The 57,671-nt window shown below is 52.7% G+C and carries 49 protein-coding genes and 1 pseudogene (2 of these 50 cut by a window edge); 37 read left to right on the top strand and 13 right to left on the bottom strand.

Features of this window, described 5'->3' with window-relative positions:
• Nucleotides 1-391, top strand: partial view of a methyl-accepting chemotaxis protein gene (locus AC1MDE_RS03015; protein ID WP_480344233.1) — the 3' end only. 1,445 nt of this gene lie to the left of the window's left edge; only the last 391 of its 1,836 coding nucleotides appear in the window; its start codon lies beyond the left edge, outside the window; its stop codon occupies nucleotides 389-391.
• Between the two features lie 40 nt (nucleotides 392-431).
• Here the strand turns inward: AC1MDE_RS03015 and AC1MDE_RS03010 are convergent, their stop codons facing one another.
• Both AC1MDE_RS03010 and AC1MDE_RS03005 read right to left on the bottom strand, forming a co-directional pair.
• The gene (locus AC1MDE_RS03010) at nucleotides 432-1,694 is read right to left on the bottom strand and encodes an MFS transporter (protein ID WP_480344231.1); all 1,263 of its coding nucleotides are present in this window, start codon (nucleotides 1,692-1,694) and stop codon (nucleotides 432-434) included.
• 141 nt (nucleotides 1,695-1,835) lie between these two features.
• Nucleotides 1,836-3,170, bottom strand: coding sequence for an aminotransferase-like domain-containing protein (locus tag AC1MDE_RS03005; protein ID WP_480344284.1), 1,335 nt, complete (start codon nucleotides 3,168-3,170; stop codon nucleotides 1,836-1,838).
• A 97-nt stretch (nucleotides 3,171-3,267) separates the two neighbouring features.
• Between AC1MDE_RS03005 and AC1MDE_RS03000 the strand changes: the two genes are divergently transcribed.
• Together AC1MDE_RS03000 and AC1MDE_RS02995 are read left to right on the top strand one after the other, a co-directional pair.
• Nucleotides 3,268-4,167, top strand: coding sequence for a DMT family transporter (locus tag AC1MDE_RS03000; RefSeq protein WP_058960421.1), 900 nt, complete (start codon nucleotides 3,268-3,270; stop codon nucleotides 4,165-4,167).
• Between the two features lie 126 nt (nucleotides 4,168-4,293).
• On the top strand, nucleotides 4,294-5,379 hold the full coding sequence (locus AC1MDE_RS02995; protein ID WP_480344230.1) for a diguanylate cyclase: 1,086 nt from the start codon (nucleotides 4,294-4,296) through the stop codon (nucleotides 5,377-5,379).
• Here AC1MDE_RS02995 and AC1MDE_RS02990 read toward each other — a convergent pair whose 3' ends face one another.
• Both AC1MDE_RS02990 and AC1MDE_RS02985 read right to left on the bottom strand, forming a co-directional pair.
• Nucleotides 5,380-5,838, bottom strand: a complete 459-nt coding sequence (locus AC1MDE_RS02990; protein ID WP_058960419.1) for an OsmC family protein — start codon at nucleotides 5,836-5,838, stop codon at nucleotides 5,380-5,382.
• 72 nt (nucleotides 5,839-5,910) lie between these two features.
• Nucleotides 5,911-6,570 carry a helix-turn-helix domain-containing protein gene (locus tag AC1MDE_RS02985; protein ID WP_058960418.1) on the bottom strand — a complete coding sequence of 220 codons (660 nt, stop codon included), beginning with the start codon at nucleotides 6,568-6,570 and terminating at the stop codon, nucleotides 5,911-5,913.
• A 133-nt stretch (nucleotides 6,571-6,703) separates the two neighbouring features.
• Between AC1MDE_RS02985 and AC1MDE_RS02980 the strand changes: the two genes are divergently transcribed.
• The 9 genes from AC1MDE_RS02980 to AC1MDE_RS02940 all read left to right on the top strand — a co-directional run bounded on the left by AC1MDE_RS02980 (nucleotide 6,704) and on the right by AC1MDE_RS02940 (nucleotide 15,324).
• A complete protein-coding gene (locus AC1MDE_RS02980) occupies nucleotides 6,704-7,621 on the top strand; it encodes a carbon-nitrogen hydrolase family protein (RefSeq protein ID WP_058960417.1) in 918 nt (305 codons plus the stop codon).
• Nucleotides 7,614-8,396, top strand: a complete 783-nt coding sequence (locus AC1MDE_RS02975; RefSeq protein WP_034822435.1) for an ABC transporter ATP-binding protein — start codon at nucleotides 7,614-7,616, stop codon at nucleotides 8,394-8,396. Before AC1MDE_RS02980 ends, AC1MDE_RS02975 begins: the two co-directional genes overlap by 8 nt.
• 12 nt (nucleotides 8,397-8,408) lie before the next feature.
• A complete protein-coding gene (locus AC1MDE_RS02970) occupies nucleotides 8,409-9,251 on the top strand; it encodes an ABC transporter permease (RefSeq protein WP_480344229.1) in 843 nt (280 codons plus the stop codon).
• A gap of 2 nt (nucleotides 9,252-9,253) precedes the next feature.
• Entirely contained in the window at nucleotides 9,254-10,261 is a 1,008-nt protein-coding gene (locus tag AC1MDE_RS02965; RefSeq protein WP_034822438.1) for an ABC transporter substrate-binding protein, read from the top strand.
• Between the two features lie 66 nt (nucleotides 10,262-10,327).
• Nucleotides 10,328-10,531, top strand: coding sequence for a hypothetical protein (locus AC1MDE_RS02960; protein ID WP_034822440.1), 204 nt, complete (start codon nucleotides 10,328-10,330; stop codon nucleotides 10,529-10,531).
• On the top strand, nucleotides 10,524-11,894 hold the full coding sequence (locus AC1MDE_RS02955) for an amidase (protein ID WP_479399949.1): 1,371 nt from the start codon (nucleotides 10,524-10,526) through the stop codon (nucleotides 11,892-11,894). The genes AC1MDE_RS02960 and AC1MDE_RS02955 overlap by 8 nt, the downstream gene beginning before the upstream one ends.
• Before the next feature lie 5 nt (nucleotides 11,895-11,899).
• A complete protein-coding gene (locus AC1MDE_RS02950; RefSeq protein ID WP_058960476.1) occupies nucleotides 11,900-12,766 on the top strand; it encodes a DMT family transporter in 867 nt (288 codons plus the stop codon).
• Nucleotides 12,767-13,237: 471 nt separating this feature from the next.
• Nucleotides 13,238-14,449 carry an oligosaccharide flippase family protein gene (locus AC1MDE_RS02945; RefSeq protein ID WP_480344227.1) on the top strand — a complete coding sequence of 404 codons (1,212 nt, stop codon included), beginning with the start codon at nucleotides 13,238-13,240 and terminating at the stop codon, nucleotides 14,447-14,449.
• 5 nt (nucleotides 14,450-14,454) lie between these two features.
• The gene (locus AC1MDE_RS02940; RefSeq protein ID WP_058960414.1) at nucleotides 14,455-15,324 is read left to right on the top strand and encodes an ATP-grasp fold amidoligase family protein; all 870 of its coding nucleotides are present in this window, start codon (nucleotides 14,455-14,457) and stop codon (nucleotides 15,322-15,324) included.
• 116 nt (nucleotides 15,325-15,440) lie between these two features.
• Here the strand turns inward: AC1MDE_RS02940 and AC1MDE_RS02935 are convergent.
• Nucleotides 15,441-15,563, bottom strand: a pseudogene (locus AC1MDE_RS02935) (Fic family protein); the annotation flags it as partial.
• Between the two features lie 284 nt (nucleotides 15,564-15,847).
• Here AC1MDE_RS02935 and AC1MDE_RS02930 point away from each other — a divergent pair.
• Together AC1MDE_RS02930 and AC1MDE_RS02925 are read left to right on the top strand one after the other, a co-directional pair.
• On the top strand, nucleotides 15,848-16,465 hold the full coding sequence (locus AC1MDE_RS02930; protein WP_480344225.1) for a response regulator: 618 nt from the start codon (nucleotides 15,848-15,850) through the stop codon (nucleotides 16,463-16,465).
• 185 nt (nucleotides 16,466-16,650) lie between these two features.
• Nucleotides 16,651-20,076, top strand: a complete 3,426-nt coding sequence (locus AC1MDE_RS02925; RefSeq protein WP_480344224.1) for a transporter substrate-binding domain-containing protein — start codon at nucleotides 16,651-16,653, stop codon at nucleotides 20,074-20,076.
• 20 nt (nucleotides 20,077-20,096) lie between these two features.
• Here the strand turns inward: AC1MDE_RS02925 and AC1MDE_RS02920 are convergent, their stop codons facing one another.
• Both AC1MDE_RS02920 and AC1MDE_RS02915 read right to left on the bottom strand, forming a co-directional pair.
• On the bottom strand, nucleotides 20,097-20,711 hold the full coding sequence (locus tag AC1MDE_RS02920) for a LuxR C-terminal-related transcriptional regulator (protein ID WP_479399952.1): 615 nt from the start codon (nucleotides 20,709-20,711) through the stop codon (nucleotides 20,097-20,099).
• Nucleotides 20,712-20,818: 107 nt separating this feature from the next.
• On the bottom strand, nucleotides 20,819-23,707 hold the full coding sequence (locus tag AC1MDE_RS02915; protein ID WP_480344223.1) for a response regulator: 2,889 nt from the start codon (nucleotides 23,705-23,707) through the stop codon (nucleotides 20,819-20,821).
• A 307-nt stretch (nucleotides 23,708-24,014) separates the two neighbouring features.
• Here AC1MDE_RS02915 and AC1MDE_RS02910 point away from each other — a divergent pair, with 307 nt between their 5' ends.
• The 11 genes from AC1MDE_RS02910 (at nucleotide 24,015) to AC1MDE_RS02860 (ending at nucleotide 35,192) form a co-directional block, all read left to right on the top strand.
• Complete coding sequence (locus tag AC1MDE_RS02910; RefSeq protein ID WP_480344222.1) at nucleotides 24,015-24,713, top strand: response regulator; 699 nt, start codon at nucleotides 24,015-24,017, stop codon at nucleotides 24,711-24,713.
• 187 nt (nucleotides 24,714-24,900) lie between these two features.
• Nucleotides 24,901-25,605 (top strand): DUF1120 domain-containing protein, encoded by a 705-nt coding sequence (locus AC1MDE_RS02905; protein WP_480344221.1) that lies wholly within the window; start codon nucleotides 24,901-24,903, stop codon nucleotides 25,603-25,605.
• Between the two features lie 29 nt (nucleotides 25,606-25,634).
• Complete coding sequence (locus tag AC1MDE_RS02900) at nucleotides 25,635-26,318, top strand: DUF1120 domain-containing protein (RefSeq protein ID WP_480344220.1); 684 nt, start codon at nucleotides 25,635-25,637, stop codon at nucleotides 26,316-26,318.
• A gap of 31 nt (nucleotides 26,319-26,349) precedes the next feature.
• Nucleotides 26,350-27,048, top strand: a complete 699-nt coding sequence (locus AC1MDE_RS02895; protein WP_480344219.1) for a DUF1120 domain-containing protein — start codon at nucleotides 26,350-26,352, stop codon at nucleotides 27,046-27,048.
• 221 nt (nucleotides 27,049-27,269) lie between these two features.
• Nucleotides 27,270-27,971, top strand: coding sequence for a fimbria/pilus chaperone family protein (locus AC1MDE_RS02890; RefSeq protein WP_479401754.1), 702 nt, complete (start codon nucleotides 27,270-27,272; stop codon nucleotides 27,969-27,971).
• Nucleotides 27,972-27,976: 5 nt separating this feature from the next.
• The gene (locus tag AC1MDE_RS02885) at nucleotides 27,977-30,385 is read left to right on the top strand and encodes a fimbria/pilus outer membrane usher protein (protein WP_479415008.1); all 2,409 of its coding nucleotides are present in this window, start codon (nucleotides 27,977-27,979) and stop codon (nucleotides 30,383-30,385) included.
• A 10-nt stretch (nucleotides 30,386-30,395) separates the two neighbouring features.
• A complete protein-coding gene (locus AC1MDE_RS02880; protein ID WP_479399955.1) occupies nucleotides 30,396-30,968 on the top strand; it encodes a DUF1120 domain-containing protein in 573 nt (190 codons plus the stop codon).
• Nucleotides 30,969-31,500: 532 nt separating this feature from the next.
• Nucleotides 31,501-33,435, top strand: a complete 1,935-nt coding sequence (locus AC1MDE_RS02875) for an autotransporter outer membrane beta-barrel domain-containing protein (protein ID WP_480344218.1) — start codon at nucleotides 31,501-31,503, stop codon at nucleotides 33,433-33,435.
• A 142-nt stretch (nucleotides 33,436-33,577) separates the two neighbouring features.
• Nucleotides 33,578-34,201: a response regulator transcription factor gene (locus AC1MDE_RS02870; protein WP_058960400.1), complete on the top strand. Its 624-nt coding sequence runs from the start codon at nucleotides 33,578-33,580 to the stop codon at nucleotides 34,199-34,201.
• Between the two features lie 224 nt (nucleotides 34,202-34,425).
• Nucleotides 34,426-34,647, top strand: a complete 222-nt coding sequence (locus tag AC1MDE_RS02865) for a hypothetical protein (RefSeq protein WP_058960781.1) — start codon at nucleotides 34,426-34,428, stop codon at nucleotides 34,645-34,647.
• Nucleotides 34,648-34,742: 95 nt separating this feature from the next.
• The gene (locus AC1MDE_RS02860) at nucleotides 34,743-35,192 is read left to right on the top strand and encodes a GNAT family N-acetyltransferase (protein ID WP_480344217.1); all 450 of its coding nucleotides are present in this window, start codon (nucleotides 34,743-34,745) and stop codon (nucleotides 35,190-35,192) included.
• A 7-nt stretch (nucleotides 35,193-35,199) separates the two neighbouring features.
• Here AC1MDE_RS02860 and AC1MDE_RS02855 read toward each other — a convergent pair whose 3' ends face one another.
• Entirely contained in the window at nucleotides 35,200-35,808 is a 609-nt protein-coding gene (locus tag AC1MDE_RS02855) for a TetR/AcrR family transcriptional regulator (protein WP_058960779.1), read from the bottom strand.
• Nucleotides 35,809-35,998: 190 nt separating this feature from the next.
• Here AC1MDE_RS02855 and AC1MDE_RS02850 point away from each other — a divergent pair, with 190 nt between their 5' ends.
• Entirely contained in the window at nucleotides 35,999-37,204 is a 1,206-nt protein-coding gene (locus tag AC1MDE_RS02850) for an MFS transporter (RefSeq protein ID WP_480344216.1), read from the top strand.
• Between the two features lie 49 nt (nucleotides 37,205-37,253).
• Entirely contained in the window at nucleotides 37,254-38,123 is an 870-nt protein-coding gene (locus AC1MDE_RS02845; RefSeq protein WP_058960777.1) for an NAD(P)-dependent oxidoreductase, read from the top strand.
• Between the two features lie 6 nt (nucleotides 38,124-38,129).
• On the opposite strand, the gene AC1MDE_RS02840 is transcribed toward AC1MDE_RS02845, so the two are convergent.
• A complete protein-coding gene (locus AC1MDE_RS02840) occupies nucleotides 38,130-39,053 on the bottom strand; it encodes a LysR family transcriptional regulator (RefSeq protein WP_058960776.1) in 924 nt (307 codons plus the stop codon).
• Between the two features lie 110 nt (nucleotides 39,054-39,163).
• Between AC1MDE_RS02840 and AC1MDE_RS02835 the strand changes: the two genes are divergently transcribed.
• Both AC1MDE_RS02835 and AC1MDE_RS02830 read left to right on the top strand, forming a co-directional pair.
• The gene (locus AC1MDE_RS02835) at nucleotides 39,164-40,303 is read left to right on the top strand and encodes a M20 family metallopeptidase (protein WP_480344214.1); all 1,140 of its coding nucleotides are present in this window, start codon (nucleotides 39,164-39,166) and stop codon (nucleotides 40,301-40,303) included.
• The gene (locus tag AC1MDE_RS02830) at nucleotides 40,290-41,690 is read left to right on the top strand and encodes a YfcC family protein (protein WP_480344213.1); all 1,401 of its coding nucleotides are present in this window, start codon (nucleotides 40,290-40,292) and stop codon (nucleotides 41,688-41,690) included. The genes AC1MDE_RS02835 and AC1MDE_RS02830 overlap by 14 nt, the downstream gene beginning before the upstream one ends.
• A 65-nt stretch (nucleotides 41,691-41,755) precedes the next feature.
• Here the strand turns inward: AC1MDE_RS02830 and AC1MDE_RS02825 are convergent, their stop codons facing one another.
• From AC1MDE_RS02825 to AC1MDE_RS02815, 3 genes are read right to left on the bottom strand one after another with little or no spacing between them, the layout of a single operon-like run.
• A complete protein-coding gene (locus AC1MDE_RS02825) occupies nucleotides 41,756-43,747 on the bottom strand; it encodes a hydantoinase B/oxoprolinase family protein (RefSeq protein ID WP_480344212.1) in 1,992 nt (663 codons plus the stop codon).
• Nucleotides 43,748-43,762: 15 nt separating this feature from the next.
• Complete coding sequence (locus tag AC1MDE_RS02820; protein WP_480344211.1) at nucleotides 43,763-45,814, bottom strand: hydantoinase/oxoprolinase family protein; 2,052 nt, start codon at nucleotides 45,812-45,814, stop codon at nucleotides 43,763-43,765.
• An 8-nt stretch (nucleotides 45,815-45,822) separates the two neighbouring features.
• A complete protein-coding gene (locus AC1MDE_RS02815; protein WP_480344210.1) occupies nucleotides 45,823-47,166 on the bottom strand; it encodes an NAD(P)/FAD-dependent oxidoreductase in 1,344 nt (447 codons plus the stop codon).
• A 247-nt stretch (nucleotides 47,167-47,413) separates the two neighbouring features.
• Here AC1MDE_RS02815 and AC1MDE_RS02810 point away from each other — a divergent pair, with 247 nt between their 5' ends.
• From AC1MDE_RS02810 to proX, 3 genes are all read left to right on the top strand, one after another.
• A complete protein-coding gene (locus tag AC1MDE_RS02810) occupies nucleotides 47,414-48,163 on the top strand; it encodes an IclR family transcriptional regulator (protein ID WP_058960770.1) in 750 nt (249 codons plus the stop codon).
• Nucleotides 48,164-48,430: 267 nt separating this feature from the next.
• A complete protein-coding gene (locus AC1MDE_RS02805) occupies nucleotides 48,431-49,798 on the top strand; it encodes an MFS transporter (RefSeq protein WP_480344208.1) in 1,368 nt (455 codons plus the stop codon).
• A gap of 451 nt (nucleotides 49,799-50,249) precedes the next feature.
• Nucleotides 50,250-51,248 carry a glycine betaine/L-proline ABC transporter substrate-binding protein ProX gene (proX, locus tag AC1MDE_RS02800; protein WP_479415002.1) on the top strand — a complete coding sequence of 333 codons (999 nt, stop codon included), beginning with the start codon at nucleotides 50,250-50,252 and terminating at the stop codon, nucleotides 51,246-51,248.
• A gap of 62 nt (nucleotides 51,249-51,310) precedes the next feature.
• On the opposite strand, the gene AC1MDE_RS02795 is transcribed toward proX, so the two are convergent.
• On the bottom strand, nucleotides 51,311-52,081 hold the full coding sequence (locus AC1MDE_RS02795) for a GntR family transcriptional regulator (RefSeq protein ID WP_058960767.1): 771 nt from the start codon (nucleotides 52,079-52,081) through the stop codon (nucleotides 51,311-51,313).
• Nucleotides 52,082-52,160: 79 nt separating this feature from the next.
• Here AC1MDE_RS02795 and AC1MDE_RS02790 point away from each other — a divergent pair, with 79 nt between their 5' ends.
• The 5 genes in view from AC1MDE_RS02790 to AC1MDE_RS02770 are tightly spaced (at most 21 nt apart) and all read left to right on the top strand, a layout consistent with a single transcriptional unit that may run on beyond the window.
• Nucleotides 52,161-53,441, top strand: a complete 1,281-nt coding sequence (locus tag AC1MDE_RS02790; RefSeq protein WP_480344206.1) for a M20 family metallopeptidase — start codon at nucleotides 52,161-52,163, stop codon at nucleotides 53,439-53,441.
• Between the two features lie 21 nt (nucleotides 53,442-53,462).
• Nucleotides 53,463-55,061 carry an ABC transporter substrate-binding protein gene (locus tag AC1MDE_RS02785; protein ID WP_058960765.1) on the top strand — a complete coding sequence of 533 codons (1,599 nt, stop codon included), beginning with the start codon at nucleotides 53,463-53,465 and terminating at the stop codon, nucleotides 55,059-55,061.
• A gap of 9 nt (nucleotides 55,062-55,070) precedes the next feature.
• Nucleotides 55,071-56,018: an ABC transporter permease gene (locus AC1MDE_RS02780; RefSeq protein WP_084932348.1), complete on the top strand. Its 948-nt coding sequence runs from the start codon at nucleotides 55,071-55,073 to the stop codon at nucleotides 56,016-56,018.
• Nucleotides 56,011-56,838 (top strand): ABC transporter permease, encoded by an 828-nt coding sequence (locus AC1MDE_RS02775; protein ID WP_058960763.1) that lies wholly within the window; start codon nucleotides 56,011-56,013, stop codon nucleotides 56,836-56,838. The genes AC1MDE_RS02780 and AC1MDE_RS02775 overlap by 8 nt, the downstream gene beginning before the upstream one ends.
• On the top strand, nucleotides 56,838-57,671 hold the 5' portion of the coding sequence (locus tag AC1MDE_RS02770) for a dipeptide ABC transporter ATP-binding protein (protein WP_479401744.1). Its footprint extends 804 nt past the window's final position; only the first 834 of its 1,638 coding nucleotides appear in the window; the start codon lies at nucleotides 56,838-56,840; its stop codon lies off the right edge, out of view. Before AC1MDE_RS02775 ends, AC1MDE_RS02770 begins: the two co-directional genes overlap by 1 nt.

Raw genomic sequence — 57,671 nt, 5'->3', positions numbered from 1 at the left:
GCGTGGTTTCGCCGTGGTCGCCAGTGAAGTGCGCAACCTGGCACAGCGTAGCGCCGGTGCAGCGAAAGACATCGAACAGTTGATCAGTGAGTCGGTGAGCCGCATCAGCAACGGGCATCAGCAGGTAGCGCGTGCTGGCGAAACCATGGATCAAATTCTCGGTAGCATTGCGCGCGTGAATGAGATCATGGAGGAAATTTCTGCTGCTTCCGAAGAGCAGAGCCGTGGCATTGAGCAAATTGCTCGCGCGGTAGGTGAACTTGATACCACTACCCAGCAAAACGCCACGCTGGTGAGCGCATCCTCGCATTCGGCAAACTCGCTGGAAGAACAAGCGATGATGTTAGAGCGGTTGGTCGCGCAGTTCCGCTTGCAGGGGGCGGGCCGTTAAGTTTGTTCAAGGATGGGGCGGCCTGATGGCCGCCTTCTTTTTATAACGGCCTGCGGTGATCGTCTTTATTCAACGTCCACAGCGCGACAAAGCTCACCAGCGCTGTGCCCATCACATACCAGGCCGGAATATCCGCATTGCCGGTCTGTTTCATCAATCCGGTAATAATCAGCCCCGCACAGCCAGAAAACAGCGCATTCGACAGCGAGTAGGCTAACCCAAGCCCGGTGTAGCGCACGCGCGTCGGGAACATCTCCGCCAGCATCGCGGGCCCCGGCCCTGCAAGCATGCCGACCAATGCCCCGGCCACAAACACCACCGCCGCTTTGATCAGCAAGCCGTTTAGTGGGTCCTGCAGTACTTTCAGCAACGGGAATGCCAGCACCAGCAGCAAGAAGGTCGCCAGTAGCATCACTGTGCGTCGTCCTATGCGATCGCTCAGGATACCGGCAGGGAGGATGGTGGCCGCGAAACCGAGATTCGAGATCACGGCAATCAGCAGCGCCTGATTGAAGCCGGTATGCAGCGCGGCCTGCAAATACGTCGGCATTATCACCAGATAGGTATAGCCCGCGGCGGACCACACCATCAGTCGTCCGATACCCAGCACAATGGCACGCGCAGTGGCGCCGATCGACGCGCTTTCTGCATTTGTTGCTTGCTCAAACTGTGGAGACTCTTCTAAGCCCGACCGTAGCCAAAGTGCGATAGCGCCTAGTGGCAGTGCGAGCAGAAACGGGATGCGCCACCCCCAGTCAATCATGGCTGCATCTCCGATGAGCAACGGCAAAACCGCCACCACGGCCACGCCCGCCAGTAATCCAAACGCTACGGTCAGAGACTGCCATGCTCCGTAAAAGCCGCGTTTGCCCGGAGGCGCAAATTCCGTCATCAGTGACACTGCGCCGCCGTACTCTCCACCTGCGAACAACCCTTGCAGGATGCGTAATGCGGTAATCAGCAGCGGTGCAGCAACGCCAATGGAGGCATAAACCGGCACCAGACCGATCGCAGCGGTGGCGAGCGTCATCAATATCAACACAGCGATCAATACCGGTTTGCGCCCATAACGATCGCCCAGCCTGCCGAACACCACCGCGCCTAAAGGACGGAAAAAGAAGGCCACGGCAAATGCCGCATAGGTCAGGATGAGACTGGTGAGGGCACTTTCGCCCTCAAGCTGGAAGAAATTTTTAGCCATCAGCGTGGCCATAAAACCGTAAACGGCGAATTCATACCACTCAATAAAATTGCCGACGGATCCGGCAATGAGCACGCGCTTGTGTGCCGCAGAAAGAGACATGACGTTTTCCTATCAACAGGGGGCAGTGAACATCCTGCGTTCAAGCTGCTGATGTGACAAGCGCTGGCACTCATCAGCTGCTGAAAATCGCTGTGGGTTCAAAGTTTTCACTGATTAAGTGGCTGACAAACAGGCTTCGTCTTACAAACCGTTTTCGTAATCAATCGCTTCCTTTATTTTTATCAAAGCCGCTTGCAAATCATGCAGGCTTACAGAACCCAGCGCCAGCCGGATAGCCTGCGGCACGGTCGCCGAGGTATTAAAAGGTTCTGCGGTTGATACGGAAATTCGACTCTGCAGCAGGCGTTTTACCACGCGCTCCGCCCGAGCCTCTTCAGGTAACACAATCCAGATAAAATAGGCATTCGGATGTCCATAGCAGGTAAAATCCTGCAAGATTGTTCGCGCCAGGGTTTGACGTTGCCCGGCATCTCTTCGCTTCTCTTCCTCAAGTTGTGCGACGTATCCCTCTCGCAACCAGTCGCAGACGAGGGAGGTCATTAATGCGGGCGTGTTCCAGCTAGTAGCGCGAATCGCGCGTTCCAGTGCATCACGATGTTCCGCAGGAGACACTACGGCACCGACTCTCAACCCCGTCGCCACGTTCTTAGAAAAACCAGTGACATATATCGTCCTTTCAGGGGCGTAATAGGCCAGGGGTGCTGGAGGTCGCGGCTCAAGATAGGCGTAAGCCGCATCCTCAATGATAAGTAAATTATATTTTCGGGCAATTGAACCGATAGTTTCTCTCTGTTCGCTACTGAGCACCCAGCCCAGCGGATTATGCAATGTAGGCATGGTGTAAATGGCGCGAACCCGCCTGCTTTGGCAAACGGTTTCCAAAGCCACAAGATCAGGGCCAGAAGGATTGACGGGGATAGGGACGAGTTCCAGATGATACAGGCTGGCCAACACTTTAAAGCCCGGATAAGTCAGAGCATCAACCGCGACAACATCACCCGGTCTCAATAAACCCATTACGGTTATCGCCAAACCCTGTTGCGCGCCATTGACCATCAAAACGTTTTTGGCTTGCGTAACAACTCCCATATTGCTCAGGTAAAAGGCAACCGCTTCACGGTCGTTCAAACGCCCGGCATAAGGCTGATAGCGCAATAACGATTCGATGTCACCGCGTGTCGCAAGTTGTCGCAGTGCACTGCGTAGACGGTCAGCTTGCTCTGGCAGGGAAGGGGTGTTGAAATTCAGATCTAATACATCTGGTGCAACTCGCTGTTGATCATCACCTGATCCTAGCGGGCGCAAAATTTCCCTGACAAAGGTTCCCCGACCAGTTTCACCCCTCACCAGTCCCATGGTTTCCAGCTCACTGTAAATACGCGTTGCGGTGGCTAATGAGATAGCACGCTCGCTGGCGAGTGCTCTGTGCGTGGTCAATCGTGTCCCTGCGGGCAAATGGCCGAGTTGAATGGCGCTGGCGAATTCATCAACGATAACTTTATAGCGAGCCTTCATCCAATGTATCCATGACAATTTTTTGATTGTCATTAATGCTGTCATTTACGCTCTAAAGCGTCAACGGGGGGTAAGTCAATGAATCAAGGTGGCATTTATGGCGACTAGCAGCAACACAAGCGTATCTCACGCTAGAAATTCTGGATTACAAGGATGGATGAGTGGATTTATCGGGATGGTTATTTTTAGTGGATCGTTACCGGCTACGCGTGTGGCGGTACAAAGTTTCGATCCCTTTTTCCTGACTTTCATACGCGCTTCAATTGCAGGAGTGCTGGCGGTCCTGATCATTTTAGCCCTTCGACAACACCGACCTGCGCCCGGACAGCTTTTTTCATTGCTGATTGTCGCGCTGGGTGTCGTGATAGGTTTTCCTTTGTTCACTGCGCTGGCGTTACAGCATGTCAGCTCCGCACATTCGATCGTTTTTATTGGATTGCTTCCAATGTCTACCGCGCTTTTTGCCGTGATTCGTGGAGGCGAACGACCACGAAGAGCATTTTGGTTATTTTCCACTCTCGGTTGTCTGTTGGTGATGGGGTTTGCGCTGGTGCAGAGCGCAGCGGCATCACTGACCGGTGATCTCTTGATGTTAGCGGCGACGTTAGTGTGCGGCTTGGGTTATGCAGAAGGCGCATTGCTTTCTCGGCACCTGGGTGGCTGGCAGGTCATATGCTGGTCACTGATCCTTTCACTGCCGATCATGTTGCTGGCAACAGTGATGACGGCTCCTCTCAGTTTTGAACCTGTTCAGGCGTCTGCATGGTGGGCTTTGGGATATGTATCGCTGTTTAGCATGCTGATTGGTTTCATCTTTTGGTACAGGGGGCTGGCAACCGGCGGTATCGCCAGCGTAGGACAACTGCAGCTGTTACAGCCTTTCTTTGGCCTGATTTTCTCAGCCTGGTTGCTTCATGAATCCATTCATCCATCGATGCTGGTTGTGACGGCAGCCGTTGTATGTTGTTTAGCCGCTGCACGTAAATTTGGGCGGTAGCTTTACAAAATCCTTACGAACCTTGCGCAGTTGTTAAGCGCAAGGTAAATATTCTTAAAATAAACCGCTCCGCTCGCGGTTTTTCCCGTTAAACTGCTTTTCTTGTCGATCAGACTTTTCCAGTGAATGAATTATTACTCACCTGATGATAGCCATCTGAAGCGGCGTTCACAGCGCTTCGTTCGTCGTATGTTTATCATGCGCCAGCTTGGCACAATTTTATGTTTCTTCCCGATTCTCTCGGTATTGATGGAGATGGATCGCGGTCTGGCGTTCAGCGCCCTGTTATTTACCAATGCATTTATCTGGCCGTGGGTTGCTTATCGCCGGGCATTGCGTGCCGAAGACTCCACCGGGACCGAACGACATAACTTAACGCTGGACGCGGCATTTGGCGGTATTTGGGTAGCGCTGATGGCGCTTAGCCCATTGCCGTCATTTATCATTATGGCGGTGCTGGCCTCGGATCGTTATGCGGCAGGAGGCGCAGCGCAGTTAATCGCTGCCATGCAGGCTTTCCTCTGCGCTTTCGTTATGGTCTGGCTGGTGGATGGCGCGGGTGTCAATCTCACATTCAGTCAGCAAACCGTCTGGCTGACATTGCCGCTGGCAACCTGCTATATGCTGGTATTGAGCGTGACGTCCTACAATTTGACCTGGCAATTGCGTAAACGAAACCGTGAACTGGAGCGTATTGCGTTAATGGACCCTGGTCTGGAGATCCCTAACCGCCGTCTGTTTGAACGTCGTCTGGAGAGCGAATTCCTGAGTACGCGTCGTGGCGACAGTGCGGGGTATCTGCTGCTGATGGATCTTGACTACTTCAAGTCGGTGAATGATACCTGGGGCCACGAAGCCGGGGATTTTTTACTGGCCGAGATATCAGCGCTGTTACGCAATCACGTGGGATTACAGGATATTCCCGCGCGTTTCGGTGGCGATGAGCTGGGCGTGATCGTGCACCATGCAACCGATGAGTCGGTGGTCGCGTTGGCAAATCGCTTAAAGGAAAAAATCGCTCAGGTGCGCCTGCCAGCGTCGGCGGAGTTTCGCTGCTCGGTGAGTATTGGCATTGCCTCGGCATCCAATGCGGAGTCATTACGTCACTGGCTGCGCCACGCAGATGAAGCGTTATACGAGGTGAAACGCGCCGGACGTAACGGCGTGCGGCTATGGGAACCGCCGCAACCGCCGTTGGCCGGCGCCGCCTGATCAGGCAAACGTCGGTTCGCAGTTCACCGGGAAGTTGAGTGAATTGGCCACATAACAGGCCTCATGTGCCTGATGATGTAACTCACGCGCGCGATCCGCATCTGCCGGATCGCGCAGCGTAATGCGCGGTTTCAGCGTGATTTGCGTAAAACGACCCCGAGCGCCTTCCACCATGGTGCCTTCCGCGGCATCCTCATAAGCTTCCACCACAATTCCCGCGTCCGCGCACAGGTGCAAATACCACAGTTTGTGACAGGCGGAGGCCGAAGCCAGCATTAACTCTTCAGGATTCCAGCGCGTGGCATCGCCACGAAATGCCGGATCGGCGCTCAAAGGCATCATGGGTTTGCCGTCTGCCAGCATCTCACTGTTACGATCGTAAGCGGTGTAAGAGGAGGTGCCGGTGCCGCGATTGCCGGTCCAGCGGACCGTGACCTGATAGTGGTGTTCCCGTGCCATAGCTGAAGTTCCTTTTGTGGGGTAATCGGCGGTCAGTTTACTGTGTTTGCTGGCGTGGCGGGAAGGCTCTGATCAGCCACCGCGCGTCAAATCTTCAATATCCAGCGTTTCAGTCTGACAAATGGAAATCAAGCTCGCAGCTGCTTCACTCAGCCGTACAAAGGTATGGCGCATCGTACTGTCGATGTAGGCGCTATCACCTTGCGCCAGCCGCAGCGGCGCGTAGAGCTGCGTATGCAACATCACTTCGCCTGACAAGACATAAATGAATTCTTCGCCAGCATGTTGAGACCAGGCTTCCGGCGGCGGCAATTCGCGGGTCTCAATCCCCATTACCACCGGAATCATCCCCTTAACCAACAGTTCAGCGGCATGCACTTCATAGCGAAAATAGGGATTGGTAAACGCCAGCCCTTTGCCAGCCAGCGTGTAGGTGCGGCGCCCCTTAATGGCAGTGCTCGCCACCGAGGGCGCCGGCAACTCATCGGCAAACAGTTCTGCCAGCGAGTAATCAAACGCGCTGGCAATCTTGGCAATAGTATCGAATGAAGCGGATACCTGGCCTTTCTCAATCTTCGAAAGTGTCGAAATCGACACGCCACTTAACTCGGCAACCTGCTCCAGCGTCAACTCACGTGCCTGACGTATCGTCTTGATGCGCAGGCCAAAATCTTGTTCACCGGTCAAGGCGGCGCCCAGCCCGGAGGCTTCATGCTGTCGGGTGGTTTTCATTGGCAATGATTCTTCTGCTTAGTGAACTGGAAAGTTAATTTCTCACATATGATAAAAATTATCACATAAGAAAATTGTATTGGTCTAAATGTGAGCAGAGTAGCAGTTTAAAAGAAAACTTCTGGGAGCTGCTATGAACATAACCACCATCGCTAGCGTCACTCTGCCCGCGTTTTACGACAAAACCCGCAACCTCAATAACCTGCTGAGTTGGATGGAACAGGCGGCACAGGAGGGCGCCGATCTGGTGGTGTTCCCTGAGCAGGTTTTGCAGGGTTATCTGCCGGATACGCTCAACTGGAACGGTGAAGCAGTGGCCTGGCAAATGGCGCAAGCCGAAGTGGTGACTGAAGGCGAAAGCGTGCAGGCCATACAGATGCTTGCCAGGCAACTGGGCTTGCATGTGGTTTTTGGCATGACCGAACGCCATCCTGAACGGGCCGAAATATTGTTTAACAGCGCGGTGCTGTTAGGGCCAGAGGGTTTGATCGGCGTGTATCGCAAAGTGCATCAGCCGGGCGATGAGAAGCACGTCTACTATCCCGGCAGCGATTTCCCGGTGTTCAGCACGCCAATTGGCCGCATTGGTATGTTGATCTGCTATGACAAAGTGTTCCCGGAAAGTACCCGCGAGCTGGCGCTGAAAGGCGCGGACATCATGATCATGCCTACCGCATGGGGCTATGCCGGAGATGGCAGCGCAGGCGATGCCGATCCGATGGTGGATAGCTACACGCTGTTTGGCCGCGTGCGTGCGCTGGAAAATCAATGCTGGATGATCGAATCCAATCTGTGCGGCCAGCACGGCAATCTGCACTATCACGGCCACAGCCGCATTATCAATCCCCTGGGAAATATCGTCGCCGACAGTGGCACCACGGAAGGCATGGCGATTGCCAGCGTCGAAGTGCAATCCGCCATTCTGCGCGCCCGCAGCAGCGACTATCTCGGCTATCACTTCCTGAAAGATTACGTTCCGGTGCAGGCCCCGCCTTCGCCGCTGACGGTTCACAATCGCCACGCGCGACCTTTGGGGGAAAACCATGAGTAAAGTTCTGGAAGCCGCTGGCATCCACAAAAGCTATCCCACGCCGGAGGGTGAGGTGACGGTGCTGCGCAACCTCAACTTCCATGCCAATCGCAATGAATTCGTCTCTTTTGTCGGGCCCAGCGGCTGCGGCAAATCGACGCTGTTCAACATCATCACCGGGCTGCTAATGCCCGACAGCGGCAGCATATTGCTGAAGAATCGCGAAACCACCGGCACGCCGTCACCGGAACTCGGTTATGTGCTGCAAAAAGACCTGCTGTTCCCGTGGCGTACGGTGATCGACAACGTGATCCTCGGTCTGGAAGTGCGCGGCATGCCCAAAGCACAGGCGCGAGCCAAAGCGCGTGAACTGTTCGAACTCTACAAAATGACCGGTTACGAGCAGAAGTATCCGTCGCAGCTTTCCGGCGGCATGAAACAGCGTGTGGCATTGATGCGCACCATGGTCACCAACCCGGAAATCATCCTGATGGATGAGGCTTATAAGGCGCTGGACTACCCGCTCAAAATCTCGCTGGAAAGTGAATTACTGAGCGTGGTGAAAGAGCAGCACAAGACGGTGATCTTCATTACGCATGACATCGAAGAGGCGGTCACGCTATCTGATCGCGTTTACGTGATGAAAGCGCGACCAGGTGAAATTGTGCAGGAGATTGAGGTCGATCTCGGCACGGATAGCCTGTCGATTCCCGAACGCCGCTTGTCACCGCGTTTCAATGAGTATTACGAACATATCTGGCGCAGCATCGGCATTCAGCCTGAGCCGGTTAACTAACGAGAGGACGACATGACAATGAACTCAGTGTCTACACGCCCTACGGTTGCGGCGACGGCAAATCGCAGTTCGCGAGAAACCTTTTTCCGCTCAGCTAACGCACGCCGCTACACGCTGCTGTTCTTACAGGTGGCGATTGTGGTGCTGCTGTTGGGAGGGTGGGAACTCGGTGTGCGCAGTGGCAACATCAACGCCTTCCTGTTCTCCAGCCCCTCGCAGGTATGGGAGGTGCTGGTCCAGCGCTTTCAGTCCGGTGAAATGGTGACTGATGTGCGCGTCACCGCCGTTGAAACCCTGGTGGGGTTTGCCGTGGGCGCGATTGGCGGCTCTGTCCTGGGGTTGCTGCTGTGGTACTCGCGCTTTATCTCTGACCTTGCCGCGCCGTTTATCGCCGCGATTGGCTCAATCCCGGTGCTGGCGATTGCGCCGATGACCATCATCTGGTTCGGCACGGAGATGCTTTCCAAAGTGGTGATTGTGGCGTTTTCCTGCGTGGTGGTGTCACTGACCACCTCATATAAAGGCGCGATGCGCACCGATCCCGATCTCATCAACCTCCTGCGATCCTTCAATGCCGGACGCGGCACCATTTTCTTCAAGCTGGTGGTGCCATCCGCGATGTTGTGGGTGCTGTCAGGCTTACGCCTTGACGTCGGCTTCGCGCTGGTTGGTGCCATCGTCGGCGAGTACATCTCTTCAGATAGCGGTGTGGGTCACATGATCCTGCTGGGCAGTTCTAATTTCGGTATGAACATTGTGCTGGCTGGCATCGTGCTGGTCATGCTGATGATGCTGTGTTTCAACGCGCTGGTGGCATTTATTGAACGCCTCATTCTCTCCTGGGACAGGAAATAATCATGAAAAAATTCCGTTTAGCTACGATCTCTGCCGCAGTTTGTCTGGCTTCTCTGGTGAGTGCGCACGCGGCTGACACGCCAGTGCGCATCAACCAGGCGTTTCAATCGCTGCTCTATCTGCCGTTGTATGTGGCACAAGAGCAGGGCTTTTTTAAACAGCAGGGCGTTGATGTGAAAATCAGCACCGGTGGCGGCGGGGCGCAATCCTGGGCGGCGGTGATTGGCGGCTCGGCAGATTTCTCGATTCAGGATCCGGTGTTTGTGCCGAAAACCCGTGAAAACGGCGGCAAAGGGGTGGTGGTGGCCGGGGTACAGAACGCGCCAACCATCTTCATCTTCGGCAAAGAAGCGGCTTCTTTGCAGGACAATTTGTCACTGCTCGCGGGCAAACGTGTGGTGACCAGCCCGCAACCTGATACCACCTGGGCGTTTATGAGTTATCTGATCAAACAGAACAACCTCAAAGACGTGAAGCTGGTGCATGTGGCGATTGGCAATGAGATCCCGGCGGTGGCGGCAGGTCGTGCAGATTACGCGTTAGCGGCGGAGCCACAGGTCACCATGGCCGAAAAGCAGAACGGCTTGCATGTGGCTTACTCGTTCTCAGCCGCGCAATCCTGGTATCCGTTTGCCTTCTCTAGCCTGACGACCACACAACAATATATTGATAAGAATCCACAGGCCGCGCAGGCCGTCGTGACCGCCTTTGAACAGGCCTCACGCTTTATCTACAAGCATCCGGCTGAGTCGGTGACCATTGCACGTAAATACTTCCCGGCGTTGCCCGAGGAGGTAGTGAAAACCGCAGTGCAGCGTGAAATCGATGCCAAAGGCTATCCGGAGAACGTGCTGGTGTCGCAGAAGGCCTGGGATAACAACATGAACATCGCGCTGTATGCCAAAAACATCAAAGCCTATCCCTCTGAAGCCACGTCATATCAGAACAACGTGAACACGACGCTGGCGACTAAGGCCAAAGAAGCGGTCGATGCGATGGGTGATAAGTAAGTCCTCACCTACCTTCGAAAGGTGATGGGCGCACCGCTGTGCGCCCGCAATAAAAGAGGAATGATTATGGATGCACTGACACTTCGACTGGCATTGATACAGCGCCATTGCGCGGCTGATGCGGTTGAGCTGGAACATCTGCTTACCGATTGTGAAGCGCGTGCGGCGGGCGTTAGCGCCTTTGCTGCGCAACATTTCGCGCCAACGCTGCTGCCGGCAAACGCCTGGGTTTCCGCTTTGCAGCCGCCGCTGGAGTTGCCCCATGAGTGAGTTGATCGATGTCTCGATGCTGACGTTGGCACAACAGTTGCGCATGCGGCAGACCAGCGTGCCAGAACTGGTTGAAGCCTGTCTGGCGCGTGAGGAAATCACACGCGACCTCAATGCGTTCAATGAAGTTTATGTGTCTCAGGTACGCCAGACGGCTAAAGCCAGCCAACGCTTACTGGAACAGGGTTACGATCTGGGCCCACTGCATGGCATGCCGATTGCCATCAAAGCCAATATCGATTTGGCCGGTGAGGAGATGCACGCGGGCAGTCAGATACTCAGCGGCAATATCGCCCAGCGTGATGCGGTGGTGGTGCAACGTCTGAAGCAGGCGGGCGCGTTACTCATCGGCAGCACCAATATGCATGAGTTCGCCTGGGGCGGCACCACCAATAATCCGCACTACGGTGCCAGCAGCAATCCCTGGGATGATGCCCGCATTCCTGCCGGTTCCAGCGGCGGTTCGGGTGTCGCCGCCTCGGTGCGCAGTGCGCTGGCAACGTTGGGCACCGATACCGGGGGATCGATCCGTTTACCGGCGTCGATGAACGGGATCACCGGTCTGCGCCCGGGCGTGGGGCGACTCTCCACGGAGGGCATTTTTCCCCTCGCCACCAGTCTTGATACTGTCGGGCCGCTGGCTCGTTATGCCGAAGAGTGTGAAGTGCTGTTTAATGTGCTCGACGGCAAAACACAGCCGCTGACAGCATTACCGGAACTGGCCGGATTGCGTATTGGCTTACTGCCGGATGTGCATCAGCAGGTACAGCCTGATGTCGCGACTGCCTATGATCAAATGGTGCAGTGGTTTAGCGCAGCAGGTGCATGCTGCCAGACGCTGAGTTTGACCGGGCTTGAGCAGGCGGTGAATGCGCTGGTGCTGATCAACCTTGCGGAACCGGCTTCACTGCACGCCGCCTGGCTTGCTGACCGTCCGCAAGAATACGGTGCGGATGTGCGTAATCTGCTGCAAGCGGGACTCGCCATTACCGCAGTGGAGTATCTGCAGGCACAACGTTTCCGCACCGGTTTACGCCAGCAGTTGTTGCAGCATTTGAATCAGGTGGATGTGATTCTGGTGCCGACGCTGCCATTTACCGCACCGCATAAAGGACTGGAAGCGATTCAAATGGGAGACCGCGAAGAGAGCGTGTTGACCGGCAACATGCGTTACAACGCGCTGGCAAGCCTGTCAGCACTGCCCGCTATCAGTCTGCCTGCCGGGTTTGATCATGCAGGGATGCCCATTGGCATGCAGCTCATCGGACGTGATGGCGCTGAGCGCAAACTGCTCGCTTTCGCGCGTCGATTCCAACAGGAGCACGATTATCATTTGCAAACGCCAACCCGGCTACGTGCGTGAAACCCATTCCGCTGCGCGACCTGTTAATCCTGCTGCTGGTGGTCAACGGCTGGGCTTTTAACGTTATCGCCATGAAGTTTGGCCTGATGGAACTGCCGCCGCTTTTCATGCTGACGCTGCGTTTTGTGCTGGTGGCGGCCCTGCTGCTGCCGTTTCGTCGCCTGACGTGGCGTCAGCTACCTGGCATGATGCTGCTGGGATTCACCTTTGGCTTTGTGCATTTCGGGTTAATGGTGATTGGCATGCAAACCACCGATGCGGGCACCACCGCCGTGTTTATCCAGATGGGCACGCCGATCGCCATGCTGCTGGCAGCATTCTGGCTCAAAGAGCGGCTGCGCTATCAGCAAATCGGCGGCGTAGTGGTGGCGTTTTTGGGCGTGATGATTCTTGCGGGCAGTCCGGCGCTGTCGCACTGGCAAAGCATTATGTGGTTATTGATGAGCGCCTGTGGTTGGGCATGCAGCACGGTGCTGATCAAGCGTTTGCCGCCGATTGCACCGCTGGCGATGACGGGCTGGCTGTCACTGTTTGCCATTCCATTGGTGGGGGTGAGTTCGCTACTCACCGAGCAGCAGCAGTTCACTTTGCTACTCGCAGCGGGTTGGCGCGGTTGGCTCGGGGTCATCTACAGCGCGCTGGGTTCGTCCATCCTCGCTTATTCATTGTGGTACGGCCTGCTGAAACGCTATCCCGCCAGCCAGATTCTGCCCTGGTCACTGCTCAGCCCGGCGCTGGCATTACTGATGGGCGTAGCAATTCTGCATGAATCGCTGGATCACAGCAAAGTGATCGGCACGCTGCTGATTGTAGGAGGGATATTGCTGGCAGTGGTACGAGGCACAGTCATGAAGAAGAGGGTGGTCGTGTAATTGGGATTATTCAGCCGGAATGCTCAGAACTCTTTATGTAAGAGGGTTATATCGGCATATCACTCAAACCTGCTATGCGGCATGTAAGGCGCGCACGTCGGCTCAAAACCGTGAGTTAATTCCCCTATCTTCCTGATTATTACTCTCCTATTTAATTAATTCCCTCAATACAGCGCTTTATTAATGTCTGGCACTAATTTTTATAAATGACTGCTATTAATCTGATTCGAACAGAAAACCCTTCACTATTTTTGTGTAAACAGTCACAGTATCGACCAATTAAAATGAAAGCGAAAAGTAAAAAAGTAATGTGAAGGTTATTTGACTATATAACCTTTTGACAAATAAATATACCAGTAATGCATATAAACCTCGTTGCTTTTGAGCGTAGAACATCAATCAAGCATAAACAACTGCAACTCAACATAAGTGTATGTGAGACGTGACATGTATTCTAACGCGATATGGATCATGCTGGAGAAGTCAGTCAATATCATCGGGCTGATATATATCAATTCGTTAATGGCTAAATACATTGGCCCGGATAACTTTGGCAAGATAAACATCGCCACCTCGCTGTTTATCTTTGTACAGACGTTGTCATGGTTTGGTGGTCAGAATATTATTTTTAAACGCATGAGTGAGAGAGTCCGTTCAGGTATCTCTTTAGCGATGCATACGCAGAATCAGAGACGTTTTTTCTTTCTCATCTCTTCAAGTGCAGTACTCACGTATCTCTACTTCTTTACGGATCTCACGGTCTTTATCTTTGGCGTGGCCAACTGCATCGCTACGTATTACATCGTGATGGACTTCTTTTCGATCTATAACAACACTCAATTAAAATCAAAGATCAATACGATTACCAATGTCATCGGATTGTCTTTGGCACTGATGGCCAGATTCTACATATCACACTTTGAACTGCCGATTTACTATTTCACGATACCTATCATCATTATCCCTCTGGTCCCTTACGTCATGCGCCTTGTGTACTTTAGGCAGACCACAGCAGTCAATGAAAGTAGTAAAGGTGCTGTGATGTATAACCGTCATATGTTGTATACCGGCGGGGCCTTAATTCTGTCGAGCATATCAGCGGATATCTACACGCAGATTTCGAGTATTTTTCTGGCTAAAATGATCTCTTACTCAAATCTGGGAATCTATAGCGTTGCGTTAACCATAGGAGGTGCCTGGTCATTTATCGTATTGGCATTAATAACGAGTTTTTTCTCAAAGATTTACAATGAAAAGAATCAACCTGCTGTAGATGAATTGCTAAGTAAAATCAATAGGATTGTTATCTTGCTGTCTCTTGTTGTGCTAGGTGGGTTCTATCTGTTTGGTGATGACTTTATCCATTTGCTTTATGGCAATAAGTATATGGGATCTGCCGAAATTATACCCATCATCATTATTGGCACGATGTTCTCGTCACTGGGAACCATCTGCTACCGGTATATGATCAAAGAGTCCGGATACAACTATCTGGCTAAGAAGATGTTTTTATGTTGTGTATTAACCGTGCCATTCTCCTGGCTAATGATTCGCACCTTCGGGATTAATGGCGCTGCATACTGTTTTTTGATTGTCGAAGTTTTGTCTTGTACGTTACTGAATTACTTTTTCAAGAATAAAACAATCATCAAAATGCACCTCAACATTTTCAAAATGAGATAATTTCAATGAGAATGATTAAACACACAGTTAAGTCAGCTCTGAAAATTAGCGCTAATATTTCACCAGAATTCTGTGCTAAAGCTCACTACTATATAAAATTCAAGAAAAAACTTAACTTATCAAACCCCACGAATTTCAATGAAAAAATTCAGTGGCTTAAGTTTAATGAGTTCAATAATGAGATTTACACGCAGTGTGCAGATAAATTCAAGGTCAGAGAATATATTATATCCAAAGGCTGCGGTGAAATTCTCAATGAGCTTTATGGCGTCTACGATAATCCGCAGGACATTGACTATGCTGCATTACCGGAAAGATTTGCCCTGAAGTGCAACCACGGCGCAGGCTACAACATCATTTGTAGTGATAAATCCTCATTGGATGTTGAAAAAACCAACAGGCAGCTGAGTAAGTGGTTGAGTGAGGATTTCTCATCACATTTTATTGAGCCTCAATACCGCAAGATCGAGAGAAAGATTCTCTGTGAAAAATTCATCGAGAATGAACGCGGTGGTTTTCCAGACGACTATAAGTTTTACTGCTTTAACGGTAAACCCTACGCGGTCATGGTTTGTGTCGGCCGTGAAAAAGGCACACCTAAATTCTATTACTTTGACATGAACTGGAATCCGCTACCCTTTGAGGATACGGTGAAGTTGATTAATAAGTATGACCTGCCAGAGATGCCTGATGGCTTTGTGAAAATGAAGCAATATGCAATGAAACTGGCGACGGATTTTAAATTTGTGCGCGCTGATTTCTATCTTCTCAATGGTGAGGTCATTTTTGGCGAGCTGACATTTACACCTTCAGCGGGACTGGATGTGTCACTTCAGGAAGCGGATGCCATTTTGGGTGGGCAACTGAGGTTGTGATCTGTGTACATGGAGCGCCCCAGACAGAGTAGAGTTAACTCTCGCAGTTGATGAATAGCGTTTTGGGGATTGAGGGCGGCATAATGAAGCACTTAATCCCTTTTCATTTATTGATTCAGCTCCGCGACTGCGGCCCTGGCAGTGATACAAGCCTTTAACACCTTACGAGTCTCAATCGTTTCCTGGTCAGGCGGCAGCAAGGGCAAGGCGTTGTAAGGGATTTCAGGATTCCAGACCATATGTTTAAAAAATACGGTTTTATCGACATATGGCCATAACATGTCGATGGCGTAAACATGTCGAAATCATAATATGTAAGATATATCATTCAGCCTAAAATGTTAAATGAACACATAACAGCAAGAGGTCAATGTTAAAGGAACTAATACTATAAAAATCAATGCATTATTCACCTTACAAGATGGGGTTTCGATAAGTACTTTCCTACAGACTATTCTTAGTTATCTTGTTAGGCTATCTTCCAAATCAATCCTGTCAACCGATCTTACGGACCGCCTATCCCATGAAGAAAGTGCTTATTGTCGACGACCATCCGGTGATTCGTTTTGCCGTGAAAATGCTGCTGGAGCGAAGCGATATGGAGGTTGTGGCGGAAACCGATAATGGTGTGGATGCTATCCAGAAGACCAAAGATACGCGCCCGGATCTAGTCCTACTGGATATCGGTTTACCTAAAGTGGATGGTTTTCAGGTGTTACAACGCCTGCGCGCACTGCAGTTACCGCTGAAAATTTTGGTGCTGACTTCGCAGGGGGGAGCAAACTTTGCTCAACGTTGCAAACAGGCTGGGGCTGACGGTTTTGTGACGAAAAGTGATGATTTAGGCGAACTCACCGATGCGATTAAAATGGTGATGCGCAATTACAGCTTTTTCCCGCAAATGGAGTATGGGCAGTCGAAAAATCAGGATGACGGCAAATTGCTTTCTGATATTTCCGATCGTGAACTCAGTGTGCTGATCAATATTGCTAAAGGGCTGACCAATAAGCAGATCGGGGAGCAACTGGTGTTAAGTGAAAAGACCATCAGTACCTACAAACATCGCCTAAAACAGAAACTCAACGCACACACGTTGATTGAGTTGATCGATTTTGCCCGTCGTAACAATTTGATTGGATAATTCTTGCTATGCAGCGCTTACGCGTCATTTTACTGTTTATTGGGATGTGGCTTATCTGCGCGCCCGTTCAGGCTTCCGAACTTCAGTTAATGACGCATCTGATAGGCTCAGAACAACCTGCTTTAGTATTGTCCCCCGATGAAAAGGCCTTCCTTCATCAGAAGCATCAGTTGGTCATGGGCGTAATGCGTAACGACTCGCCCCCTTATGGAATGCGTAATATTCGTGGCGAATTTGAAGGTATCAGCGCGGATTACGTCGGCCTAATCGCACAACAGTTAGGCGTTCCGGTACGTATTGAAACCTTTAACGATCCTGAAAAGCGCTGGCAAGCATTGGCGGCAGGAAAAATCGATTTTATTCCTTCTGTGCCCAAATGCGTAGCCAACAACGATTTTGCCATGTCTGCATCCTATGCCAGAGACCGGGCGGTTCTGGGTATGGAGATGAAACACACCAAAAAGCTATCTGATAATCTGCAAGGGGTTCAGGTCGCTTTAGTCAGAGATTACCTGCCGCTTTCACTGTTACGCCAATATTACCCGCAAGCCAGGTTTCGTCTCTATGATAATTATCAGGATGCACTCAGCGCTGTGGCTTTTGGCAAAGCGGATGTCTACCTGGGTAACAGTTATTCGCTAAGTCGCAACTACCTAAATAATGTGCATTTGTCGCGTTACAGCACCTTGCCCGTCAGGGATATCGCCTTCGCGTTTAGCCACAATCAGCCTGAGCTTTTGTCATTATTTAACAAGGCGTTAGCGAATATTCCTTTGGCTGATAAGTTGCAAATCAACCGCATCTGGCAGCCTGATTTAGTCGATATTACCCAGTCTGTTAATTCGTTGACGTTCACACCGGAAGAACAACGATGGATGGCGGCGCATTCTCACGTCAATGTGGTGTTGTTTAGCGGCGATAAAGCGGCGCCAATGACCATTGTGGGGGCCAATGGGAAATTACGCGGAATGGCATACGATTTGCTTTCGATAGTGAGTCTGAAAACCGGGCTCATCTTTGAATATAGTACTGTCGATAATGCCATCCAGTTGATGCAACGGGTTAAAACGGCGGAAGTTGACATGTTCGCCTCACTCACCCCCAGTATGCAGAGTTCGCAACAGATCCTCTTTACTCGCCCTTATCTGCGCAGTGCTTATGCTCTTACCACGCGCGCAAACCGCAGCGATATTCATTCTCTGCCAGATCTACGTGGTAAGCGGCTGGCGATGGTGTCGGGCAGTGGATCAGAAGATCTCATTCACACTCATTTTCCTGATATCACATTGGTTTCCGTGGATAACGAATCTGCATTGATGGAGACCGTGGCTGAAGGGCGCGCAGATGCTGCTGTGGGTATTTTGATGATGTCGGATTACCAAATTAAGTCTTACTACCCCAGGCAACTTAAAATTGTGGCGACCGTGGGGGATCGGCCCGCCTGGATATCCTTTGGTGTCGGGCCAGGCGATCCTGAACTGCAATCCATACTTGATAAAGTACTGTTAAGCATTCCGCCCGTCGAAATGGAGAGTTTGGCAAACCGTTGGCGCCCAGGGGATTTTGTCAATGTTGACGATTTTTGGGCGCGTTATCGTGATTTGATGATCGCGTCCGCTATTTTCACCGGCATCATTATCCTGCTGACGGTGGGATGGGCTCTTTATCTGCGTCAGCAGATAAAACGTAAGGCGGCACTCCGCCGGGAATTAAACAATCAACTGGCGCAGTTGCGTACCGTGGTAAGCAGTATGCCGTTCCCCGTTTCACTGCGCGATCGTCAGGGAAGACTGACATTCTGCAACGAACGCTATTTAGTCGAAACCGGTGTCACCTATGACGAGGCGCTGGGCAAAACCATGGTGGAACATCCCGGCCTGCGCACCCCAGAACAAGCGGCTTTCTACCATGGCCAGCTAATGGAAGTGATGAACTCCGACTCCCGCATTCTCGAAGATCGCCGTTACGACTTGTGGGACAACCCCAATTCTTCCATCGGCATTACGGTATATCAGTGGATTGAACCCTGGCATGACAGTGATGGCACGGTGGTGGGTGTGATCGGGGGATGGATGGATATCTCGGAACGTGAAGCACTGTTTGCCGAGCTACGTGAAGCCAAAGAGCGTGCGGAAGATTCTAACCGTGCGAAATCCGTGTTCCTCTCAACCATGAGCCACGAAATCCGTACGCCAATGAACGCGATCATCGGCATGCTGGATATGGCATTAAAGAAAGGACGCAATGGCGAGCAGGATATACAAGCCCTTGAAGTCGCCTATGAATCGGCTGACAGTCTGGTGGGACTGATTGGCGATATTTTGGATATTTCACGCATCGAGGGTGGACAGCTGGATTACCATCCTGAACCCGTTGATCTGGCAAAGCTGATTGATAATCTGCTCAAAGTTTTTCAGGGATTAGCACTGGATAAAAACATCAGTCTGACCAAGCGCTATCCTGAAGAACCTCTTCAACCGGTTCTTGCCGATCCTCTGCGTATCAAGCAAGTGCTATCCAATTTACTGGGCAATGCCATTAAATTTACCGATCAGGGCGGTGTTTCACTGATCGTCCAGCAGCAGGTGGATGCGGTGAGCAATCTGGTGACCTATACCATCGATGTGCAGGACAGTGGTATCGGTATTGATCAGGCACAGCAGGCGACGTTGTTCCAGCCCTTTAGCCAGGCGGACAATCGTCGATCCGGGACCGGATTAGGTCTTTATATCAGCCGGACCGTTTGTGAAAAAATGAACGGTACGTTAACTCTGAGAAGCGAGCGGGGTATTGGGACCTGTGTGCAAGCGGTGATGCGTTTGCCTCTGATGAGCAGTGCAGGGGAAAGAGACGAATCAATCCATGATATTGCTGCGGCTTTGCCCAGCGGTAAGGTGCTGGTGGTCGATGATAATGCCGCCAACCGCATGTTACTGGCGAAACAGCTCAGTTGGCTGGGGCAGCAGGCGACGCTGGCGTGTGATGGCTATGAAGCATTGCAATTCTGGCAGCAAGAACACTTCGATGTGATCATCACTGACTGCAATATGCCGGGTCTCAGCGGCTATCAATTGACCCAGGTGATCCGAGAATCAGAAGCAGAGCAGTCGCGTAGGGCGGCGTGGATTATCGGCTTCACCGCCAATGCGATGCAAGAAGTCTATGAGCGTTGCATGGAAGCGGGCATGAACAGTTGTTTATTTAAACCTTGCTCGTTAAACAGTTTGTCAGCGGCACTCAGTCAGGCCCATTCCGACCAGGCTGCTGAGTGGGTTGAAGAACATAACCCGCCAATTGAACAGGCGGATGAAGAACAACGCATGGCGGAAAGCCTGCATGATTTAATGGTCACCACATTACAAGAGGATCTCTCCAAACTTGCTGTTTTAACGCCAGCGGAGGATCGCCACGTGATCGCCGATCTTGTTCATCGTATCGCGGGAAGTCTGCGTATTGCGCGGCGTAATGAGCTGGCAGATGCCTGTCTGAGTCTGGAAAAGCAGTGCCGGGATACGTCTTTACCGGTCGAGGTCTTCACACCCGCTCTGATGTCACTGACGACAGAACTTTACGCTTATCTCTCTGACTTACAGAATTCGCCGGTGCTGTGAGACACCGGTTTATTTCTCTGCTATGCAAAGCCATTTCTCGCGGCTAAATCCACCACATCGCTGATCTTACTGGTTTGCATCTTCTTCATAATGCTGCGTTTATAGGTACTGACGGTTTTACAACTGATATCCAGCTCCTTGGCAATGGTCTTGTTTTTTTTACCGGCGGCCAGATGACGTAGCATCTGTATTTCCCGATTGGTGAGTGACTGTATAATCAATCTGTCAGGATATCGCTGATGATAAGCGTTTTTAGCATGGCGAAATATCACGGACTCGTTATTGGCGAGCGCGGTTAACACGCTGCTGAGTTTTTCAATGGGACAGGCTTTGCTCATATACGCCTGATAATCCAGGCGTAAACTGCGCAACAGATAATAAACGCTGTCGTCTCCTGCATATGCAAAGATTCGGATATCGGCATAACGACGCTTTAACCTAATGAGTTTCTCTAGCGAGGCGTGGCTAAGTTGGGCCGGGTCAAAAACCACAAGATGTGGGCGAAACACTATCGTATTATAGATGAAGTCATCCTCATCGCCGGTGGCGATAATGATTTTATCTTGACGTTGCTGAAACAAAGGCACTAAAACATCGCGAATTAACGGCTGTCGATCATAAATAATAACGTGCATCAGGGCGTCCTTGCTGTGTAAGAAAATACTAAACTATTCTCACACAGCGGTGCCTTTTATTAACCAAGCTGGGTCTTTAATTCATCGAATGACAGACAAGAATATTTTTACGAAGGAGGGATATGAAGATGTCGCTCAACCCATTGCGCCAATTCTTCGGGGGAAAGCGGTTTTGTCAGGCAGGTGTTCATACCTGAGCTAAGACAGGTTTTGGTGGCATCAAAGCCGCTCATTGCGGTCAGCCCCAGAATCGGCACGGGACCAAGACGCTCATTGGCTTCCTGCTGGCGAATATGACGCGTCATCGTAAAACCATCCATTTCAGGCATGGTGCAATCAGTGATGATCACATCGATTTGAGCCTGATGCTTCTGCCACAACGCCAATCCTTCTTTGCCATTACTGGCAACCAGAACCTCATGGTGGTTATTTTGTAGCTGTTGGCTGAGCATCAGGCGCGCGGGTGGGTAATCTTCAACTATCAGCACCTTTGAGCGCCTCTGCTCGCCGGGAAGTGTTATCGGTGTCAGTTTGGCTGGATGCGCACTGAGATGGAGACTCACCGCGCTGCCTTTGCCTGCCACCACTTCAGCGGTAATCTCCGCGCCAGCCGCATGTGCCATCCGCTGACAGGCTGCGAGGCTGAAGCCGGTCAGCGCCCAGTCGCGTTCGTCGGCTTCCTCTGTCACCTCTGGGCTGTTCATGAGTGCGGTGGCGGCATCAAACCCGTTGCCCTGGTCGCTCACTTCAATGACCAGGTGATGGCACCCATCGGGCAGGGTTTCAAGCGGGTAGATTGCCACTGCAATTTCCCCTTGCTCGGTATGTTGAATGGCATTACGCAGCAGGCTAGAGACAATACGGATAATAAACAGCGGATCGAACTCAAACATCGGGGCTGGCAGCGCATCGGTCACGTTGATTTGTAGCCCTTTATCTTCCGCCTGCTGGCGAAAAAGCGCCACCGTACTGTGCAGCAGTGATGGGATATTCACCACCCGACTGTGATTATTGCTATCACGCGCTTCGGCACGGAAGATATCAAATACATCCCCCACCCGTGACAAAAGAATACAGGCGGACTCATAAGCGGTTTGCACATTCTCATTGTGCAATTTTTGCTGCTGCAATCGGCCGAGTTCCAACTCCAGCAACCCCATCATGGCATTAAGCGGCGTGCGCACTTCATGGCCCATACTCTTCATAAATTGGTTGCGTGAGTGCAGCACCTGTTGATTCTCGGCGGTGGCGCGTTCCAGTTGTTCGATTAACGCCTCTTTGGATTGCAGATGCCGGGCCACTGTTTTCAGGCTGTTGCGCAGGCGAGTCACCCACAAAAAGAGACAGCCTGCTATCAATAGGGCGGTGATGATGATGATAAAAAGCGTCCATGAGGTCTCAGCATCGTAATGACTCTGCTCGGGGACCGGGAGGGTATCACGCCACGATGCTGCCAGATGGGTCAGCGTATTCGGGGTGATCTGCTGCAATGCCTTATTGGTCAAGCTCAAGGCCAGGGGATTATCCCGTTTCGCCGCAAAACTGATATTCAGCGGCTTCACGGGCAACGCTAATGCCTGATAGAGCGAGCCGATACCCGTGCGTTTCAGATGATATTGCGCGGCAAACTGTGAGGCCACCACAGCACGTACTTGCTGCTGTTTTAGCAGGTGAAGTGCCGTTTGCAGGTTCTCCACTTCAACCAATTGCAGCGTGGGGTACCAGGTTTGTAGCCAGGGAATTAATGGGTTTTGTCTTACGATGGCAATCTTCTCGTCTGACAAATCTTGCAGAGACAAGGGACGTTCGTGTTGACGATTCATCAACAGTACAGGCGGTGTGACCAACCATGGCGTACCGGTTTGCAGCCGGGGTGCAGTGGTTTCATCTTCACCCGGCACACTAAAAGCCTGGCTGACTAACGCCTGAGGATAGCGCGCGAGAAAAGCAGCCTTTTCCTGATCGTTGTTGATGACATGATAGTCAAAAGCAATTCCAAAGCGATCGCTAATGAATTTCAGCAGATTGATGGAGAGGCCGTCGGGCTTATCCTGGGCATTCATGAAGCTGTAAGGCTCAAGGCGGCTATCCAGCACCACTTTGACTGGTTGGTTTTCGGTTAACCACGTGATCTCTTCAGGGCTTAACGCCAGCACACGTGACGCTTCAGCGGTGTCGTGATTCAACCCCCAATCGTGAGAAATGCGCAACCGACTCACCAGCGGCAGGGCATCCAGCACCTGGTCAATAGCGGTAAGTAATTGTGGCGCACGGCTGTTCACCCCAAAGCTGAAGTTCAGCGCACCTAAGGTTGCATCCGGCGTCAGCCAGACATTATCAAGCTTTAAGTCGCGTGCCAGGTAGTGGGCGGTGGTGCGATTAATGGCAATCGCACCGGACTCACCGGTAGCCAGTCGCTGTACTGCATGGTAATAATCCAAAAAACTATTTGGTGAAGCACCATAGGGGTCCCATTGATGCTGTTTGTCTTGCATTAACGCCAATAACCCGTTCTCAATTTCCGTTTGCTGAAGTAGAGCCTGATCGGAATGTATCACCACGGCCTGATCGTGCAGCCACGGCAAGGAGGCGGCAACGGTACGGTTGTTCTCCAGAGCGGGACGCCAGATGGCCAGCATGTCGATGTCACCGTGATGTAACGCGCTCAGCGCTTCGCTGCGTGTCGGGAAATAGAGCAATTGGAAATGCACATTCAGGGTTGATTCGATGACGGATAAATAATCGGCATCAATACCGGCTAGCACACCACGCTCGCCCCCCAGGCTGACAGGGGGCTGCGATACACCCCAAACCCCGACGTTAATACGTGGGTGGCGTTGCAACCAGTGTCTGACATCGGCATTCAAGGTGACCGCAGGCGGGTTAACCTCAATACGGGGCGTTAACACTAACGGTACGCCACCCGCAATGCTGCCGCTCGCGAAAAGCAGGGTATAAATCAGTACGAGATGCGATAGCAGGTGAGAGAATTTCATAATAATCCGCTGAGTTCCTAATCAGGAAAAGTCCAATAAACAAAACAGGCAGGGCGTTATTGACGTGTCAGAATAATCTGGGGGTATTGTGCGAAATTGTGGCGTGAAGTAGGCCAGGCGCGGTCTTGTTTTAGCGACGTCTGTCAGAGAAGTTTGATGGCACTAAGATTTGCCATGGCTGTGTAAGTAAATTCCTACCATTTAATCAGTAACTGTTGACTCAGAATGGTCTCACCTTGCGTTACGATCAGCGCACAATAAAACGTATTTTGTTGTTTATTCTGGCTGACTGATGAGGTTGACATTGATGATTCGTTACGCGGGTGAAAAAATAACGGTGGTTTTACTGGATGACCACCCGATGATTCGATTATCACTGGAAATGGCAGCCAGCCACTATCCCGATATGCAGATCACCGGCAGTTTTTCCCATAGCCACGAACTCTTATCATGGTTGCAAAAGAATTCTGCTGATGTACTGGTGCTGGATTATATTTTGGGTGGCGATGAGTTAGATGGCTTGTCGTTAATCAAACAGATTTTATCACGCCATCCAAAATTAAAGATTTTACTTTCGTCCTCCATGGAAAGCCTGGCGGTAATACGTGCCGCCTTTATGAGTGGAATCAAAGGCTATATTTCTAAGCGTGAAGAGGCGCAGGCGTATTTTGAAGCCATTCGCGTGATTAACGGCGGGCTGCGCTTTATTCCTGATAACATTGAAAGTGAATTAAGCAAAATACCGGTGCGAAAGCGCGATGGCGCGGTATTAGATGGGCCGCTGTATTACGCCAACGGCGAGAAGCTTTCGCGACTGGATACGCTGTTATCACCGCGTGAAGCGGAAGTGATCCGCTGTTTTCTTGATGGCATGCAGGTGATTGAGATAGCAGAAAAATTAAAGCGCAGCCGTAAAACCATCAGCGGGCACAAGCAATCGGGGATGAAAAAACTGGGGCTGAACACCGATTTAGAACTGTTCAAGTACCGAAATGATCTTTTTTGAATTTGAATTTCATTTGGCAGTGCATCAGTAATTACTGACAAGCTGCTAATCCTTTTCCGCTGAACTTATCCTCTTCACTTTAGTAATCTCATTTCAACGCAACAATGCAGAGTTAAACAGAGGACTCACAGGGCGTGATGCTTAAAATCTGAGTCGTTGCGATTATTTAAACTAACAAGGGTGAAAAATGATGAAGAATTCTTTTTGTGCACTTGCGGTATGTGCGATAACAGCTACATCAGTGCAAGCGGTTGATTCGGTGCAGCTACAGCTTACAGGAAAAATCGCGCCATCGGCATGTACACCAACATTGGTCAATGGCGGCGTTATTGATTATGGCGATATTTCTGCTGCTGATCTTAAGTATAGTGATTTGATCGTGCTTCCGGAAAAATCAATTGGCCTGAGTATTTCCTGTAGTGCTCCTACCTCAATTGCGCTTGCTGCATCCTCAAACCGTAAAGGGACAACAGCATTACTCGCTGAGAATGCTTCAGGAATTGCACAACATCCCTCTACTTCTGCAGCAGGTAGATTTCAGCAAAAGGTAGGTCTGGGGTTAACTGCCGGCGGGGAGAAAATTGGCGGTTATTCAATGTGGCTTCAGGATGCGAAAATAGGTGGAGTAAATGCACATCCATTATTTAGCGACGATCTGGGTTCGAACTGGACTAATTTAACGCCCGGGAGCTATATGGGGTTTTATAATGCTGGCATTAGCAATGCTCGCTATATGTCTGTTGCTGCTACTGCAACATCGACTCCATCGGCAATTAGTCAACTGACCGGTAATATTGGAGTGCAAGCTTATATCACCAAAGCATCAGAACTTGATTTAAGCCAGCCAATTAGCCTCGATGGACAAAGTAACATTGAGATTATTTATCTATAAAACCTCGCCATCGATAAAGAGATATTGAAATGATGAAAAAAAATATTGTTGCATTGGCCATTTTGGCTGCGTCATCGATTACTGCCCAGGCACAGTCGGTCGATATTACCGTTACGGGAACCCTGCTCCCCTCATCTTGCACCCCGACGCTTTCAAATGGTGGAGTAATGGATTGGGCTACCATTCAGGCAGGTGATCTCAAATATAGTGAATATACGTATTTGAATGCAAAAACTATCACACTTTCAGTTGTCTGCGATGCGCCGACAGCTGTGGCAATTGCGGCAACCTCACTCCGTCCGGGCTCAGTCGCAGGTGCGGTTTCAGAGAATGCAGTAGGCGCAGGTGCTGTTCCAGGAGGCTGGTATAATCAGAAAGCAGGGCTTGGCTTGGCAGGAACAAGTAAAATTGGCGGTTATGCATTAGGTATAAATACGCTTAAGGAAGCCGGTACATCTCTTGACGCAGCGTTTCGTGATGGCAATGCAGCGACATGGGTAAATGTGGGTTCAGGCACTACTATGTGGAATCCTGGTTCTGGTAATGCGCGCCAGATCACGCCGGTTGCAGCAGGATCTATCGTGCCACAAGCTATCGAAAACCTCACTATGAATGTGACAGCCCAGCCATATATTAATAAAGCCTCTGAGTTGGATTTGAGCTCCGAAATCACGCTTGATGGCCTGGCTAATTTCGAACTGATTTATCTGTGATGATCAACGTAACTTAATTTACGAGAAAAAAATGATGAAATTGAAAACCTCTTTCTTCTCGCTGGCTATGCTGGCGGCGATGATCAGCACCTCACAAGCTCAGTCTGTAGATGTCAGTGTGATCGGTACAATTAAACCAGCGGCTTGTACGCCAGTTTTAACGGATGCTGGCGTTGTAGATTATGGTAATATCTCTGCGAATACATTAAGTACAACAGGTTATACCGTGCAACCGGCTAAAAATATTGCAATGACCATTACGTGTACAGCACCAACAAAAATTGCGCTTGCAGCAAAATCGATGCGACTCAATACGACTCCGGGTGTAACGACAGAGTCTGCTGTGGGTGTAGGTACGAGCACTGCTGGAGTAGTTTATGGTTCACATGTTGTCGGGCTGGGCTCAACGACAGCCGGTGAGAAAATTGGTGGATACTCTCTTCTGATGAAAGATATTAAATTAGAGGGATCGTCTGCAGATCTTATTTTAAGTGATACTGATGGTGCCAGTTGGTCCGCCGGCGGAGCGCAAAATTCCATGTATGCAGTATTGAATCCAACACCACGACAGATGTCTTTTGCAACCACAGGTAGTGTGACACCTGTAGAATTTACGACGATGACCGGCAACATTAGCGTTCAGGCATTTATCAATAACAAGACTGATTTGAATATTGATCATGCAATTAAGCTTGATGGCCAAAGTAGTATAGAACTAATTTATCTTTAATATCTTTTCGTATTGTTAAAAGGCCCTGGTATCTAACCAAGGCCTTTTTTATGATTCCAGGCCCTCCTAAGTAATTTCCTACAGGTTAGTAATCCTTTCCTGCTGGGTGAACAATGTAAAAAATAGCATAATTTTCCCATTGCATCACTGTGGTTAAGTTGATGCGATTGATTAATACATTGTGGCGCTGTGATTGGCGCATTTAATTAGTGAGGTAAATAATGAAGTTCTCTTCTTTAATTAAAGGTGGCGCAGCAGCGCTTTACCTGTCCACATCAGCATCTTGGGCGACAGGAATGGTTCCCGAAACTTCCGTCGTTATTATCGAACAAAAAGATGGCGAGGGTGCTATTAATGTTAAAAATACAGATGCTAATCCCGTGTTACTGGTCACTACGCTAAAGAATATTAAAGGCGATAATGTTACGTCTTTATTGAGTGTTACGCCACCAGCAGCGCGCGTTGATAGCAATAAAAATCAACGCGTACGTTTTATTATGACAGATAAGACTCCGCTTAAAACTGAGCGCCTTGGACGTGTCATATTTGAAGGAGTTCCTCCACAGAAAAAAGGTGAAAATGTCGTTCGAATGACAGTCCGCCAGAATTTGCCTGTGCTTATTCGTCCAGCAGAATTGCCGCGTGATGATGCACCCTGGAAACGTTTAGTGTGGAAACATAACGGTAATCAACTGACAGTGAGCAATGATTCACCTTATGTAGTTCGCCTTAATCAAGCTGTGCAAACGTTGCCTGATAATGTGACCTGGAGCTTGCCAGAAAGCTATATTCTGCCCGGGCAACATCTGACGTTGAAGCCGGATGAAGGAAAAAAATCAAGCACTGCTAACAGTGTACGTCTGGCACCTGCTACAACCTGGGGTTATGCCGTCAAAAGCTACGATGCACTGATTGTAAGGTGATTTCTGTGGCTAAACGATCAATTGGCTATTGCTTCACACCTGTCGCAGTAGCAGTGATGTTGGCAGTGAGCCCGACTGTAGCTTTAGCCGAAGACAAAACGGTGTTCGACGAACAGACATTGCGCGCGTTGGGCTTTGATCCTCGCATGGCGGCTCAATTTGCGGAAGCGCCACGATTTATGGCGGGCGAAAGTCGTGTGGCATTGAAAGTGAATGGTAGCGATCGCGGGCGTTTAACGATGCGTTTTAATGAAACAGGTCAACCTTGTGTTGATGGTGAGTTCATTAAAGCTGCTGGTTTGAAAATGCCATCAGGAATGATGAAGGACGCTAGCTGCTTTGATTTAAAAATGGCATGGCAGCAGGCCGAATGGTTATTAAATTCAAACGAAAGCAGTGTTGAATTAGTTTTACCGGCGGAGGCTGTGTCAATACAGAGCGATGAACACACTTCCTGGCATCATGGTGGTATTGCAGGTTTAGTTAACTATGATGCCCAATATAGTGGCAGTCGTGGAGCAATTGCAGGGCTGGAATTCATGCAGTTGGCAACCGAAGCAGGTTTCAACGCGAGTGACTGGATTGTTCGCAGTCGCCAGACATTTACGCGTTTTAACGGTGTCGATAATGTGAATCATGAAGCCGCTTATGCACAACGTACTTTTGCGGGTTTAGGCAAAGTCATGCAGGCGGGTCAGATTAGTTTGGGCAACTCCATGTTTGGTGCAGGCCAGGTACGAGGTGTCCAATTTCTCCCAGAACAAGCTTTGCAAAAAAGTAACGATGGTCCGGGTTTAGTGGAAGGCATTGCTGACAGCCAGTCTGTAGTTGAAGTACGACAATCAGGGGTGCTGGTCTATAGCACTACCGTTCCTGCCGGACCATTCCGGCTGCGGGGATTTCCTTTGCTAAACACCCGTAGCGATTTAGAGGTAACGCTAACTGCCAGTGAGGGTACGCAACGTAAATTTATTGTGCCTGCTTCCAGTCTATTGCTCAATGGCAGTGTTATCTCCCCAGGTTGGTCTTTTGGTATCGGTAAACTTGAGCAGCAAGGAAGTCGCGAAGCGCCTCTATTGGTGACGGCAGCCAATGGATGGCCATTATTAGACCGTGTAAGCGTAAATGCAGGGGTTATGGGTTCTGATCCATGGCGCGCTTTGGCTGCTAATGTTAACTCTCAATTATGGCAACGTAGCCAACTCAACCTGCAAATCACGGGTGCGCAGGATAAGCGACATAATAGTCAAGGTGTTCAGGCGAACATGATGTTCGGCCAGCCTATTACTGAGAAAATTACCGCCAGTTTGGGTGTGAGCCGGCAAACTATTGGATATCGCGAATTGAGTGATGCGTTATCCCCCGAGAAGCAAACCAACAATGGGCGTACCCGAGACCAAATCAGTGTTGGCTTAGGTTGGTCGCAGGATTACCTCGGCAACTTCTCACTTTCATGGGCTCGTAGTAATACCTTTAATGGCGATGCTGTGAATTACTTACGTACCAGTTGGAGCCGAGCGTTCGGTCGCGCTTATGTTGGTGTGAGTCTTGAGAAAGACAGTGGTGGGCGCTATCGCGATAGCGATAAACGTGCATATCTGACTCTCAGTTTGCCACTGGGTAGCAATCGCAGCATCAGCAGTTACATTTCATCTAACGAGAAAAACACTCGAGGTGGACTGCGTTACAGTGAACGTTTAAGCCAGGACCGAGGCTTTAGCCTTTCAACCGAGCGTGATTTCCGAACTCGCCGTACATCGGGAACGGCGGGCATAGATATGGCAACTCCTGTTAGTTTAGTCAGTGCCAGCATTACGAGTAATTCGGATAATTACACGAGTTATTCTGCACGTGCTAGTGGTGCATTAGTGGCACATGACGGTGGGGTTACCCCGTCAGCATACCGAGTTGGTGATACTTTCGGTGTCGCCAAAGTCGGTGAAGAGAAGGGGGTTAGGCTCAGTACCCCCTCAGGGCCTGCATGGACTGATGGTCGTGGATATGCTGTTTTGCCATCGCTTAGCAGTTTCCAACGCTCCACTATTCAAGTGGATACTCGTTCATTGGCAAAAAACGTTGATATTGATAATGCCTGGAATGAAACCGATGCCGCGCGCGGTTCGGTAAGCTCTATCCATTTCAATGTGGTACGAACTCGGCGTGTTTTAGTCTCGGTTAATGACCAGAATGGAAAAGCACTGCCATATAGCGCCAGTGTGTTTGATCAGGACGGTAATTTCATCTCTGTGGTGGGTGAAAACGGCAATGTTTTTATTCCCGATGCTGAGAATGCGCGAAAAATGGATGTGCAAATGTCAGGGAAAACCTTATGTAGTTTTAGGCTTTCACTGGAAAACGCCCCCTCAGGTAATGAGCTTTACGAAAATTCCAAAGCTATTTGCCGCGTTGAGTGATGAGACAATTATGAATTTTAAAAAATTATCATTAGTGTTATTCGGCACATTTTTTAGCCTGTCGAGTTTTGCTAGTGAAATGAGTGATGTTTCGCAGTCTGTTATGCCAATTGACCCGAGATGTAATATATCTGTCGGTGATAGTGCCATTGATTTTGGCATGTTATCACGTGGACAGTTGCAACGTGATAACCAAACATTTAGTCCTGGCACACGTGTGCTGATGCTGAATGTTGTCTGTCCCGATGCGCAGTTAATAAAAATGATTGCACAAGGACTGTCGGATGAAAGCGGAAATATTCGATATGGTACAGCGGGAAGATTAAAACTTAAATTGAGTGACGCCTGGTTAGATGGTCGTTCAGTTGCACTGATTGATGTCACTGATGATAGGAATACTCCACAGTCCCAGATTTCATTGAAAGCAGGGACACGTTTTTCTGCCTGGGTAAACGGGGCTGCTGCGATGGGTAAAAACTTTCAAGCGAAACTTGAGATTGTCCCTGTGATGGAAGATCGTGCTGCTCGTGTAAGGCAAATAACGACTAGCAATGCTTATTTCTCAATTGAAATGAATAAATAATTAGCATCTTAATGGCTCACTGAATCGGACTCAGTGAGCTGTTTTATCATGCCTGACTTACCCGACTTGTCATTGATAAGGATACGCCATGACAAAAAGTATGTTTAATTTATCTTTTTTATACCTTTCGATTATCTCAACTGCTTCTGCAGAAAGAAATCCCCAACCTCCTATATTCATAGGCTCTACGCACCTTATCATCACTAATGCGTCTATTATCGCAGCGGGTACTCAGCGAGGCGTTGAAATATATAATCCCTCAGGGAGTGGCCGCGGTAGTATCCATCTCGATGACAGCGATATTATTACAGAGCTAGGTGACGGTATTTACCTGCTCAGCGGGGATGCAATACTAAAAAATGTGACAGTCACGACTAATGATGGGAAAGGCATTAACGTTAATAATTTTTCAAGTGCTTCACTTATTAACAGTAGCATCCGCACAAAGAACAATCGTGCAGATGGTATGTGGCTGGCAAGCGGCGGCACTCTTTCTGCGATCGACGCGTCCAATATTACTACAATGGGTGATATGTCGCATGCCCTCAACGCGCAGTACGGCAAAGCCACTGTCAATGACAGTGTGCTGAGTACATCAGGCAGTGGCAGTTACGGGCTTTACAGTGAGAATGAAGTCAGTGGCAGTGGCAATACCATCACCACGCAAGGCACCAGTGGCATTGGCGTATTTGCCGCGCGCGGCGGGGTGATCTCATTAATGAACACCACGATTACCACTGCAGGAGATGGCGCGGCCGGACTGCTGGCCTATCCCGGCTCAACCATCAAGGGTGATGGGTTAACCGTGACTACCCTCGGGAGTGATGCGGCGGCGGGCTGGGTACGTGAGGGTAATCTGACGCTGAGCAACGGAAAACTCAGTGCTAACAGTAGTAGCGGTATCGGTTTACTGGTGACGTCGGGTATCAACGGTATTGTCAGCGATATCACGCTGGACAATACCCAGGTCAACAGTAGTGGCAATGTATTACAGGGCAACAGCAATGCCTTAGCCGCAGTCACCGCCAGCCATGGCTCGGTACTCACCGGTAACGTCCGCACTGACACCACCAGCCGCATCGCTCTTGCATTGAACAGTGGTTCCTCGCTGGCAGGTACGGTGACCGGTTTAGACAGCTTCAGTATTGATGGCAGCAGTCGCTGGTTGCTCAATGGCGACTCATCACTCAACCAGCTGAATAATAACGGCACCGTAACCTTTAGTGACGCACCATCCGGCTTTAAAACTCTCGCGTTAAGTAAGCTCAGCGGTAACGGCGGTTTCGTGATGAATAGCGATATTGCTGCGCTGAGTGCCGATCGTATTGATGTCAGCGGTGATATCAGCGGCTCACATCTACTGTCGGTGAAGAACAGCGGTGCAGAACCCAGTGCACCAGATGGCATCGTGACACTGGTGACCAGTGGCGGTGGCGCGGGAGTCTTCAGACTGGCCGGCGGTGCAGTGGACGCCGGGGCATACCGTTACGCCTTGCAAAAAAGCGGTAATAACTGGGTGTTAGCGGCGAAGACCAACAGTGGGGGAGCGCTGTTGCCATCGCCCACCGCCGCCAGCGCTCTGGGTCTGGTGAACGCCATTCCCACCGCATGGTACAGCGAACTGAGTACCTTACGCAGCCGTCTGGGTGAAGTGCGTGAAGGGAACCGTGAGGGCGGAGCATGGATTCAAACCCGTGGCAGCAAAACGCGGGTCGATAATCAGGCCGGTGTGGCGTATCAGCAAAATCAGCAGAGTGTGACCCTTGGCGTGGACAGCGCGCGTGCGGTGGAATCCGGTCAGGTGATCAACGGTTTGTTCAGCGGTATCAGCAATAGCGATCTGGATTTCAAAGGGGGCAGCACCGGTAGCATCAACAGCTTCTATCTGGGTGCTTACAGCAGTTGGTTGCACCAGGACGGTTGGTTTACCGACAGCGTGCTGAAGTTGAACAACTACAACGCACGCGCCAATGCCGTGATGTCGGACGGTGAACGCAGCAAAGGTGGATTTAGTGTGCCCGCACTGGGTCTTTCCTTTGAGGCGGGACGCAAACTGCAACTTGATGATGGCTGGTTCGTTGAGCCGTCGGCACAGTTGAGCACGTTGTGGGCGAAGAGTGATAGTTTCCGCTTTGATAATGGCCTGGCTGCCCGTAGCGGTTCGGCACGCTCGCAACAAGTTGCGCTGCACGGCGTCGTGGGCAAGTCACTGACCTTATCCCAGGGGGCGCAGTTAACGCCGTGGGTACGGTTATCAGCGATTCAGGAGCTGGAAAACAACAACCGCATGACCCTTAACGATCAGCGTTTCAGCAATGATCTGGCCGGTACGCGCGCAGAGATGACATTGGGGATGTCTGCTCAGCTTCAACCTGATCTACAGCTTTATACCGAAGCAGCGACCAGCAAAGGACGGCATATGAACAGCCCGTGGAATGCGGCTTTCGGTGTGCGCTGGAGCTGGTAATCACGGATATCCGGCGGCATCTTGTCGCCGGAATTTTACTCAACAGATAAGTACTCTCCTACAGCAGATACAGCGTTCGCGGGCTAAGGTGATAAGCATGCAAGGACGTTTATTCATCCTCTGAAAGGAACATCAGAACGCCATGAAAACCGCCATTATTATCAATGACCACCCAGACCATTGCCGCGAACGCGTGATGGCGCTGAAAAACAGCGGCATCGCCGTCTTGGCTGACTGCTTGCCTGAGGTTGAAGCGCTGGATCAGGTTCAACGACGGTGTCCGGACTTGCTGGTGGTCAATCTCATCAACAACATCGAAGGATTAACGCTGCTGTCCGCATTTCGCGCACTCAGTGGTGCCATGAAAATTTTGGTGATAGCGACACCGCACAGTGGGCATTTCGCGCAGCGTTGTCTGGACGCGGGCGCCGATGGCTATGTCATCGCCTCGGATCAAATCAGCGAATTCAAAGAGGCGGTGCGCATGGTAATGCGCGGCTACAGTTTCGCCCCAGCGCAGGATTTTCCGACGGCAGCCCATCGTCGCTATGGCGCCAGTGATGAGCAACGCTTACGCATGCTCTCCGCGCGCGAAATGACGGTGTTGATTTTGCTGGCAAAAGGCATGGGCAATAAACAGATAGGCGCGCAACTGTCGCTCAGTGAAAAAACCGTCAGCACCTATAAACATCGCCTCAAATTAAAGCTGAACATTACCTCCGTAGTGGAACTCATTGACTTCGCGCGCCGCTATCATTTGCTGTAGCATCACTCACAGTCTTAATCAGAGCCCTCCAGGCATCGAACAGCATGACGATGTGCCGTGAGTGGTTGATGAATGGGTGATTGACGAACCCCATTGCAGCACCCAATCAACAACCATTCATCAACAGCCCTCAATCAGTGGTGCACCTCAGCGAATAGTGCACGAATTCAAACAAATTTATCGGTAACGTACTCAGCTTCATCCCTTTACGGAACCACAGTTGTATGAAAAATCTGTCAAAGCTGGTTATCACTTTAGGCCTGTTTTTAGCCGTCAGCGCTCAGGCGGAAGCGCAAGGATGCCTGAAAGGCGCGATGATTGGTGCCGCAGCGGGGCATGTTGCGCACCATGCCGTGATGGGCGCGGTAGGGGGCTGTGTCGTGGGTCATCACATGGCCAGTAAGAAGCAAAAAGAAGCTGAAGCCAAACAGCAGCAACAAAAGTAATTGGCAGATAAACGCTTCCGGTTTAACGTGCTGACTGCAGATTAATCCGGAGGCGATGAGCATCATCGCCGCACATCAGGAATAGATCGCCCATTATGATCACCATCGAGTCCGCTGACCCCCTCGCCCCTGAATCCCAACGTCTGATTGAACAACTCTCTACAGAGTTGGCGGCCATCACCGGGAACAACGGAAAGAGCCACTTTAATGCTGAAGCCTTGAATGAAAGACGCTCCATCTGGGTATTAGCAAAAGATCAGCAGGGGAGAGCGGTAGGATGTGCTTCACTGCGGCCGCTATCGCATGACATCGCAGAACTAAAACGCATGTATTCGGATCGCAGCGTATACGGCGTGGGGGCGGCGCTGTTAGAACATTTGCAATGGTGGGCCGTGAGTGTAGGCTTCGAAGAAATTCAGCTTTCAACACGCGCCATCAACACTCGCGCCGTGGATTTTTATCTTAAACACGGCTTTAAGCAGATTGAAAACTACGGCCCGTATGTTGGTCGCACCGAATCCGTTTGTTTAAGCAGAACACTCTGATCTCACCTTATCTATTTGCATCCCACATCCACATCATCTGCGAAATCGCCTTGTTAAGTTCCTCAATGCTGGCGCCGTCACGCGCCTGAATCGATAAACCAAACATGAAAGTGCTGAAGGATGCCGCCAGCGCGCGGACATCAACATCCTGCCGCAACTCGCCCGCGGCAACGGCACGCTCTATCGCGGCGGCGATTCCGGCTCGGGTACGATTGCGCGAGCGTGTCAGTGGTTCGGTCACGGCGGCATGTTCGGCGGAGGTGGCGCTCATGGCACCGAGGCCAACCATACATCCGGTTGGATGGCCTGGCTCGCACTGCATCTGCGCGGATCGGCGCAACGAGGTTTCCACGGCTTCGCGCCCCGTCAGGCGGGTATCCCACAGGAATTCCGTTACCTGACCAAAGGTCGCGAGATAGCGCTGCACGCACTCACGGAACAGTGCCTCTTTCGAACCGAACGCGGCATAAAAACTGGGTGCGGAAATGCCGTTGTTGATGCTGGCTTTGAGCTGGGTAAGCGAAGTCGATTCGTAGCCCTGCTGCCAAAACAGATACATCGCCTGTTCGATCGCCTGGTCTCGATCAAATGTTCTCGGGCGTCCCATCGTCGCCATCGCGTCCTCCTGTTTAATGCGTGCAGTGGATTACTATACTAAACGATACATAACTCGTTGACAAAGCGAACCTGCCTGACTAGTGTATCGATCGTTACATTAATCTAGATCGCTCCCTTTAACCTTAACAAGGCTACATTGCACGCCTAAATATATACCAGTCGATACATAAATGATTTCAGAAGGAATTATGGAAAAAGAACTCGCACTCACTGAGCAAGATGCAGCAACAGAACCGCTGCCGATATCGGCTCTGCTGGCGCTGGCGATGACGGGCTTTATTTGCATCATCACCGAGACCTTGCCTGCCGGGCTGTTGCCGCAAATGGCGGCGGGACTGAACATCTCTAATGCGCTGGCGGGGCAGACGGTCACGGCTTATGCGCTGGGCTCGCTGATCGCCGCGATTCCATTGACCATCGCGACACAGAGTTGGCGGCGCAGAAATGTATTGCTGCTGGCTATCGCCGGATTTTTGATTTTCAATTCTATTACGGCGCTGTCCGCAAACTACTGGCTCACGCTAACGGCACGTTTTTTGGCTGGCGTAGCAGCGGGATTATCATGGAGTCTGCTGGCGGGCTATGCCCGCAGGATGGTGGCGATTCACCAGCAGGGCAAAGCGATGGCGATCGCCATGGTGGGCACGCCCATTGCCTTGTCACTGGGCTTGCCGCTCGGCACCTGGCTGGGTGGCGTGATGGGCTGGCGCAGTGCCTTTGCGGTTATCTCTGCCTTAACCCTTGTGCTGGTGGTGTGGGTGCTGGCCAAAGTGCCTGATTATCCCGGGCAATCGCGCCATGAACGTATGCCGCTATTGAAGGTGCTCACCACGCCAGGTGTGAGACCCGTGCTCAGTGTGGTGATCGCCTGGATGCTGGCTCACAATATTCTCTATACCTATATCGCCCCGTTTCTGCAGTTGGCCGGATTGGGTTCTCAAGTGGATGTCGTGCTGCTGGTGTTCGGGCTTTCCGCGCTGCTGGCGATTGCTGTGATCGGGCGGCTGATCGATCACCACTTACGCAGCAGCGTACTGGTGAGTCTGGCGGTATTTGCCCTGGTTTCATTGGGATTTATGGGCTTTTCGCACATTCCAGCGGCGCTGTATCTCGGTGTTGCCGTGTGGGGATTGACCTTCGGCGGGGCAGCAACCCTGTTGCAAACGGCACTCGCGGATACCGCCGGAGAGGGCGCAGATATCGCACTTTCCATGAACGTGGTGGCGTGGAACGGCGCGATTGCGGCGGGCGGCATCACCGGCGGCATTCTGTTGAATCACTGGGGCGCCCAGTCGTTCTCGCCCGTTTTGCTTGTGCTGCTGGCAATCGCTTTTCTCATCACTTTGCGAGCTCGCAATCACGGCTTCAGTTCCGGCGCGCGCACCGGCCATTAATCACGCCTCCTGAGCTGGCTGCGTTCAGCTCTATCAACAGGGTAACAAGATGAATATTGCAATTATCGGACTGGGCGCAATGGGTAGTGCCATCGCACAACATTTTATCGCCGCAGGGCATAAGGTTTCAGGATGGAGTCGATCCGCTCGTGAAGTTCCGGGAGTCACAGCACTCACCACCGCCGTTGAAGCTTTTCAGGCTGATATAGTGCTCACGTTGCTCTCTGATGATGGGGCGATTGAGGATGTGATCATCAATGATGATCTGCTCAGCCAGGCCAACCCGCATCTGGTGCATATCGTGATGTCGACGATTTCGGTGGCTTATTCTCATGAGCTGGCGCAGCGCCATCAGGCGGCGAGTATTGCTTATATCGCAGCACCGGTGTTGGGAAGGCCGGACGTTGCCGCGCGCGGCGAGTTAAATGTGCTGGTAGCCGGAGAATCGTCAGCGCTTAGCCGAGTGGAACCGGTATTAGCATTGATTGGTAAACGCATCTGGAATATGGGCGAAACACCGGCCGCGGCTCATGCGGCGAAAATTGCTTGTAACATGATGATCACCATGGCGATTGAAGCAATGGCGGAAGCCGTGGTGCTCACCGAAGCCAACGGGCTGGAACGTGAACGCTTCTTTGATCTGATCCTCAATACCTTATTTGGTAGCCGGAGCTATCAGGTCTATTCCGCCAACATCATGCAGGAGGTGTATGAACCCGGCTTCAAGGCCAGCCTCGGGTTAAAAGATCTTCGTTTGGCGCAGGCCGCTGCCGCCCACGCTAAAGCCGAACTGCCGATGTTGCAGGCGGTGCATCAGCAAATGCATCGGGCGGTAAACGCCGGAGGCGGCGATCGTGACTGGTCGATCATGGCCGACTACACGCTGCGGTCAGCTGCATCTAAATCGCCGACAACGTGAAATCCTTTATGATGCAGCATGTGAACTGCCCTCAAAAAACTGGCACAGCAGCTGCCAAAGGTGCTGTGCCGCTGGGGTAAAGCGGTGGTCGGCGCTGCGTAACAGATGGCATTGGCTCTCGCGGGCGATGCGATGATTGATCGGCACCGCGATCAGATTGCGTGATGCCAAGGCGTCTTCCACCACTTTAGTGGTCATAAAGGCAATGCCCATTCCCGCCTGGCTCAGCGCAATCGCACTGGAAAACAGGTTGCAGCTGTAGGCGGGCGTGAACACCAATCCTTCCTGATTAAACATGACGTTCATATAGCTTTGAATACCAAAGTCTTTGTCCATGCCAATCAGTGGATATTCGGCAAGATCGCTGACCTCAACCTGTTGATACAATCCGATGGGGTGATCACGATGCACAATGGCGCAGATGGGGCCGCGCAGATAACTGTGACACTTCACGCCGGGCGGACCCAGGGGGCCAAAACCCACGGCCATATCCACTTCGCCACGAGTGATCAGGCTCACCGTGGTTTGCATATCGCCCGATAAAATATCGATGAACACTTCAGGATAGCTTTGCGAAAAAGGCCGCAAGACATACTTCACCACCTCATCGACCATCCCCTGGCCGACACGCATACGGATCGAGCCGCCGCGTTTATGGCGCAAATCACGCAGACGCCTTTCCAGGTGGCTTCTGCGTTGATGCGTTTGCGCGTAATCCTCAGCCAGCAATTTCCCCGCTTCGGTGAGCACCACATTGCGTCCACGCCGCTCCAGCAACGGCAGTTGCATATCACGCGCCAGCTGCGAAAGCTGACGACTGATGGCCGCGGGATCGACATCCAGTGCTTCCGCGGCACGACGAATGCCGCCATGGACACCGACTTCATACAAGTATCTTATGGACTTGTCAGGATAGAGCAGCATTGCCATAGGTTTTCATTATCTGTTGTTCTCAGGTCAACAATAATAACGTTTTATACCCATTTTTTAAGCGCAATTTTATCCTCATACTCGGGATTCACTTGGTGAGGACAGAAGTAATGAAAAATATAATAAGTTATTTGCAACAGCATTCAGACGACATTCTCTCAGATATCAAAACCCTGGTGGCAGCAGAGTCACCCTCCATGAACAAGGCAGCGGTGGATCGCTGTGGCAACGTGCTGCAAGCCCTGTTCGCCGAGCGTCTGGGTATTGATGCTGAAATCGATGTACAGGAACACTACGGGAACCACCTCAAGTTCACGCTGGGCTCAGGCGACGATCAAACCGTGGTGCTCGGCCATTTTGACACCGTCTGGGATGAAGGCGAATTGCCGATGGGCGAGGAAGACGGCAAGTTTTATGGCCCCGGCATTCTGGACATGAAAGCGGGCCTGGTGCAGTCGATTTGGGCCGCACGCGTGTTAAAAGAACACGACTTACTGGCAGGGAAACGCATCGTTTTCCTCTGTGGCAGCGACGAAGAAGTGGGCAGCCCAAGCTCCAGCGAGTGGCTCTCCCGTCATGCGTTAGGGTCATCGCAAGTGCTGGTGGTGGAACCCGCCGTGGCTGGCACCGGTGCGCTGAAGGTTGCGCGCAAAGGTACGGGTCAGTATCAAATCGCGATCACCGGCCAGGCCGCGCATGCAGGTAACAACCCTGAAGAAGGTATTAGCGCGGTGCAGGAGATGGCACATCAGGTGCTGTTCCTGCATGGGTTGAACGCACCGGAACGTGGCACCACCGTCAACGTCGGTATTGCGCAGGGCGGTAATCGCATCAACGTGGTGGCGGATAAAGCGGTGCTGGGCATCGATACGCGCGTCACCAGCGAAGAGGAAGCCCAGCGCATTCACGCCGAAATCACCCAGATTCAGCCGCACTTACCGGGCATTAAGCTGAAGATTACCGGCGCACAATCACGTCCACCGATGCGCCAGAGCGCAGAGTCTTTGGCGATCATGCAGCGTGCGCAAGCCGTGGCACAACAGATCGGTTTCAGTGTGGAAGGTCAATCGGTGGGCGGCGGCAGCGATGGTAACTTCACTGCAGCGTTGGGTATCCCAACCTTAGATGGATTGGGCGCGACCGGTGCAGGCATTCATGCGCGTCATGAGCACATCATCATTGCTGATATTGCCTCACGTACCGCGCTGATAGCGGGTCTAATGCTGGGGGAAAACCATGTCGCAGGTTAATGTTGAAAAAAATAGTGCGATGCAGCCCGCAGGCAAGAAGAGTGAGCAGAGCCCTTATCTGCTGCTGTTTATCATCCTGGTGCTGGCAGCGGTCGCTACGTGGATTATCCCGGCGGGCAAGTTTGATCATGAAACCCGCAATGGTGTGACCTTTGCCATTAAAGGCAGTCTGCATGAAGTGGCGCGCACGGGTGTTTATCCTGGCGAGATTTTCATGGCCATCGTACAGGGGGTGATCAAAGCGGCACCGATCATTTTCCTGATTCTATTTACCGGCGGGCTGCTGGCGGTGATTGAAGCCACCGGCGCGATTGCCACGGCGCTGAATTCGCTGTCACGCAGCACCAAAATCAGCGATACCCGTCTGATCCTGATTTTCGCGGTGATCTTCGCCATCCTCGGCAGTACCGGTGTGGTGCAAAACTCGGTGGTGGCTTTTGTGCCGATTGGCCTGCTGGTGGCGCGTTCGTTAGGTTTACCGCCGGTTATCGGTATGGCGCTGATCTATCTAACCTGCGCGGCAGGTTTCAACGTGGCGTTCCTCGGGCCGGCCACCACCGGTCTGACACAGCATCTGGCGCAGTTGCCGCTGTTCTCGGGCATGTTACTGCGCGGCATCACCAACCTGCTGTTTGTGTTAACGGTGGCGATTTACCTGATCATTACCGTGAAGCGCATGCGCAAAAATGGTCAGGTACGCGTGGACACTGCGGTGGAAAGCGCTGAACCGCTGGCGATTACCGGCCGTCATAAACTGATTCTGCTGACCTGCGCGGTGACGCTGATTCTGTTTATGGTCGGCACGGTGCAGCTGCATTGGGCCACCAATGAGATGTCGGCGATGTTTATCATCCTGTCGATCATGGTCGGTTTGATTGGTCGCCTTTCCGGTTCTGCTATTGCTAACACCTTCCTGTCCGGCTGCTCTCAGCTGGTCAAAGGCGGTTTTATTGTCGGGATGGCAGGTGCGATTTCGGTGGTGCTGCAGCAAGGCAATATCCTCGATCCGATTGTTGGCTTCCTGTCAGACTTGCTGGCACCGGTTCCGCCTGCGATTGCCGCTGTGGGCATGTTTATCAGCGCCGCACTGATGCACTTCGGCATTTCATCCGGTTCGGGCGAGTCAGCGTTGTTGATCCCGATTTTCTCCCCGCTGGGCGATAACCTCGGCCTGACACGTCAGGTGACGGTGCAAACCGTGCTGCTGGGCGAAGGGATAGTGAACTCCATCAGTCCGACCTCGGGTGTGCTGATGGCCGCGCTGGCCACGGCCAATATCTCGTTTGGCAAATGGCTTAAATTCGTGGCACCGGTCGTCGCCATCTGGTTTGCGATTTGCGTGCTGACGCTGCTGATTGGTGTGGCGATCAACTGGGGTCCGTTCTAACCCAGTGAAAATGAGAAGGGATGCTGACGATAGCATCCCTTTTTTATTACTGCTTAAGGGCAACGTTACGCCTGCAGGAAGTCCCGGAACTCCTCACTCAATTCGTCAAAAAGTTGATAGATTACCTGCCCCCCCTGAGCGGTTTGCCCCCGGGCTTCCGCAGCGGCAAGCGCATCAAACAGGCGATGTTTGATGTGAAAACGCCATATGACCGGCACGCGAGATAAGATATCAGTCAATGCCCGATAGCGCTCCGGCGTCCAGCTTTGTTCAAAGCGAGTGCGCCATGGGCCAAAGTCAAAATGTGCCACGCTGTCGGCTGTCGCAGAGCGTTGATTGCGTTTCATCTGCGTGGCTTCCATATCCAGCTCACCCTCGCGGATCACCACACCGTAATCCTGCTCGGCACGCGCCGAAGAAACGTAGCCGCTTTTCACGTCTGATAACACCTGCTGGGGATCACGCTCCAGCGGTGAACCATATCCGCCACCACCGGCCCCGGTTAATCGAATCACATCTCCTGCCTGGCAACGGATCACATCGCTGTTGCCGAGCATTTCAGGTGCTTCACTCTCCGGGTTTTTCACAAAAATGGCATTGCTGCCCGCTTTTCCGCCAAGGACACCCCAGGAAGCGAAATGGGTGCGATCGCGATTGCGCGCCGTGACGGTGGTATCAGGTGCAAACACCTGAAATTCCATCATTAGCCCGGAACCACCGCGATATTTTCCTGCACCGCCGGAGTCGGGTACCAGACAATAGCGGGTGATACGAATCGGCACTTCCGCTTCGTTAATCTCCACTGGCGTATTGCGCAGAAACGCCACGTTAGCGCCCGATCCTTCTTCTCCGTCACCGAACGGCATGCCGCCCGCCCCGCCGCCCACCGGGCCGATGGAAGCAATCACCGGGCGACCCGAGGTGTTGGTGGTTTTCACGTTCAGAATCGCCAGTCCACAGGCCGCGCAGGCAGGCAAACGGTCAGGGATCGCTTGTGAAAACGCGCCAAAGGTCAATACATGCGTTAACTTACAGGTCAGACTGCGCATGCCGACGGCAGCCGGGTAAACGGCATTCATCACGCTGCCTTCGGGCAGCACACATTCGACGACGCGATCCAGCCCCGCGTTGAGCAAAATATCGGGATTCAGGGTATAGAGCACATAGTGATAGCCGACCAGCGCCAGCGCGTGACGCGTCATACCGCCGGTCGGCATATTCAATGATGAAAGCAATTGCGGATCGCTGCCGGTGTAATCAAGGATGGCGCGGCCGCCGCGAATTTTCAGCGTCATCGCCACGCGCATCGGTTTGCCGTTCACGCTGTCTTCATCAGCGTATTCCGCGAAGAAATAATCGCCATCCGGCACGCTCTCAAGGATGCGTTCTGCCTGCTGCGCCGCATAATCGAGCAGGGCCACCATACCTTGCTGAAAATCTTCCACACCAAAATGCGCGATCATCTCCAGCACGCGTTTTTCGCCATTGGCCAGCATCGCCAGTTGGGCATGCATGTCACCCATATTCTGTTCTGGCGCACGCACATTGGTTTTGATCAACGTGAGCAACGCTTCATCCAGCACGCCTTCACGCACGATCTTAGTCGGCGGGATACGTATTCCTTCCTGATGGATCTCTGTCAGCGTGCGCGACAGCGAGGCGGGCACGGCCCCGCCCACATCGGTGTTATGAATATGACCGCCAACAAAACACACCAGCTTGCCTTGCCAGAACACCGGTTTCCACATCACCATATCCGGGCTGTGTGTCGCAACGTTACCGCTGTAAGCATCGTTGGTCATCGCCACATCGCCGGGGCGATAGTCCTCGATCATGCCGAGTACCGGCCCGTAATCGAGACCGATATACCAGGTGGCACCTAAGGTTTTCGGCGAAGCAAATGCCAGACCTTCGGGGGTGAGCAGGGCGCATGAGAAGTCTTCCGTCTCTTTGACAAAAGTCGAATGGGCGGTACGCACCAGCGTATGGGCCATGCTTTCTGCTGCCGCCACACAGTAGTTAGCCAGAATCTGCAGACCTGAAGTATCAAAAGCCATATCGCGACTCCTTTATTAAGCCGTGTGGATGAGGTCAGTGAGGATCAGATTGCCGAGCGCATCCACCTGGGCGCGGAAATCGGGTAATACGGCGACAGTGGTGTCGGACTGGGTAATCACTGCAGGTCCGGTAAATGACTGACCGCCCGCAAGCTGCTCGCGCTGGTAAAGTGGCACGGTGAGATAACGGCCCGACATCCACACATCAATATGTTCGGCGGGGATCGGTGCTGCGTCAGAGTGCGGCAAAGGTTCGAGTTGCGGCTTCGGCGTGGGCATGCTGACCACCAGACGTAGCGACACCACCTGAATCTGGGCATCACGGTCGCTGTAAGCATATAAATGATGGTGTTGCGCATGGAAGGCTTCACGCAGCGTTGAGAGATTGCCGCTCGCCAAATCCTCACGCTGTAACGGTGTGGCGATCTCAAACGACTGCCCCTTGTAACGCATCTCTGCCGAGAGGCTAAACTGGCCCTGGCTGGCATCACTGACTTCGTGGCTCAGCCATTCGCGGGCTTGCTGTTCGAGTTGCTGATATTCAGCTTCGAGGTGTGGCAAGCTATCTGCGCTTAAATCACCATAAATGATGCGAACAAAATCGTTTTTCACATCGGCAACCAGACCGCCTAATGCACTCAGCACGCCGGGCGTCAGCGGCACCAGCACTTCACGCATGTGCATGGCGCGCGCCAGATAACAGGCCATCATCGGGCCTGCACCGCCAAAAGGCATCAGGGAAAAGGCGCGCGGGTCGATACCGAAACGGGAAACCAGTCGGCTAATTCCTGCGTACATGCCGGACACGGAAACGTTAATGATCGCTTCCGCCGTGGCTTCGATGGATTGACCCAGTCGATCGGCCAGCGATCCTATGGCGGCTTTCGCGGCGGCGACATCCACATTCACCGCGTTGTAGCCCAACGTTGCCTGGCCAAGAATGCCCAATGACACGAAAGCATCGGTAATCGTGGGCTGCGTGCCGCCACGTCCATAACACACTGGCCCAGGCGTTGAGCCTGCGCTTTCTGGCCCAACTTTGAGCACGCCCAACTCATCAACGCGCGCCACAGAACCGCCGCCATCACCAATCGATGTGACGGACACGGACGGAATGTGAATCTGGTAGTCACCGATATACTCACCGGTGTCATATTGCGCTTCTCCGTTGACGATCAGCGCCACATCGGCGGTGGTGCCGCCGATATCCAGACTCATGACGTTCTCACGACCGCACTGGCGTGCCACCCAGGCTGCGCCCATCACACCTGATGCGGTTCCCGACAAGATCATCTGCACGCACTCGGCTTTGCCGCGCTCTGCGCTCATCACGCCGCCATTGGACTTGGTGACTTTCAGCTCAGCCGTCACGCCTGCTTGCGTCAGTGCCTGCTGCAAAGCACCGAGATAATGCGCGACGCGTGGTTGAACATAGGCACCAATCACAGCGGTTTGCGTACGCTCGAATTCGCGAATAGTCGGCCAGACATCGCTAGAGCAGCAGACAAAAAAGCCTGGCACGGCCGCTTCAATCACGGCCTGGACCTGCTTCTCATGTTCGGGGTTGCGATAGGCATGCAGCAGGGCAATCACGACTCCTTCACAGCCCGCATCGCGCAAGCCCGCGACAGCGGCCAGCACACTCTGTTCTGCAATCGGCGTGAGTTCTTTTCCGGTCGCATCCATTCGACCGTCAATGCCAAACACATTTTCGCGCGACACCAGGGGTTCCGGACGCAGCGAGTGAAGGCTGTACATATCTGGCGTCTTCAGTCTGCCAAGTGCCAGGACATCCTCGAAATAGCGATTGGTGATCAGCCCCAGCTTCGCCCCTTTTTTCTGCACCACGGCATTCACGCCAACGGTGGTGCCGTGGGTAAAATATTCAATATCGGCGGGATCGATTCCATAGCGCTTCACTAACTCCTGAACGCCGTGCAGTACTTCCTGGCCCGGATCATCGGGACGAGAAAACACTTTCAGGCTGTGCAACTGCCCCGATGCTTCGTTGAAAACGGCGAAGTCAGTAAACGAGCCGCCGATATCGACACCAATGCGTAATCCCATACTTCCCCCTAATTGGTTTGCGAATGAGCGGATTTATCCAGGCGATCGCGCACCTGGTAGTAGCTGCCAAGCAGCGGCATAAACCAGGTGTTGCCGGTGTAGAGCGGGTGGCCGGGCAGCGGCGATACCCCATAAGGACTTGCGTTGAGCGGTGTATTTTCGATCAGGTGACGGGCTAAACGGTGGCCGAGCCAACTCATCATGGTGACACCGCTGCCGTTGCAGCCCACGGCATAAAAACAGCCTTGCGGCGTCCGGCCGATATGCGGCAGGTAATCAAGCGTGACGGCGACTTTACCGCCCCAGCTATGGCTGATTTTGATATCGCGTAATTGTGGAAATCGTTGCGTCAGATGTTGATGCAGCACGCGCGCAGACTGCTGGCGATCAAGGGCGTAGAAGCGTGCGCGGCCCCCAAAGAGCAGACGAGAGCCATCGGGCGAATAACGAAAATAGTGTGTGACGCGCTGGGTTTCCGCGATGCCGCGCTGGTGCGGGATCAGCGTGCGTCGCAGATCTGCGGATAAGGGTTCAGTGGCAATCTGATGGCTGGTGACGGGTACCACGCGTGCGCGCAAATGGGCCATTTCTGGCCCGGTATAGCCATTGGTGGCGATAATCACCTGACGCGCATTGAGCGTGCCGCGCAGAGAATCAACCTGGTAATGCGCCGCGTGTTTCTCAATGCGACTCACCGCAGAACCACTGCACACCACCACGCCAGCTTTGCGCACCGCATCCAGCAAACCTGCATAATAAAGCGCGGGATTGAGCAGACCAGCACGCTCAATCAGTACGCCGCCGTGATAAGCCGGGCTATCCAGTTCGGCGCGCAGTTCATCGCGCGTTAGCATGCGCGCCTGCACCTGACTCACGCTATTGAGAAGTGCCAACCGCTTTTTCCAGTTCTCCAGATGTTCCGGGATCCACGCGGCGGCGAGGCGTCCGGTTTGTCGATAATCGCAGGTGATAGCGTGCTGTGCGATCAGACTTTCCAGATAGCGATAGCCGTCAGCCGCCTCCAGCAGCAGGTCGCGTTTCAGCTGCTCATCGCTCTGCCGCAGCCCCTTTTTGGCCGACATGGTTTTGCCCACATTGATGCCGCCAGTGACCTGACCACCGCTCAACGTACTCGCGCCACTGCCCGGCAAGCCGGCTTCCAGAATCACCACCTGATTGCCGTGTTGCGCCAGCGTCAATGCACAGCACAGCCCGGCATAGCCAGCGCCAATAATCACGTATTCCGTTTCGGGCGGAACGTCACTGGGCGATGCATCCTGTGGTTGCCACTGCTCCCACCAATAGGGCGCCGCCTTAAAATCTTCGGTAAAAATCGACTGATGACTTCTCATCACTCTGCCTCGCTAAACATCACTCATGAAATCCAGCGGCTGAAATCTAGCCGTTCCACAATAAGGAATGCCATTCCATAATTTTAACGTGACATGATTTTATCTCTCCTGCAAGCACAAAAATTAAGCATTCGGAGGAAATTGTGATCGGCTCGCGGGCAAAACGCCGAGCGGCAGAGGGCAGGCTGTGCCATATTACGGCACAGCAAGTGGAGACAATGAAGTCAGAAAGTAGGGAGGGTGGAGTATGCAGAGCCTGATTAAGAGCCTGAAAGTGCTGGAGAAGGTGGCCGAGAAACAGCCGATCAGTGTGGGCGAGTTGGCCAAAATGATGTCGATGCCAAAAACCACCGTACAGCGTATTCTCTGGACCTTTCATGAGGCGGGCTGGTTACGATTGATTGAAGGCGACATGCCGCGCTGGACCGTCAGCCCTCGTGTGCTCAGCGTGCGGCCGATCGAGCTGGCGGGCGGCGGACTGTCTGCTGCCGTCCAGGATCCGATGGCAGAGTTGCGCAATAGCACGCAGGAGACGGTGTATGTGTCGGTGTATGACGGCAATGGCGCGGTGGTGGTGATCGACAGGCTGGAAAGTCCGCATCCCGTTCGCGCGGTTAGTCCGATTGGGGATATTGCGCCCATTCACTCCACGGCAAATGGCATGGCGATTTTGGCGTTCTTACCGGAAAGCCAGCTTGAAAATATCCTTACCGGCGAGCTGAGTGCCTTTAACCCTGCCACCATCACCGATGCCGATAAACTTCGCGCAGAACTGAAGCAGGTGCGTGAGCGCGGGTACGCAATCAACCGAGGCTATTATCGCTCTGGTATTTTCGCCATCGGGGCACCCATTTTTGATGCAGCACACCAGCCGGTCGCCAGTATCTGCATCTCGATGCCGGACTCTCGTTATCATGAAGAAAAAATCGCAGAGTGGGGCGCGCTAACTGTTAAGGCTGCCCAGGCAATTGGCTTCCAGAGAAATGCCAGAGGTTAACGGCATGACGCAATGGCCACACTGCGGTGTGGTCATTTCATCCTAACATCTTGTTTTTGTGTGACATTAATCGACTCATCTCCCTTCGTGCCCTCCAGCTCAATCTCCGTGTGACCTATAGCGAAATCCTCTCACCGGCATATTGACGTCTAATTTTTACTCAACTAACGTAATTAACGGAATGCCATGCCGTAATGTGGAATGATTGAATTCATTCTGAGTCACGTTCACTGACCGTGCTGTTATGCGGTGAAGATGGGGTTAACCATGACAACTTCTGCCACGCTTCCTCAGGTGACACCTGAAATGCAGCGCAAAACGCTGATCGGTGCTGTTGCCGGCAACCTGGTCGAGTTTCTCGACTTTGCCCTCTACGGCCTACTGGCCAGTGTGATTTCACGGATCTTTTTCCCGCAGGATGCGCCATTGACGGCACTGCTCTCGGTATTACTGCTGTATGCATCGAGTTTTCTGGTGCGCCCGATTGGTGGCATCGTGTTGGGATTGGCGGGCGATCGCTGGGGCAGGCGTTCGGTGTTGATGATCACCATCACCGGCATGAGTGTGGTGACCGGTTTGACCGCTCTTCTCCCCACTTACGCGCAGGCAGGCACCAGCGCCACCGTATTGCTGGTGATTTGCCGACTGATTCAGGGCTTTTTTGCTGGCGGCGAATACGCGACAGCCACGGATTACATTGTCGAGAACAGCGATCAAAAACGCCGCGCCTTTCGTGCGTCATTCTCGCCCATAGGTGCCTATATCGGCACGGTGATCGCTATTGGTCTCTACACCTTGTTGTCTTCGTTGATCACGGCGGCACAAATGGAGGAGTGGGGCTGGCGTGTACTGTTTGCCATCGGCCTCCCGTTGGGGCTGGTTGGGTTGCTGATTCGCCGCAAGCTGGATGAGAGCCCGGAATTCCGCGCGGTTGAACGGGCGCGGGTGGAGCAGCGTTTGAATCCGCCAACGGTGACTCAGGTCATTCGCTCGCAGTGGAAAAATATCCTGGTGTTCATGTCGATACTGATGAGTCATACGCTGCCCAACTATCTGATTCTGGGCTTCTTCGCCACGTATCTCACCACGTTTGTCGGGCTAGCCAAAACCGATGCGGCAATGGCGGTGTTAGTTTCTCAGTTTGTACTGATTTTTAGCACGCTATTGCATGGCTATCTCAGTGATGTGGTAGGTAGAAAACGCTGGTTACTGTTGGGCTGTGTGCTGGTGATCCCGGCGATGTTTTTTGCTTTCACCTATGCTGAGCATGGCACGTTAGGCAGTGCCATTATCGCAGCGGTTGTGCCAGTGATGGTTTTCCCGATGGTCACCAGTGGAATGACCATCAGTCTGGTCGATATGTTCCCGGCCGAGATGCGTGCCTCTGCGGGTGCAATGGCGTACAACACCGGTACCGCGTTGTTCGGTGGCACAGCACCGCTGATTGGCGCGGCGTTGATTGGCTGGTCGGGCAGTGCGTTTACGCTGGTGTACTATGTTGCCGCCGTGGCTATCGTCTCATTCATTTCGATTGCGCTGTTTTTCCGCTATCCGTATCGCGCCTCGCATAACGCTTATCAGCTTGCGAGCAGCGCCGCGCAGGGCAATCCTATAGCGGCGCGCCTGCGCCGATAAACGTTTTACATCACGGAGCATCGGTAACCGTTTTCCCGTGGTTACCGATGTCTATTTGATGAGAGGTGAGTGGAGATAAATTTCATGGCTTTAGCGTAGTTAAAAACGCTATATTTTTCAGCCCTAATTTCTCTGCTGGTTATGGGGAAATGATTAGCGGTTGCAGTGAGAAAATAATGTGTTATGGTAACGGCACGATTAATTTACCGGAGTGAATGTCGCGGACCTGATAACAGGAAACAGGGTCTGTCACCAGATATCATAATGATGAATTCTGACTTATCTTTTTTCTCCACCTACAACACCCGCCTTCGTTACGCACGTCACTATCTGCAACAGTAATATTCTGCTTTTAAATTTTTACTGACAGCTGCATTTCATCTCTCTTCACTGCAGAGGGATATTCTCACGCCATTCACTGGCATCGACCAAAATAATAAGGTTTTAAATTATGACCAGGAAGAATCTACTCGCGATTTCCCTCACTGCGTTAATCAGTTCACCGACACTGTTTGCTGCCGACTTGCCGGGCAAAGGTGTGACGGTCTCCCCGGTGCAAAGTACCTTGCCGGAAGAGTCATTCCAGACGGAGCTGATTAACAGAGCGCTGGAAAAACTGGGCTACGAGGTCAAACCCACTGAAGAAGTGGACTACAACGTGGCTTACACGGCGATTGCTGCGGGCGATGCCACTTACATGGCGGTTAACTGGGAACCGCTGCAAAAGGATATGTACAACGCCGCAGGCGGGGATACAAAATTCTATCGCAAAGGCACCTATATCAGTGGTGCCGCGCAGGGTTATCTTATCGATAAAAAGACCGCTGACAAATATCACATTACCGATCTCTCTCAGCTGAAAGATTCGAAACTGGCTAAACTCTTTGATGCTAATGGAGATGGCAAAGCCGATCTGGCGGGATGTAATCCGGGCTGGGTCTGTGGTCAGGTGATTAATGCACAAATTGATGCTTATGGTCTGAGTAATACGGTGCAGCAGAATCAGGGTAATTATTCTGCGATTATTGCCGATACGTTGACCCGCTATAAAGCGGGTAATCCGGTGCTCTATTTTACCTGGACACCTTATTGGGTGAGCGATGAATTAAAACCGGGCAAAGATGTGGTCTGGTTGACGGTGCCGCATTCTGTCACGCCGGGCTCGCAGAAGAATGAAGATACCGCGTTGCCAAATGGCAAGAATTATGGCTTCAAACCGAACAATGAACATGTGGTGGCAAATAAAGCCTGGGCAGAAAAGAATCCTGCCGCGGCGAAACTGTTCGAGATCGTTAAACTGCCGCTTAATGATGTTAATGCGCAGAACCAGCGGATGCATCAGGGAGAATCGTCCAGCGAAGACATTCAGCGCCACGTGGATGGCTGGATTCATGCGCACCAGACCACGTTTGATGGCTGGGTGAAGCAGGCCGCCGCCGCAGCGCAATAACGGCGTTAGCGTCCCCAGGAATCCGCTTCCCGCCCTGCAGAATCGCAGGGCGGGAAACCGTTTTACCGTACTTCATTCACATACATGAAGTGCTCGGTGCTGAAACGATGATGCGCCAGGATCACGGGGATCGCACTCTGGTCAAAAGACACTTCATCTATCACCATCACCGCGTGCGGCAATGCCAACTCCAGCAATGTCGCATCTTCTTCGTTTGCCAACTGTGCCGTAATCTGCTCACGTACCGCTGCCACACGCACATCGTAATGTTCGAACAGAAAGCGATAGAGCAGCGGCGGCAAGTGTTCTGCCGGAGGGAAATCAGGCAGACGCGCAGCAGGCAATATCAGCGTTTCATGCATGGCGGCAATGCCTTTCACCCGACGCGTGCGCTTCAGGCGTATCACGTCATCTCCGGCGGCGATCTGCAGTTTTTCTGCTTCCCGCTCGTTAGCTTGACGCAACTGATAATCCAGCAGTGTCGTTTCTGAATGTAGCAATCCGCCGCTTTTATCGTGCAGGCGAAAATACTGGAAAAAGTGGCTCAGGTTGTGCAGCGGTGCCCAGCCGGTCACCACCGTGCCGGTTTTGCGACGGCGCATCAACATCCCTTCGGTGGTCAACGCGGCCAGCGCTTTGCGCACCGTTCCCACCGACACGCCAAATTTTGACGCCAGGCTGTTTTCACTCGGCAGGATTGTGCCCGCAGGTAGCTCACCCTGCAGGATCGATTCGCTGATATGGCGTTTCACCACTTCATACAATGGCGCGCCTTCCCCTTCGCTTAAACGAGAGAATTGCGGCCTGTTGTCTGCGTCATAGTTTTTTTGCATGTTTCCGATTACCGATTGACCTGCGTCCTTGAATTGCATTATCTATAAACTATATAGAAATACAACAGACGATAATCCTATGTTGCAGAATTCTCGCCTTAACAGTGCGTTAGAGACCATTGCGGATGACACCGCACAGATAACTGACGATATGCAGCGCATGCTGGCCGTGGATACCTGTTTTCCACCGGGCAATGGCTATGGGCAATTTGCCGATCTGATGACACAGCTGTTAGCGCCAATGCACTTTAGCTTTGAGCGTGTTTCAGTGCCGGAAGATCTCTGGCATGCGCCCGATGGCAGCGCATCCGGCGAGCGAGTGAATTTGCTGGCAACGCTTAACTGTGGCGCAGCCGAAAACTGCAATCTCTACTTTCACACCGATACGGTGCCTGCGGGAGATGGCTGGCGATTTCCTCCGCTGGCACTGACGGTGGCCGAAGGTAAGTTGTTTGGGCGCGGCGCGGCGGACATGAAAGGGACGATCGTGGCGGCGATGGCGGCGATCCGTGCAGCGCAGGCCTGCAATCTGCCGCTGCGTTTCAATCCGGTCTTTCTGCTTTGTACCGATGAAGAGGGCGGGTTGTATCCCGGTATTCGTTACCTCGCGGAACAGCAGCGCTTCGCTGGGCATCTGTTGAGCTTCAATGGTGGCGCAGTGCCACGCATCTGGGCGGGCTGCTTTGGCAGTATCGATCTCAAAGTCATTATCACCGGGCGTTCCGCGCATTCCGGCGATCCGCTGCACGGTATCAACGCCATCGAAGCCGCACTGCCGCTGATGAACGCGCTTTATCAACTGAAAGGCCAAGTGGAACAGCGCGCCTCGGCAATGCCTGCACCGCCGCATTACCAGGGCAAACCGCTGACCTCATTGTTGACGTTGGCTGCCGCTCAAGGTGGCAGTAAAGGCTCGACCATCCCCGAACGCTTCGAACTGCTGATCAATCGACGTTATGCCCCGGAAGAGGCATTTGACGATGTCTGGCAGGAGTTGACCCACTGCATCCAACAAGCGATGCAAGGCAGCCCTGCGCTTGATGTGACAGTGCAAATAATTGGTCATCTGGCCCCGGTGGCCAATCCTGATGGCCCGCACTGGCCACGCTGGCAGGCCGCACTGAGTCAGGGATTTGGTTTTAAAGCGGAGGAGTTTAAACCCTGGGGATCCTCAACCAGTTCGGATATGGGTTGGGTTCAGCAGGCCGGTATGCAGGAAATTTTACTGGGTGGTTTAGCCCGCCCCGACAACCGCATTCATGCCGCCGATGAGTTCACAACGATGGCAGATGTTATCGCACTTTCGCAGTCCATTCTGGCGTATCTCGCCGATGAGTTTCAGCCAACCCAGGGTATTTAACAAACTAACGAGGAAGAGAAGATGTGCGCGATGAAAGGGTTAAACCGCAGGCAGTTTATCACCAGCTCTACCGCTCTGACCGGTGCAGCCATGTTACCCTGGTCGTTCTCGGCCCATGCCGCAGCGGTAACCAGCGCGACGCCGGGCGGCACGCCACGTAAAGGCGGCGTACTGCGTATTAGTGTCGATCAGGCGGTCAGCGTGCTGAATCCGCATCAGGTGCGCGTCAACCCGGAATATCTGGTCGCGGAGTTGCTCTACAGCGGCCTGACGCGCCTGACGCAGGAGATGAAAGCCGAAGCAGACCTGGCCCAATCCTGGCAGGCGAGTGCCGATCTCAAGCAGTGGACCTTCACCCTGCGTCCGAACCTCAAGTTCAGTGACGGCAGCGCATTGACCTCGGCAGATGTGGTAGCCAGTTTGCAGGCGTTGCTGGATCCGAAAAATGCTTCTCCGGCACTGCACAACATCGGTCCGATCAAAGCGGTGAGCGCCAAAGATGCCAATACAGTGTTGATCGAAACCGATGCCCCTTACGCTGACCTGCCGGTGATGCTGGCCTATCCCGATGCCAAAATCATTCCCGCCAGCATTGCGCAGGGTCAGTACGACAAACTCACCAAAGCCTCGCTGGGCGCGGGGCCGTTCCAGCTGGTTTCCTACGATCCCGAACGCAAAATCGTGGTAAAGCGCAACCCGCATTATTACGACCCGGCGCGTCCTTATCTTGATGGCGTGGAAGTGGTGGTCTATCCCGATGGCATCGCAGAAAGCTCGGCGCTGATCTCCGGTGATACCGATTTGATGCTGAGTGCACAGTCGAGCGAATTTGCGCGTCTCTCCAAATCGTCAGGTGTGCTGCCACTGCGGGTGGCATCCGGTCAGTTCCTCAATGTGAACATGGGCTGCGATCAAAAGCCGTTTAACGATGTGCGCGTGCGTCAGGCGCTGGCACTGTGCGTTGATCGCCCGGCATCGGTGGACTTTGTTGCCGATGGCCTCGGTTCGCCAGGCAACGATACGCCAATCAACGCCTCTTACCCTTACTTCGCTAACCTGGCGAAAAAAGCGGTGGATTACAGCAAAGCCAAAGCCTTATTGGCGGACGCGGGTTATCCCAACGGCCTCGATTTAACGTTGATTGCCTCGGATAAACCGGCGACTCGCACCCAGTTGGGTATCGCGCTGCGTGAGATGGCTAAGCAGGGCGGTTTCCGCATTGACGTGCAGACCATGGCACACAGCACTTACCTCGATCAGGTATGGAAAAAAGGCAACTTCTACGTCGGCTTCTACAACATGCAACCGACGCCGGATGCGGTGTTCTCGCTGCTCTACACCTCGACCGCATCATGGAACGAAACACGCTGGAACAACGCCGATTTTGATAGTGCGGTCAATGCCGCCCGTGAAACCAACGATGATGCGCAGCGCACCACGCTGTACGGTAAAGCACAACAGTTGATGCATGACGAAGTGCCTTCGCTGATTCCGACCTTCTTCGATTTGCTGGCTGCCAGCCGTGATTACGTTGGCGGATATCATCTGCATCCGCGTGGTGCCGTGTTCCGTCTCGACCATACCTGGTTAACTGACAAAGCGCCTAAGCGTGCAGTGTAAGGAGCGACCGTGACAGCCAGTTATCTGCTTAAACGCCTGCTGCTAATGATCTACACCTTGCTGGTGGTGTCACTGCTGGTCTTTGGCATCACGCAGCTGTTGCCAGCGGACGCCGCTGTCACCTTGCTGGGGCAAAACGCCACGCCAGAGGCACTCGCCGCGGTGCGCGAACGACTGGGATTGGATGCGCCAGCATGGTTGCAGTATTGGCATTGGCTGAGCCAGGCGTTGCAGGGCAATTTTGGTGTGTCGATGCGCAATGGGCTCGAAGTGGGGCCGACGTTGTTGACCGCGCTGTCGCGATCGCTGTTGCTGGCGGTGTGTGCACTATTGCTGATGCTGGTGATCGCTATTCCGCTCGGTATCTGGGCGGCAGTACGTCGCGGCAAAACCGCCGATGTGCTGGTCAGCGTCATCTCCTACATCGGTATCTCCTTCCCCGAGTTTGTCACTGCCACGCTGGTGCTACTGCTGTTTGCTGATGTCTGGCAGATTCTGCCCGCCACCGGCTATGTGCCGCTGAGTGAAAACTTCATCAGCGGCGTCCAGCACCTGATCCTGCCGTCAATCACCGTGGCACTGATCCTGGTGGCGCACGTTTCGCGCATGGTGCGTTCGGAGATGGTCGATGTGTTGCATACCGACTACATCCGCGCCGCCTGGCTGAAAGGCCTGTCGCGCCGCCGCATTCTCTGGCGTCACGCGCTGCGCAATGGCTTGTTGCCGACCATTACCATTGTGGCATTGGATGTCGGTTATCTGCTGGGCGGCATTGTGGTGGTCGAGGAGATCTTCGCCATTCCCGGTATTGGTCGTGAGCTGATTGTTGCCGTGCAGGCACGCGATCTGCCAACCATTCAGGCCGGTGTGATGATTCTCGCCGCGACCTATTCGGTGGTGAATTTCCTCGCCGATTTGGCCTATGTGGTTCTGGATAAGCGAATTTCCTATGCCTGATATTTTAAAACGTTTACTGCGCTCACCGCAGGGCGCGGTCGGGGTACTGATTATCCTGCTGTCGCTGCTGATGGTGGTCGGTGGCGCGCATGTCGCACCTTTTGATCCCGAGTCGATCTCGATTCTGACGCGTTACAAACCGCCGAGTGCCGAGCACTGGTTTGGCACCGATCAAATGGGGCGAGACATCTTCAGCCGGGTAATGGTTGGCGCACGCTCCACCATCGTGCTGTCACTGCTGGCAACCGCATTGGCCATGGTGATTGGTTCAGTACTAGGCACCGCAAGCGCCTATCTGGGCGGCAAGATCGATGAATTTATGATGCGCACGATGGATGCCGTGATGGCGATCCCCAGCCTGCTGTTTGCTTTGCTGATTGTCAGCACTTTGGGTCAGAGCAGCATGAATGCGGTGCTGGCGATCACCATTGCGTTTGTGCCGGGCATGGTGCGTATTTCACGCAGCGTGGCGCTGGCGGCGCGGCAGCAGGATTACATCAACGCGGCGATTGCCCGTGGTGAAGCCGGGCACTACATCATCCTGCGTGAAATGCTGCCGAACATCCTCGCACCGATCATCGTGGAAGCCACCATCCGCGTGGCCTTCGCCATCATGCTGTTCGCCACCCTGAGTTTCCTCGGTTTAGGCGCACAGCCTCCCGAGCCAGAGTGGGGGCTGATGGTCTCCGAAGCCCGCACCTATTTCTTCACCGCGCCGTGGATGATGATGATTCCGGGCCTGGCGATCGCGCTGGTGGCGATTGGTTTTAACTTACTGGGTGACGGGCTGCGAGACGTGCTCAACCCAAGGAGCCACTGATGAGTGTGAAGCCTGAACCGGTGCTGTCGGTGGAAAATTACAGCCTTGATTACGCGTTACAAAGCGGTGAGTCACTGCCGGTGCTGCGCGATATTACGTTAAACGTGATGCCCGGCGAAGTGCTGGGGTTAGTGGGGGAATCCGGGTCCGGCAAAACCACGCTCGGCTGGGCGATCATGCGCTGGCTGGCGGGCAATGCGCGTGAGAAGTGGGGCGACATCCGCCTCAACGGAGAGAGCCTGCTGAGTTTGCCTGCCCCAAAACTGATGGCCTTGCGCGGCGCGAAGCTGGGGATGATTTTTCAGGACCCAAGTGCTTCGCTCAATCCTACCCTTACGCTGGGCGAACAGGTGACAGAAGTGCTGCGGCGCCATCGCGGCTTAACGGCACGTGAAGCGCAGGAATTGGGCGAGTCGCTGTTACATGACGTCGAGCTCAAACATCCGGCACGCATGATGCGCCGTTATCCGCATCAGGTTTCCGGGGGTGAGAAGCAGCGCATCTTAATCGCCACGGCGTTCGCCTGTCAGCCGGACTGCATGATCTTCGATGAACCGACCACCGCGCTGGATGTGATCAGCTCGGCGCAGATCCTCGATCTCTATGAACGTCTGCGCGAAGAGACGGGGGTGGCCTCACTGTATATTTCCCACGATCTGGCGCTGGTGGCGAAAGTCGCCGATCGCGTTTGCGTGCTGGAAAAAGGGCGAATTGTGGAGCAGGCCGACACGCAGAGTTTGTTTAGCGCGCCGCAGAACAGCTATACCCGCAAATTGATCTCAGCAGTGCCAAATCCGCAGCAGCGTCTGGTACAGGATGCCGCCGGATCGCAG

This window comes from Pantoea folii (assembly GCF_056678875.1).
This window is presented reverse-complemented; position numbering and strand designations above follow the sequence as displayed.

Coding starts and splice junctions, on each gene's coding strand:
- AC1MDE_RS03010 (WP_480344231.1), bottom strand. CDS start 1,694: ATGTCTCTTTCTGCGGCACACAAGCGCGTGCTCATTGCCGGATCCGTC.
- AC1MDE_RS03005 (WP_480344284.1), bottom strand. CDS start 3,170: ATGAAGGCTCGCTATAAAGTTATCGTTGATGAATTCGCCAGCGCCATT.
- AC1MDE_RS03000 (WP_058960421.1), top strand. CDS start 3,268: ATGGCGACTAGCAGCAACACAAGCGTATCTCACGCTAGAAATTCTGGA.
- AC1MDE_RS02995 (WP_480344230.1), top strand. CDS start 4,294: ATGAATTATTACTCACCTGATGATAGCCATCTGAAGCGGCGTTCACAG.
- AC1MDE_RS02990 (WP_058960419.1), bottom strand. CDS start 5,838: ATGGCACGGGAACACCACTATCAGGTCACGGTCCGCTGGACCGGCAAT.
- AC1MDE_RS02985 (WP_058960418.1), bottom strand. CDS start 6,570: ATGAAAACCACCCGACAGCATGAAGCCTCCGGGCTGGGCGCCGCCTTG.
- AC1MDE_RS02980 (WP_058960417.1), top strand. CDS start 6,704: ATGAACATAACCACCATCGCTAGCGTCACTCTGCCCGCGTTTTACGAC.
- AC1MDE_RS02975 (WP_034822435.1), top strand. CDS start 7,614: ATGAGTAAAGTTCTGGAAGCCGCTGGCATCCACAAAAGCTATCCCACG.
- AC1MDE_RS02970 (WP_480344229.1), top strand. CDS start 8,409: ATGACAATGAACTCAGTGTCTACACGCCCTACGGTTGCGGCGACGGCA.
- AC1MDE_RS02965 (WP_034822438.1), top strand. CDS start 9,254: ATGAAAAAATTCCGTTTAGCTACGATCTCTGCCGCAGTTTGTCTGGCT.
- AC1MDE_RS02960 (WP_034822440.1), top strand. CDS start 10,328: ATGGATGCACTGACACTTCGACTGGCATTGATACAGCGCCATTGCGCG.
- AC1MDE_RS02955 (WP_479399949.1), top strand. CDS start 10,524: ATGAGTGAGTTGATCGATGTCTCGATGCTGACGTTGGCACAACAGTTG.
- AC1MDE_RS02945 (WP_480344227.1), top strand. CDS start 13,238: ATGCTGGAGAAGTCAGTCAATATCATCGGGCTGATATATATCAATTCG.
- AC1MDE_RS02940 (WP_058960414.1), top strand. CDS start 14,455: ATGAGAATGATTAAACACACAGTTAAGTCAGCTCTGAAAATTAGCGCT.
- AC1MDE_RS02930 (WP_480344225.1), top strand. CDS start 15,848: ATGAAGAAAGTGCTTATTGTCGACGACCATCCGGTGATTCGTTTTGCC.
- AC1MDE_RS02925 (WP_480344224.1), top strand. CDS start 16,651: ATGCGTAACGACTCGCCCCCTTATGGAATGCGTAATATTCGTGGCGAA.
- AC1MDE_RS02920 (WP_479399952.1), bottom strand. CDS start 20,711: ATGCACGTTATTATTTATGATCGACAGCCGTTAATTCGCGATGTTTTA.
- AC1MDE_RS02915 (WP_480344223.1), bottom strand. CDS start 23,707: ATGAAATTCTCTCACCTGCTATCGCATCTCGTACTGATTTATACCCTG.
- AC1MDE_RS02910 (WP_480344222.1), top strand. CDS start 24,015: ATGATTCGTTACGCGGGTGAAAAAATAACGGTGGTTTTACTGGATGAC.
- AC1MDE_RS02905 (WP_480344221.1), top strand. CDS start 24,901: ATGATGAAGAATTCTTTTTGTGCACTTGCGGTATGTGCGATAACAGCT.
- AC1MDE_RS02900 (WP_480344220.1), top strand. CDS start 25,635: ATGATGAAAAAAAATATTGTTGCATTGGCCATTTTGGCTGCGTCATCG.
- AC1MDE_RS02895 (WP_480344219.1), top strand. CDS start 26,350: ATGATGAAATTGAAAACCTCTTTCTTCTCGCTGGCTATGCTGGCGGCG.
- AC1MDE_RS02890 (WP_479401754.1), top strand. CDS start 27,270: ATGAAGTTCTCTTCTTTAATTAAAGGTGGCGCAGCAGCGCTTTACCTG.
- AC1MDE_RS02880 (WP_479399955.1), top strand. CDS start 30,396: ATGAATTTTAAAAAATTATCATTAGTGTTATTCGGCACATTTTTTAGC.
- AC1MDE_RS02875 (WP_480344218.1), top strand. CDS start 31,501: ATGTCGCATGCCCTCAACGCGCAGTACGGCAAAGCCACTGTCAATGAC.
- AC1MDE_RS02870 (WP_058960400.1), top strand. CDS start 33,578: ATGAAAACCGCCATTATTATCAATGACCACCCAGACCATTGCCGCGAA.
- AC1MDE_RS02865 (WP_058960781.1), top strand. CDS start 34,426: ATGAAAAATCTGTCAAAGCTGGTTATCACTTTAGGCCTGTTTTTAGCC.
- AC1MDE_RS02860 (WP_480344217.1), top strand. CDS start 34,743: ATGATCACCATCGAGTCCGCTGACCCCCTCGCCCCTGAATCCCAACGT.
- AC1MDE_RS02855 (WP_058960779.1), bottom strand. CDS start 35,808: ATGGCGACGATGGGACGCCCGAGAACATTTGATCGAGACCAGGCGATC.
- AC1MDE_RS02850 (WP_480344216.1), top strand. CDS start 35,999: ATGGAAAAAGAACTCGCACTCACTGAGCAAGATGCAGCAACAGAACCG.
- AC1MDE_RS02845 (WP_058960777.1), top strand. CDS start 37,254: ATGAATATTGCAATTATCGGACTGGGCGCAATGGGTAGTGCCATCGCA.
- AC1MDE_RS02840 (WP_058960776.1), bottom strand. CDS start 39,053: ATGGCAATGCTGCTCTATCCTGACAAGTCCATAAGATACTTGTATGAA.
- AC1MDE_RS02835 (WP_480344214.1), top strand. CDS start 39,164: ATGAAAAATATAATAAGTTATTTGCAACAGCATTCAGACGACATTCTC.
- AC1MDE_RS02830 (WP_480344213.1), top strand. CDS start 40,290: ATGTCGCAGGTTAATGTTGAAAAAAATAGTGCGATGCAGCCCGCAGGC.
- AC1MDE_RS02825 (WP_480344212.1), bottom strand. CDS start 43,747: ATGGCTTTTGATACTTCAGGTCTGCAGATTCTGGCTAACTACTGTGTG.
- AC1MDE_RS02820 (WP_480344211.1), bottom strand. CDS start 45,814: ATGGGATTACGCATTGGTGTCGATATCGGCGGCTCGTTTACTGACTTC.
- AC1MDE_RS02815 (WP_480344210.1), bottom strand. CDS start 47,166: ATGAGAAGTCATCAGTCGATTTTTACCGAAGATTTTAAGGCGGCGCCC.
- AC1MDE_RS02810 (WP_058960770.1), top strand. CDS start 47,414: ATGCAGAGCCTGATTAAGAGCCTGAAAGTGCTGGAGAAGGTGGCCGAG.
- AC1MDE_RS02805 (WP_480344208.1), top strand. CDS start 48,431: ATGACAACTTCTGCCACGCTTCCTCAGGTGACACCTGAAATGCAGCGC.
- proX (WP_479415002.1), top strand. CDS start 50,250: ATGACCAGGAAGAATCTACTCGCGATTTCCCTCACTGCGTTAATCAGT.
- AC1MDE_RS02795 (WP_058960767.1), bottom strand. CDS start 52,081: ATGCAAAAAAACTATGACGCAGACAACAGGCCGCAATTCTCTCGTTTA.
- AC1MDE_RS02790 (WP_480344206.1), top strand. CDS start 52,161: ATGTTGCAGAATTCTCGCCTTAACAGTGCGTTAGAGACCATTGCGGAT.
- AC1MDE_RS02785 (WP_058960765.1), top strand. CDS start 53,463: ATGTGCGCGATGAAAGGGTTAAACCGCAGGCAGTTTATCACCAGCTCT.
- AC1MDE_RS02775 (WP_058960763.1), top strand. CDS start 56,011: ATGCCTGATATTTTAAAACGTTTACTGCGCTCACCGCAGGGCGCGGTC.